The following is a 57,671-nucleotide window of genomic DNA, read 5'->3' as shown; positions in this document are numbered from 1 at the left end:
TATTGTGTTGGAGGGGCTTTGGATATTTCGTACAAAAAACAGTTCACGCTTTCGTAAAAGGTGCAGAGTGGTTATTTATTGCAAAAAAATTATGAATATGGTATTATAATATATATAAATACTTTTTCTGCAAAGGGGGGACACTCTTTGAGCGAAAAAAATGTTTTGAAGCTGACATATGGCGTAAATACTGCTTTACTTTTCATAGTATTCGGGCTTATGCTGTTTTTTCAAAAGCTTGAGGCTGATTTTCTAGTATATTTCAGTATACCGACATTGTTTGTGTATATTTTTAATTATCTTCTTATCTACAAGAATAAACTGGAGATATTCGTGTGGTTGGTTTATTTCTGGATAATTCTCTATATGGGAGTGACGACGGTCTGCCTTGGGGAAAGTTACGGGTTTCATCTGTACTGTTTTTCGATGATCCCTGTGATCTATGCCTGCGATTATGTTTCTTTCAGGATAAACGGAAAAAACCTAAGATCGCTGCCGATCAGCATTGGTGTGGCGGTTTTCTACTTCGTATTCATGGGGTATGTGAGGATCAATGGTCCTGTTTATGACAGGGGCGGCAAGTATTCCATGTTTTTCTTGGTGTTCAATTCGCTGGTGGTTTTCTGGTTTCTGGTTTTGTATCTCAATGCTTCGGTGCGTTCGATAATCGTTTCCGAGACTAAGCTGACGGATATGGCGCATAAGGATCGTCTGACGAACCTTTATAACCGACATTATATGCTGGACAGACTTAAAGAAGTCAGCGAGGAGAAGGAAAGCGCTGTGCTTGCGATGGCGGATATCGATGATTTCAAGCAGATCAACGATAAATACGGGCACAATGCGGGCGATGAGGTTCTGAAAGCTGTAGCACAGAAAATGACTTCCGCTTGTGAGGGCTGTGACGTTGCAAGATGGGGCGGTGAGGAGTTTCTGATATTGTTCTGTGACAGTGAGGGCGTAGCGGATATCCTTGAAAAGATGCGTGCGGATATTTCATCATCGCCTGTGGAATTTGAGGGTCAGACCATAAATATCACGTTGACTGTTGGCGTGGCTGGAGGTAAGAAAGATCAGTCCATTGATGAATGGATACAGGACGTTGATAATAAGCTGTACATCGGCAAAAATAGTGGAAAAAACTGTGTGATTGGGTGAGAGCAAACACTGTTGGCAAAACCAAAATGCAAATTAGACTATAAGAGCAAAATATACTTCCGAAATAAAGCGGGCAGTCATCAAAAATCGCACATCTGCGAAATGATGACTGCCCGCTATTTCTATCCGTTTTTAACGACCGACGGCGTTGACTGAGGCTCACCGCAAGCCTTCTGGTGCGAGGCATACGCCGACGCAGTCGCATAAACCACGAGCTTTGTCTCTTTGGCAGTTTCCCGCAAAAAGCGAGGACAGCTTGATTTTAAGCTATCCTCGCGGTATTATTATTCAGCTGTAGCCGGTGCGATAGTCTCAACGGAGAAATCGTTGCCGTCATATTCGACTTTCATCAGGCTGTCGGGTGCGGGGTCGTCTCTGATTATCGCTTTTGCCAGCAGAGTTTCTACATGGCTCTGGATAAATCTTCTCAGAGGTCTTGCACCGAATGCCATATTATATCCCTGATCTACTATTGCCGCCTTTGCGGATTCTGTAAGCTCCATTTTCAGGCGCTTATCTGCAAGTCTCTTTTCAAGGCTCTTCAGCATAAGACCACAGATGTTGTATATCTCGCTCTTCAGCAGAGGTTTATACATTACTATCTCGTCAAGACGGTTGAGGAATTCGGGGCGGAAATGCGATCTTAGCATCTCGTTGACCTTTTCTCTTGCGTCCTCGCTGATATCGCCTGTTTCATCATCGATGCCTTCGAGAATGAAAGGCGAGCCCAGGTTTGAAGTTAGTATGATAACGGTGTTCTTGAAATCTATTGTTCTGCCCTGAGAGTCGGTAACTCTGCCGTCATCCAGCACCTGAAGCAGTATATTGAACACATCGGGGTGAGCCTTTTCGACCTCATCAAGCAGTACAACTGAGTAAGGCTTTCTTCTTACCGCTTCGGTAAGCTGACCGCCCTCTTCGTAGCCCACGTATCCGGGAGGCGCTCCTATCAGGCGGGATACGCTGAATTTCTCCATATACTCCGACATATCGATACGGACGATATTGTTCTCGTCATCGAACAGTGCCTGAGCAAGGGTCTTTGCCAGCTCGGTCTTACCGACACCTGTAGGTCCGAGGAAGAGGAACGAGCCTATTGGCTGATTGGGGTTTGCGATGCCTGCCCTTGAACGGAGTATAGCCTCGCTGACCTTCTGTACAGCCTCATTCTGACCGATAACTCTTTCGTGGAGAATGCTTTCAAGTCTTAACAGCTTGTCACGCTCGCCCTCCATCAGCTTTGCAACGGGTATGCCTGTCCAGCGGCAGATTATCCTTGCTATCTCGTCATCGGTTACTTTATCTCTCAGCAGGGTATTGCTCTTTGAGGACTGCTCTGCTTTCTTTTCTTCCTCAGCCAGTTCCTTTTGCAGATTTTCCAGCTTGCCGTATTTCAGCTCAGCCAGCTTCGAGAGGTCATAGTCACGCTCAGCCTGCTTAATCTCGCCGTTTACAGCGTCTATCTCCTCACGTATCTTCTGCACCTTGGAGATGGCGTTCTTCTCGTTTTCCCACTTAGCACGCATCTCGTTGTACTGTGCTCTCATGTCTGCCAGTTCTTTCTGAACCTCTGCAAGGTGCTCCTCAGCAAGCTTGTCGCTTTCCTTTTTGAGGACAGTTTCTTCTATCTCGTGCTGGAGTATCTTTCTTCTCAGGTCATCAAGCTCGGTGGGCATGGAATCCATCTCGGTACGGATAAGTGCGCAGGCTTCGTCCACAAGGTCGATAGCCTTATCAGGCAGAAATCTGTCGGTAAGGTATCTGTCGGAAAGCACAGCGGCTGTTATCAGTGCCTGGTCCTGTATCTTAACGCCGTGGAATACCTCATATCTCTCCTTTATGCCGCGGAGAATGGATATGGTATCCTCAACACTGGGCTCGTCTACCATAACGGGCTGGAAACGTCTTTCAAGAGCTTTATCTTTTTCGATGTACTGTCTGTACTCATTTAGGGTGGTAGCACCGATGCAGTGCAGTTCACCTCTTGCCAGCATAGGCTTCAGCAGATTTCCTGCGTCCATAGCGCCGTCGGATTTGCCTGCGCCCACGATGGTATGCAGTTCGTCGATGAACAGTATTATCCTGCCCTCGGATTTCTTTATCTCGCTTACAACTGCTTTGAATCTTTCTTCAAACTCGCCGCGGAACTTTGCGCCTGCGATAAGTGAGCCCATATCCAGTGAGAATATCTGTCTGTCTTTCAGGCTGTCGGGCACATCACCGCTGACGATACGCTGTGCAAGACCCTCGGCAACGGCGGTCTTACCTACGCCGGGTTCGCCTATCAGCACAGGGTTGTTCTTGGTCTTACGGGAGAGTATACGTATAACGTTTCTTATCTCGGAATCTCTGCCGATAACGGGGTCAAGCTTGTTCTGTCTTGCAAGACCTACCAGCTCCTGACCGTACTTTTTCAGAACGTCATAGGTCTCCTCGGGGTTCTGGCTTGTTACCTTTGCGCTTCCTCTCACCTGCTTGAGTGCTGCAAGGAAGCCTGTCTTGTTTATACCGAAGGTACGCAGTATCTCGGCAACTTCGCTGTTGGCACACTCCATTATACCCATGAAGATATGCTCAACGGATACGAACTCGTCGCCCATCTGCTTTGCCTGAGCTTCTGCCTCGGCAAGTGCGCGGTCAAGTTCGCTGGAAATATACACCTGACCCTGAGCGCGGCCGCCTACGGTAACTTTCGGTATCTTATCAACAGCCCTGTCCAGTGCGCCGCGGAAAGCGTTGATATCCGTGCTCATCTGTGTCAGCAGCTGAGGGATAAGACCGTTATCATCAAGGCACAGTGCGCTCAGCAGATGTTCCTGTCCTATCGCCTGATTCGACTGCCTTGCCGCGATATTCTGCGCGTCCTGTACAGCCTGCACCGATTTCTCGGTAAATTTCTGCATATTCATTATTGTGTCCTCCTTTATATATCAAATTATTATCATTTGAATTCAAATATCTCAAGAGATGATGCATCGCCCAGAAAAAAATATTCGGCATATTTTCTTTCACCTATGCGCCAGTATGCCCTGCATATCCCGGAGCCGGTGTTCCCGCTGGGTTCACCGAGTTTCTCCACAACTTCCTCGTAGGTGGGTCTGCTTTCGCTGAGTTCGCGGATATAATCCTCGGGAATATTTATTATAAGGTCGCTTCGCACATCATATACGAAGCCCATCACCTCATGTGTCGATTCTTTGGGTATGCTCACACCGAACTTCCGCTCCGCTTTTGTGGTAAGTGCGAAAAAAGCTATTACCGCCGCGGTCAGCAGCACAAGTATGACCGCACACGTTATCTTCCTCTTTTTGCTCATAATCCCACCGCCCTATATCACCGCCGTGACCGTCCGCACATAAGCCGCATAAGCCGCGCCTATCTCTTCCGAACAGTCGCGCCCCTCTGTCAGACCGTCAAAATAGGTCTGTATACAGCTGTCCATAAGGCGGATATATCCTGCCACCGCCCCTGCTATCTCCTTATCGGAAAGATGCTCGGCTATGGGGGAGTAGAGGTCTCTGGTATATCTGCCGTTTTCCGTCTGTGCGGGTACGCCGTCGGGGAAAACTTTCCGCAGATACTTGTTTTCAAGTTTCAGCCAAAGCTCGAAGAAACCGTCTGCGGCGGCGGTGAGCTGTTCGCTCTTGGTACGGAAAGATACTTTCAGCCGCCCCACCTTGCCCTGCATATCTCGGCTGAGTTCAAGGCTGTACCTCAGTGTGGGCTTGTATTTGTACCTCACCGGGCTTTTTATGGCTATCATGCTGTCGGAGGGCTGATCGATGAACAGGAACCGCGGATCCATCAGCTGTTCTATCTCGCTGAATATCTGCCGCATACGCATCTCGGGGGTCATAAGGCTGACCCTCTCGGCGAGTATCTGGTTTATCAGGTTTGATCGGCTGGTATTCATGGAATACGCCATGCGGTCGATGGCTTCCACCACTTCGTCCGCCAGCACCAGACTGTACACACTTTTATTCATCGGCTCACTCCTTTCATGTACTCTTGAAACTGATATCATTATAGCACTGTTTTAATAACTTGTCAATGACATTATATAATCTTGCATACACTTTATTGAACTGCACAATCGCGGCAGGGCTTTCGGAATTTGCATTGTGAGTTATATATAAAAACTTTCCAAATTTATCAAATTTTTCATAATATGTAGGAGTTTTAAAGCCCTCATAATGGCAAAATCAATATTGATATATAATAATTATTGTACGAAAAACACAAAACCACTTGAAAATCACATAAAAATATGGTATAATCAACTGTACAAAGCATCATGGTTTTCATGCTGAAAGGGGGTCGCGGGCTGTGATATCAAATGTTGATACGGGTATCAATGAACTTGATTTCAATAAACTTGTTCACTTTGTCAAAAAAGGCTACGGAATCGACCTTGAAGGCAAGCAGTTCCTTGTGCAGTCGCGGCTTGCGAACTATATCGCGGACTGCGGTTTCAGCAGTTTCAGCGAGTACCTTGATGCGGTATTTGACGATGCATCGGGCAGAGAAGTAGCTAACCTTATAAACAAACTGACTACCAATCACACCTATTTCATGCGTGAATCCGAGCATTTCGATCACTTCCGCGATGTATTTTTGCCACAGGCTGAAAAAGCCGTGCAAGACCACGATCTCAGGATATGGTCAGCGGGCTGTTCCTACGGCAACGAGCCCTATAATCTGGCTATGTGCCTTGACGAGTATTTCGGTTTCAACCGCTCGAAATGGGACTTGAAGATACTGGCAACAGATATTTCATTCAACGCACTGAGGCAGGCTGCAAAGGGCGTATACACCGAAAAATCCCTTGAAAATCTCCCCGAGGAATGGCGCGAAAAGTTCTTTGACAAGAAATCTCACAGCCTTTATCAGGTCAAGGAACGCATACGCAAAAACGTTGTATTCAAATATCATAATCTTATGGAAGAGATAAATTTCAAGAAAAGCTTTGATCTTATCGTCTGCCGAAACGTTATGATATATTTTGATGATGAAACGAAATCCGATCTGTGCAGACGTTTCTACAACGCCACGGAAGAGGGCGGATATCTTTATATAGGCCACGCCGAATCCGCGCCATTTGATATGCCCTACGTCAGGGAGAAGCCTGCTGTCTACCGTAAGAAAACGGAGGTGAGCAGCTTATGATAGTTTATTTGATATCGGATAACCGGAATAATTCCGAGCTGCTTGCAGGCGGCTTGAAAGAACTTCTGCCAGGAGGTACTGTGATAGCTGCTTTCCCGCTCAGTAAAGCAAAGATGATGATAACCCACCGTAGACCCACTGTCATCGTGCTGGATATAGATGCAGGTGAGCAGTTTGATGCCGCCGCTTATATAAAGGAGCTCTGTCCGAGATATTCGATACCCATAATCGTTGTTACCGCAAACAAAAGTCCTCAGTCGTCACTGATATCAGCAGGGGCGATAGATATAATACTTCACCAAAGCGGCGTATCGGCTGATGAAAAGCTTCTCCAGCGTGTCAGCACTAGTATAATAAGCAGTATAAGCATTATCAAGCCGCGGTTTTATCCTCAGAAGATAAGCGACACCGATAATATCATAGTCATAGGCGGTTCAACGGGAAGCACGAATGCTCTGCCAGTGGTGCTGAAAGGTCTGCCTGCGGACTGTCCCCCTGTGGTGTGTGTTCTGCATATGCCAGAGGGGTATACCAAGCTTTATGCTACTCAGCTTGATGCGGCACTTCCGCTGAAAGTCAGCGAGGCAGTATCGGGCACATACCTTAAACGCGGCATGGTGATAATCGCGGCGGGCGGAAAACATCTCAGGATATTCCGCGATAAAAAGGGCTATTTTGTCACCAGTGAAGAGGGCGTAAAGGTCAACGGTCACTGTCCCTCGGTGGACGTGCTGTTCGATTCGGCGGCTTATGCGGCTAAAAAGAATGCCATAGGTGTCATACTTACAGGCATGGGCAGTGACGGCGCTAAGGGTATGCTGGATATGCGCAAGCTTGGGGCTTACAATATCGCTGAATCCGAAAAGACGGCGGTGGTGTACGGTATGCCGAAAGTCGCGGCAGAGAACGGTGCCGCAAATATCAGCCTGCCCCTTGATGAGATAGCGGCTCACATAATAGTCAGACTTACACTAAACGATGCATAATATCCCGCATAGTCACCGCGCTTGACAGAGGGATAGTATATAATAAATTACAGCCTGCGCTACTGGAGGTGTCAGCTTTGGAGGAGAGTTCTAATAAATATCTGATTTTTACCGTTGATGACAAGACCTTTGCTATGGGCTTCGCTGATGTGCGGCTGATAGTCCCTGCGCAGTCTGCAAGCAAAGTTCCCGACCTGCCGGATTATGTTGAGGGCACTATCGTCAACGAGGGCGTTACCATCACGGTCATCGACCTCAGGAAAAGGTTCGGCTACCCGAAACATATGAAAACTGACCGCGAATGTATAATCATCTGCGACAGCAAAAAAAGCCTTGGTCTGCTGTGTGATAATATCACTGGATTTGTGGAGAAAGGACAGGATGATATCCAGCCTCCCCCGGATGTGAACGATGTGGTCAACCCCAGATTTATCAGCGGTACTTTCCTGCTTGAGGGCAAGCCCTGTTTTATAATCACTCCCGACCTTGTTATACGACCCGATGACGAAGACAAGTTCCCCGATGTATCGGATACGGCAGAAATTTAGTAAAAACAAACAGAGGACAGATGCACGTTTTGTACATATGTCCTCTTTGATCTATGGGGGTACGAATTATTTGTTAGTCAAACAATGCGGTGGAAAGATATCTCTCACCTGTATCGGGAAGAAGAGCAACAATGGTCTTGCCCTTGTTCTCGGGACGCTTTGAAAGCTCAGCAGCAGCGAAAAGTGCTGCACCCGAAGAGATACCTACAAGGATACCCTCGGTCTTAGCGAATCTGTTGCCTGCTGCGAAAGCGTCATTGTTCTCAACTGCGAATACTTCATCATATACCTTTGTATCAAGTACATCGGGAACGAAGCCTGCACCGATACCCTGTATCTTGTGTGCGCCTGACTTGCCCTGAGAAAGTACGGGAGAAGAAGCAGGTTCAACTGCAACTACCTTAACATTGGGGTTCTGGGATTTCAGGTACTGACCAACGCCTGTAACAGTTCCGCCTGTGCCTACGCCTGCGATGAAGATATCCACCTTTCCGTCGGTGTCGTCCCAGATCTCAGGACCTGTGGTAGCCAGATGTACAGCGGGGTTAGCGGGATTTACGAACTGACCCAGTATAACGGAGTTATCGATCTCCTTGTTGAGTTCCTCAGCCTTCTTGATAGCGCCTGTCATGCCCTTTGAGCCCTCGGTGAGTACGATCTCAGCACCGTAAGCCTTCAGCAGGTTTCTTCTCTCAACGCTCATGGTCTCAGGCATTGTCAGTATAACCTTGTAGCCCTTTGATACGCCTACTGCTGCCAGACCGATACCTGTGTTGCCCGATGTAGGCTCGATGATTGTAGAACCCTCTTTCAGGGTGCCGTTCTTCTCTGCGTCCTCGATGAGGTTCAGTGCAACTCTGTCCTTAACGCTTCCTGCGGGGTTGAAGTATTCCAGCTTAGCGAGGATCTTTCCCTCTGCGCCAACTGCCTTTGAAAATCTGTCTGCCTCCAGCAGAGGAGTTTTGCCAACAAGTTCACCAATGTTTTTGTAGATATTTGCCATTATATATCTTCCTTTCACTTATATATAGTTAATCCGAAACTCGGGTCTTTCCCGTTTCTGTGTTCACAGTATATCATATTAATCCTAGTATGTCAATAGGTTAAATAGTGTTTCTCTGAATCGTACAATCAAGTGGTCGTATTACCTCTTTGATTGGGCATATTGTACAAGGATTTAAAGCCGAAAAAGCGGTGGTCACAGCACCCCTTTGGGTAAAAGGCTGTGACCGCCCGCTTGTTTACATTGTTATGCCGCCGCCGATGCAGGGTCGCTTTCGGCGTATTTCTTGAATACGTCCATCAGCTTGGGGAAGTACCAGTCGTACTCCTGTCTGTTGAGAAGTCCGAAGTTCTCGCCGTTGCCGATACGTGCATAGTTATCCCACCATACACATGGGATATCGTACTTAGCCGCATTACCGAGATAATCGTCAAGGCAGTTTACACGGTCATCGATGTTATCCTTGTTCATGGAACCGAATTCGCCAACGATAACAGGTATGCCGTTGCTGATGAAAAGCTCGTTGAGGGTATCGAAAAATGTGGGGATAGCATTATCCTCGGGGTCATACTTGTCAGTACCCTTGGTATCCAGTGCGAAAGAGTAAGGCAGGTATGCGTGTACCGAGATTATCAGCTTGTCGCTGTCCTCGGGAAGTTCGATAGCCGAAAGGTTATTGTATCCCGATGAAGCCGCATAGCCTGTTATCATCAGGCATCTGTCAGCGTTGTTTCCGCCCGAAGCTCTTACTGTTTCAACAAAGGCTTTTTCGTACTCGTTGATTATCTCCCTCGCCTCGGAAGTACCTGTCCACTCAGCGCCCTCTCCGCGGAGTCTGGGTTCGTTCAGACCCTCGAAGATAAGGTGCTCGTCATAGCCCTTGAAACGGTCTGCTATCTGCGCCCATATAGCCTTTATCTCCTCGATATCACCGTCTTTTTCGCTTGCCTTGGGCATATACCATTCCTCGTGATGAGTGTTGAGTATAACGTACATACCGTCATCTATGCCGTAGTTCACTATCTCCTGAACTCTGTCCATCCACGCAGGGTCGATGGTATAGTTGTCGTCAATAAGATGAGTGCCCCAGGTCACAGGCACACGCAGTACGTTGAAGCCTGCTTCGGGCAGCATATCTATCATGAACTGGTTGGTGAGTGTCTTGGTGGGAAGCCAGCTTGTCTCAGCTTCAAGACCCTCACTTGTTGCATCCATGGTATTGCCCAGATTCCAGCCGTTGGTCATCTTAGCTACCAAGTCCTTGGCAGGGGTCACTGTCATGGGGTCATTGGTGTGGGTCTCCGAGACGGGTGTATCGGAACCGCCCTCGCCGCCCTCAGCTTCGCTTGTTTCTGCCGCGGACTGTGTCTTGCTCTCCGCTTTTGACTTTTCGTCCTTGTTACTGCTGCTGTCGCATGAAGCCATCACACCAACGCTCATAACTGCCGCAGTCAGCAGGGCTGCTATCTTTTTAAGTTTCATAGAATATCCTCCTTCTGCTTGTTTTCCATTCTCATAAAGCATCTGCCCCAGCTTTCATCGCCGAGACCATTCAGCCTTACTGCCGAAATGTTCCACGTGGAACATTTGTCTTATTATAGCCTTTCCGCAGGATACAGCGGGCGTATCTTGTCAGCGAAAAATGCCCTCGCATAGTCCTCGGGTCGCTCAAACTCAACCTCGCTGACTACTCCCGCCAGACGCTCGCTCCTTACCGACAGATGATGATTGTCCGAACCCGCAGTAGTGCGGAAACCGAACTGCTTTGCATACCACTCGGCACGCTCGTTGTACACTTCCTTGCCGTTGCCGCTGTTGTATACCTCAACACCGTCCACCCACTTTGGCAGAAGCTTTATCTCCCGCAGATAGTCCGCCTCGCGGAAAGGGTGAGCGTGTATCAGCAGAGCGCCCTCGGCTTTTGCATCGTAGTAAAACTGATAAAAGTCCCTGTCGCAGTTGGGGTGAGCAAACAGCCACTGCTTGTCAAGACCATACACCAGTATGTCAGCCCCCTGATAGGTGTATTCTATCCCGAAAAATACTTTCAGCCCTATCCTGTCGCCCTCTGCCTTGGCGTTTTCATAGCCCTTGCAGTAAAGCATAACTTTCTCGTCCCATGATATATCTCTGGGAACAGTGGTATTTGAATTGAAAAAGTGGTCGGTGACGAATATGCCGTCATAGCCCTCTGCCTTGTAGCGCCTTGCCTGTTCTGCACCTGTTGCGGATGCGCAGGCAGAAGTTTCAGCCGTGTGTAGATGTGTTTCGTACTTGTACATTTTTACTTTACTTGCCTTTCTGTATGCAATATTTCCCCTTGTCAGACCTGTTCCTTTTCCTGAGATAAAGCACTGCGCACACCACGCACAGCGCCGCATATATCCCCGCCGATATGATACCCAGCGGAGCCTCGCACATAAGCGCGAGATCCCACCAGAAAAAGAACACACCGTTTATCAGCTTCAGCCTGTCGGTGAATCTCACCAAGGCTTCATTACCGCCTTTTTTTGCCTTGCTGCCGATGACTTCCAGAACCGCCAGTATAACTATCACAACAGCGGAGGGTACAATAAGCAGCCATTTTGCCAGATATGCGTCAAAGTTGGCAAAATATGCCAGCCCGTGATACTGATCTGTCACATCATCGCTTGGCAGCCTTTCCCAGCAGAATGCCAGCAGGGGAAGATACAGCACCGTCAGCAGCCATGAAGCTGTTCTGCATGAACGGTGAAAAGTGTCAGAGCCCTTTTTGACAGCGCTTTTGTTCTTGTTTGCCATTACGGTGATGATCTCGGCGATTATCCCGATACCGCCCGCTATGAACGCAGCACCTATAAGCACGAGAACAATATTGCTCAGTGCTCTCTGATGTGACACCGCTAACGTCCATTCAAGGAAGGTCAGCGTCACCAGCAAAGCTATGACATCTATCGTGAGCATTATCTCAGCCTTGAATAGCTTTTCGCCCTTTTCGGTGATATTCAGCCCCGTGCTTTTTCTGCCGATGAGCCATCCCGAAAAAGCTGTTATGCCTATGGTTATACTACTTATCAGGTGGGGATAAAAGCCGTATACCCTCGATGCATACACATCAAAATTCCGATCGGAACCGAAATGTATCCCCGGTTCATCCGGCAGACTGCCCCATTTTGTCAGGTAGTACACCAGACTGCCTGCTGTAACAGCTATGCAAGCAAAGATAAGTATGCGGTGTATCAGCTTTACAGCTTTGTACATATGCCCTCCTTTCAGAGATAATATGTCAGAAATCCAAGCCGCGGGCTATCACCTCCATGCACATTCTGCCGTTGTGGTAGGGGCACTTCCATGGACCCACCGTTTCCTTGCATTCACGGGGCACATGGTCAAAGGTGACCTCGGCATACCATTCGCCGCCCTCGCGGGGGTCGATGATGTATTTCTTTATATTCTCCCACACGCTCTTTGCGGATTCAAGGAACTTTTCCTCACCGCTGTGCTGATAGGCGTTTATAAAGCCCACAACAGCCTCAGCCTGCACCCACCAGACGCGGGTCTTGTTGACCTCGTCCTTGTCGCGCTCGTTGTTGAGTGCGCCGTCCTCAAGAGCGATATCCTGTATATTATTCGATATTTTAAGCCCCATCTCGGCGAACTCTTTTCTGAGCTCTTCGTCCCCGAGAACATCGCAGGCTCTGTCCATAAGCCAAGTGGCTTCGATATCATGTCCGTAGGAATGTATATCTCCCACCAGATCAAACTTGGTATCAAAGAAAACTTTCAGTGCATTGGTCTCGGGGGTATAGACTATATCCCTCATCTGCCCCAGCTGGAATCTCAGCCTTTCAGCCACCTTTTCGTTGCCGTCAGCCTTGTAAAGCTCGGTATATGCTTCTATCAGATGGAGTATGGCATTCATGGTCTTATCAGCTTTAAGTCCGTTTTCGCTGAGTGCCTCGTTATCCACCAGATTCCATTCCCTGTCAAAAGCTTCGCGGTAGCCGTACTCATCAAGGGTGTTTTTCTCGATATCCTCGAAAAGTCTGTAAGCCAGCGCGAGGGCTTCCTTATCGCCGCTTGCCCTGTAATAGCTTGAAAGCGCGTATATAGCAAAGGCGATATTATATGTATGCTTCATGGTATCAGCGGGCTTGCCGGTATAGTCCATCATCCAGTAGATACCGCCGAATTCGTAGTCGATGCAGTTATTCTTGATGAACTCATAAGCGTGCTTGGCGTTGTTAAGAAGTTCATCACCGCCGAGGGTCATATAAGCGTTAGAATAGAACCAGAGTATCCTTGATTGCAGGATAACGCCCTTATCCGCCTTTTTATCCAGCTCCAGCCCGTAACTGAGGTATCCGTAGAAACCGCCGTTCTCGTCATCACGCAGTTTGTTCCAGAATGGTATGATATGTTCTTCAAGCTCTTTTTTTACCTCGTTTATCAGCATGATATCCGCTCCTTCATTTTCCCTAAAAACCATGACCATATTTTGTTAAAGATCAACAAATGGTAATATATTAAATATCCTTTGTCCTAATTATACAACATAAAAATGCCGATTTCAAGGGGATAACAAATTGTTTACTATTGTAAACGTTATCATTTTTAGGAAAATTTTAGCGGATAAAAAATAGTCCCGATGCACCCATAGGAACATCGGGACAGAAAATTATTATGCTGTCGGGAAATCCTTTTCCACCTGAAGTTCCATCTCGGTTATGATGCTCTGCACCTCTTCGTCGGAATAGGTATCATTGTCCCATATCTCATGGGCTTTGACTGCCTGCCATACCAGCATAGCCATACCGCCTGCGGCTTTTTTGCCCTGAGCTCTTGCCTTTTTGATGAGCACAGTCTCGCGGGGGTTGTAGATAACATCGAAAACAGCCTTGCTTGCGTCTATCACATCATCGCTGACGGGACAGCCGTTTATCTTCGGATACATACCCACAGGGCAGGCATTCATCAGCAGGTCATAGCTTACAGAGGTATCTATATCGGTATTTTTCACGATAGATACCTTAGCATCGGGCTTCATGGCAGTTATTTCCTTTTTAGCCTGTTCAGCCAGAGGTATATCGCTTTCGAGCACGGCTATGACGAGGTCAGCCCCTGCGAGAGCGGCTTCGATAGCCATCATTCTGCCGACACCGCCGCAGCCTATCAGCAGCACCTTGCCGCCAAGATCGGCGCCCATAGCGTTTATGGTTGCGAGGAAACCGTCGCAGTCGGTATTATAGCCTGTATGCTCGCCGTTTTTATTATCAACGCAGTTCACTGAGTTATACCTCTTAGCAGAATCCGCCAGCTTATCGCAGTGGGAGATTATGCCTATCTTATGGGGTATGGTGATATTGAATCCTGCCAGACTTTTCAGGTACTCCGCATGGGGAGCCAGCTCCTCGGTCGGCAGTTCGATTATCTCATAGGTGAACTCTCTGTTTTTGAGTTCAAACAGCCTTTTATGTATCGGCGGTGACATTGTATGTTTCAGGCTTTCGCCGAGTATAGCGTATTTTCTTTCCATTGGTCTTGCTCCTTTTGGGATTATTGATTTTGCGGTGGTATACGGTCATATGCGGTCGCATACGTCCACTGGTTTTGAACAAATGTTCCACGTGGAACATTTTTGTTTGTTCGTTCATGCGTTGGCAAGGGGTCGCCCCTTGTTCCTCGGGTCGAGCCGTCAAAGACGCTATCGCTGTTTGACGGCGGGCGCGGCAATATTTTACGCGGATAGTTTGTGCGTGTGCGTTAGTTTTGCTCACGCTCATGATTTCGATATTGCCGCGCCTTTTTGGTCGGTCGTTTGCTGTGCTATTTATGGCTTTGTTGCCGCGTCGCTTTTGCACCTTGAGTTGAGGGCTCTGCCCTCAAACTCCCGCAAGCCTGCTAGTGCGAGGCATATGCCGACGCAGTCGCATATACCGCGCGCTTTGTTTCCTTGGCAGTTCCCGCTACTTTGTTATGTGCCTCACAGCTCTATTTTGATGACCCTATTCGTGTTCTCATACTTACGCAGTTTTACTCCTGCCATGTTGAACATCTTCTTCGATGCCTTCACTCCGTCCGTGTCGGCATACTTGTCATCGCCGTATATTACTTCTTTTATACCGCTCTGGATTATCGCTTTCGCACATTCGTTGCAGGGGAACAGGGATACGTATATCCTCGCATTTTTAAGGCTCCCCGTCGAACGGTTGAGTATTGCGTTCAACTCTGCATGGCATACAAAGGGGTACTTCGTTTCAAGGAAGTCGCCTTCCCTGTCCCACGGCATATCATCATCACTGCACCCTGTCGGCATACCGTTATAGCCCACCGACAGTATCTTATTTTCTTCTGATACTATACAAGCACCCACCTGTGTGCCGGGATCTTTGCTTCTTCCGGCAGAAAGATGCGCTATGCCCATGAAGTATTCGTCCCAGCTGAGATAATCCTGTCTTTTCATACTCTTCACCTGTTTATTATCACTCTGTTATTGGTGCTGCCATCTGAACTTTCAGGGCTTCAAATATCTGCTTTGCATCCATGCCCTTCATATCGTCTTCCATTTCGACCTCATAAGCTTCGCTTGTGACGTATACACCGATATCGTCGCCTACGCTCCAGGTCTCAACGCCGCCCAGGTCATACTCCTTTTCACCTGAAAGTACAGAGAATGTCAGGCGCATATACAGCTGATCTTCATATTTGCCGCAGTATTCCAGGAAGAAACCGTAGGTAACGTCATCACCGATGTCCATCTTCTGTATATCTTCCTCGCTGTTGAAGATAGTTTCATCATTGAGGTTTGTTTTTACAGCTTCAGCATCGGGTTTAACGCTGTCGGTCAGCTTGGTGAGGAGCTCTCTGATCTTTGCACCGTCCTTAGCTTCCATCGCATCGCTGAGCTGATCGTTAACATCAGCATCGCCAAGCTGTTCAAGCATACTGATAACATCATCGATTACCGCATACTTTGTGGTCTGATTTGTGTCTGCGAGCTTCTGCTGGAATTCTTCATCGGAAGTATCGCTGCCAAACTCAAACTGAAGATCGCACAGTTCCGCAATGGGTTCTTTGAGGATACCGAAATTGAAGGTGTCGAGGAATGCCTGTGTATCCTTATCCTCAGCGGCTTTATACTGCTTTAAGATGGCATCGAGGGCAGCCTGTACCTCTTCATCGGTGGGTCTGGTCTCCAGGTTGTTCTCATCTATATAGATGATATTATTGTTTATCAGCTTCATGGTAACGTCAGATGTCTGGAAAGTAGTATCGTCATTCACCAGTACCTCAGCCGCAGAGGAAGTATCGTCACTTTTCTTTGAATCGTCATCATCAGTTGCGCTGTTATCGGTCTTGCTCTCATCGGTGGTGGTCTCATCGGAAGTTGTCTGCTTGTCAGAAATGGTCTGATCATCAGCCTTAGCCGAATCGGAAGCCTTTGAAGAGCTGTCCTTATCCTCCTTTTTGTCGCCGCAGGCAGCCAGACCTGCGCACATCACCAGTGCCAGCATTGCCGCCATTATTTTCTTTGCCATAAATTATTTCCTCCTTATCTGTGGTCAGTTCCAAACTATTATTCTATCGGATATCATTCCATCGGATAAAATTCCGTCACTCCTTCCGTTGAGGTATATCCTGTAAGTTTATAAAAATCGGCATTCTCGAAATAGTCATATATAAATGCTTTGCCGTCGGGGTAGCCTGATCTGTGCATTTGGTCATACACATATTTATCGCCCTCAGCCTGAGGTTCATCGCCTGCAAGGTCAAGACCTGAACTTGAAGTACACATAGGAAAAACGCTTTCAATCTTTTTCTTGAAATCTTCGCCCACCGCTTCTTGTTCTGCACGGTACTCACTCACGATGTTGTACACTTTTTTTGCGGCTACTAAGCTGTAAGGCTCAATGGATTCTTCTTCGAGCTTTTGTTTGATCTCGTAAACGGTCATGTCTGCGTATATGTTGTCGTCGTGTTCCGGGGGATCCATAATTATACCTGCAGTGCCGTCCATATACCATGCTTCTATATTTACAAAATCGAACATATCATTTCCATTGAGTATGCCCATATCAAAGTTGATGAACATATCATCCCCGTCGCGCTCAAATCCATTAAGATCGAAACCTATTATGGTATCTCTGTTCAACTCGCCCATGGGGACTAATTCTTTTCTGTTTTCCCAGAGTGGTGTTTTATCGATATTGAAACCGTCAAGGGCGAGTTGCGTCATACTTTTAAAGCCCTCTGTCATGGCACTATCGTCAGAATCGATATCTATGAAATCATCTGTTTTGATATCAGCATTGTCAGAACATTCAAAAAGCATATAGCCACAGTTGTACATTACTTTTTCTTTAGAAGATGAAGGGCGTTCGCCGTGGAGGTTCATTTTGGTCATAATTTCAGCGAACGGTTCAACGATCTTATCGAAAGCTAATGTTTGCGTATATTTTTCGCTGTCATTCGTCTGAGCAGCGTTGTACTGTTCAACAGCCAGCCCTGCAAAAGCGAGAAGCTCCTCGTTGGTGGGGGAATCTTTGTGAATACCTGGAATGTTGATGATGATAATATTATCCATGTTAAGCTCAGTGGAGACAGTCATGCTGCCATCATCGGTTTTGCTGTCGGCAGCCTGTATATTCTCATCATTGGTTGTATTTGTATCGGCTGCTGCGGTTGATTTTTCTTTAGCGGAACTGCTGTCTTTATTCTCGCTTACTTTTCCGCAGCCTGCAAGACCTGCGCACATTGTCAGCGCAAGCATTGCCGCCAGAATTTTCTTTGCCATAAAAATATTTTCTCCTTATCTATTGTCAGCTATTCTTCTTCTGGATAATATCCCGTAACTCCGTCCGCCGAAGTATATCCTGCCTTTTCGATAAAATCCAAGTTCTTGTTATAGCCTGAAATAAAGGCTTTGCCGTCGGGGTAGCCATATTCGTGCATTTGGTCATACACATATTTATCGCCCTTAGCCTTAGGTTCATCGCCTGCAATGTCAAGACCATCGCTTGATGAACACATGGGGAAATCGCTTTCAAGCTTTTTCTTGATATTTTCGCCCGCTTCATCCAGTTCTGCGCAGTACTCAGCCATGATAATGTACAAAGAGTGTGCGGCTTCTGTTACTTCATTCAGAGCCTTATTTTCCTTGATCTTCTGTTTTACCTCGTCAACGGTCATGCCCGCGTATTCGTTATCGCTGTGTTCTGCGGAAAATACCATTACGCCCGAGGAGCCGTCTATATACCATGCTTCGATGCTTCCTAACTTGAACATATCATTTCCGTTGAGTATTGTCATATCGAAGTTGATGTACATATCATCTTCTTCGCGCACGAATTGCTGAAGATCGACATATGCGATGGTATCGCCGTTCACTTCGCCCATTGGGACTAAGTTATCCCCGTCTTTCCATAGGGCGGTGTTATCGATGCTGAAGGTGTCAAGAGCGAGCTCAGTTTTCTTTTTATATTCCTCTTCCCCTTCATCATTATATGAGGGATCAGCGTCAGACCAAAAATAAAGCATATAGCCCCAGCGGTACATCGCCAGATCTTTAACAGACATATCATCCTTTTCGGGGTTGATATGCCTTACGGCGATCATTTCGCTGAATGGTTCGACCACCTTATCGAAAGAGAACGTCTGCGTATATTTTTCGCTGTCATTCGCCTGAGCAGCGTTGTACTGTTCAACAGCCAGCGTAGCGAAAGTGAGAAGCTCGTCATTGGTGGGCGTATCTGTATTATTGACATAAACGTCACCAATGAAAATATTATCCTTGTTCAGCTCGACAGGGAAGATCTCACCGACCTTACCGGATTTTCTGCCGGCAGTCTCATCATTGGCAGTATCCGTATCGGCTGCTGAGGTATTTTCGCTATCTTTAGCGGAATTCTCGCCATCATTTTTGCAGCCTGCAAGACCTGCACACATCGTCAGCGCCAGCATTGCTGCCAGTATTTTCTTTGCCATAAATTATATACTCCTTATAAGTGGTCAGCTTTCAAGCTTTTTCTGAAAGCTTCGCCGCGTGTTTCAGGGTCTGCGCAATACTCACCCACAGCTGCTTTGCTTAATTTTCAGCACCTTTTTCCTCGATCATCTGTTTTATCTCGTCAATGGTCATGTCGGCATAATTGTTGTCACTGCGTTCTGCGTGGTTTATCATTATGCCCGAAGTATTATCCATATACCATGCATTTACATTAAAGAGCCTGAACATATCATTTCCGTTGAGTATTACCAAATCAAAGTTAGTGAACATATCATCGCCGTCGCGCTCAAATCCGTTAAGCTCGAAAATCATTATGGTATCACTGTTCAGTTCGCCCATAGGTACGAAGTTTTCTCCGCTGTTCCAGAAAAGGGCAGAGAATTCATCAAAGTCCAGATTTTCATTGACAAAGTTCAGTCTATTGTTCAGATCGTCTCCCAAGGCATCGTATTCATCTGCCTTATCGGTATCTGCTTCATCAAGATCGGAGCACATGGAAAGCATCATACCCCAGGTTATCATCTCTTTTTCTTTTAAAGACAGATCATCGTCATCAACATCACCGAGATACAGACCTGTTATATCTATATCAGTGTTCTGGGCAATTTCGCAGAACGGATCAATGATCTTATGGAAAGCAAGGGTCTGCTTGATATTTTCTTTGTCAGCCGTTTGTATTGCACGGTATTGTTCGATAGCAAGCCCGGCGAAAGCGAGAAGCTCATCGCTGGTGGGGGTCTCATTGCAATCGCCTGAAATGCCGCTGATCACAATATTATCCTTGTTAAGCTCGGTGGGGACAGTTATACCGCCGTCATCGGCTTTGCTGTCGGCAGTATTCTCGTCATTGGCAGCATCGGTATCGGCTGCTGAGGTGTTCGCGCTCGCTTTAGAGGTACTGCTGTCCTTTTTATCGCTTTTATTTCCGCAACCTGCGAGACCTGCGCACATCGTCAGTGCAAGCAGAGCCGCTATGAACTTTTTTGCCATGTGTGTTCTCCTTTTATCGTGTTATTACGTTTTTCAATTTTTAACTATAGTTACGCTACCATATTATAGCATATCACCGTGTTAAAATCAAGGCTTTTTACCATAAACTCGACTTTTTAACACTGTTTATACACATATCGGGATGAGCAAAAAATACAGCCCGGGGTCAGGGGCGGTTTATACAGAATATCCGTATAAATGCCAACCATGTCCGCGGGCTGTATTTGTTATTTCTGCTTTTTAAAAACGAACAGTTTGCTGATGATATAGTTGAGTATTATCGTAATGATGGATACTATCACCTTTGAGATTATTGCGTTCATACCGATGTTCTCGACGCAGAGGTTCAGCAGGAAATTTTCGATGAGCAGGGTGAGGAGTCTGCCGCCGTAAAAAGACAAGCACTCCTTAGCGATGCCCTGAGAGGTATGCGCCTTGTTTTCAAAGACCCAGATGCGGTTAGTGATGTATGCGAATGTCACAGCACATATCCACGAGATTGTATTTGCAACCTGTGTGTTGGTATCTATCGTTTTGCTGCCTATCGTGATATCTTGCAGGTCGAGTAGCTTATATGGCAGTATAAAGAATATCAGTCCGACTATGGTGGTCAGTCCGCCGAAAAACAGATACAGCAATACTTCTTTGTTCTTCTTATAGAAGGGCTCAAAGGTCTTGAGGAAGCCCCAGCCCATTATGCGGTCGAAAATATCTTTCTTTTGTGTGTTCTCCATTTTATCATACCTTTCAGATTTTTATGACCGATTAATTATATCATATATTCCTGCAAAAGTAAAGTCCTTGCGCGGGCGGGATCCTGTGGCATAAACCATTGTGCTGTGCTTGGAATGTGCAGGGCTGAACGAAATTCGTCAGATGCGGTCGATTTGGTTCGGGCGGGTGCTGTTTTTGATTCGGTCTGGCAGAAATCTGACGAACTGATGCGAGGGGTGTTTTTGTGTGCTGTAAGGCTCGAAAATATTCAGAATAGCAATATTTTTACGTGATTTATAGTGCATGTTGTCTAATAAAATCGGAAATTTCGTGGCGATTTTAATAAAAACCTATTGCATTTTAAGTTTACTTGTGTTAAGATATTTATGCAAACGAAAATTGACTGCCCGGGAACGTCAAAGCATACTTTTTTCAGCTACGGAGGTATTATTTTATGAACAACAAGATCAAGATACTTATAGGTGACGATTCTGCGCAGTACGGTGTGTTTTGTGCCGCAAACCTGAGAAATTCGGGATTCTTTGTAATAACCCGCCAGAAAGACGGCATGGTGATATTCGATGCGGTGAAGAATGAGCTGCCCGATGTTGTTATCGTTGACGCGGTGATGCCCGGGATAGATGCTATCGAGCTTATACGAAGATCTGAAAAGCTGGATAAAAAGCCACTTTACATAGTTACCAGCGCTTACGAGAACAGCTTCATCGAAAATCAGGTGATGAATGCGGGAGCATCCTACTTTATGCTGAAGCCCTTTGATGTGAAGGTGCTGGGGGAGCGTATAAAGGCTATGCTGGATATCGATACCGATATATCCTCGGAGCACAGGATAAGTGCCGCAAGGCAGAGCCCTGCAAATCTGGAGATAATCGTCACGGATATAATCCATCAGATAGGTGTACCTGCCCATATAAAGGGGTATCACTATCTGCGGGAGGCTATAATATGCTCGGTGAATGACAAGGAGATGCTGGAAAGCGTGACGAAGCTGTTGTACCCATCGGTTGCAAAGAAATTTGCCACAACTGCTTCGCGGGTGGAGAGGGCGATACGACATGCCATAGAGATAGCCTGGGACAGGGGTGATATCGATACCCTGAACAGCTTTTTCGGTTACACTATAAATACGGGCAAGGGCAAGCCCACCAACAGCGAGTTCATCGCGCTGATAACGGATAAGATATCCCTGAAATTCAGGGCGGCGGTATCGGCGTGAAGTCCTGACATCGGACGGGCGGTCACGTTACGTACTGTGCTGTGGGACGAAGAATGGCAAAAAGCCGAAAGATCGAGTGCCGGGGCAGAAACGTCATTATAAATAATACTGCCTGTAAACCGCGAAAACCGTAAATTGCGCGGAGTTCATAAAAAGTTTACACAAAAATTCTCAGACCCCCTTGACGAAATGTCGGGGGTCTGTTATAATATATAAGCATTCGTATTCTAAAGACAGTCGGCACAAAGGTAAGACCGACCGAGGAAAAGAAAGCATCGTCAATAATGACTATGTATTCTCTTTGTCTTTGGATAAAGGGGATTTTTTCTTTTAGATTACGCTTTGCGAGAAAACTGCAAAGAGGTGAATTTAAGAAATGCCAAGTGAGAAGACTTTACTTGCTAAGCAGGAAAAGGTCAATGAGCTGACCGAACTGATCAAGAACTCCGCAGCAGGCGTTCTGGTAAGCTACGAGGGTATCACCGTTGAGGAGGATACAAAGCTCAGAAAGGAAATGAGAGAGGCTGGCGTCAAGTACTTCGTTGAGAAGAACACAATGCTGAGATTTGCATTCAAGAACGCAGGTCTGGACGATATCACAAACGTACTCGAGGGTACTACTGCTATCGCAATTTCCAATGACGATCAGACTGCTCCCGCAAGAATCCTCGGTAAGTTCGTCGAGGACACAAAGAACGAGAAGTTCAAGCTGAAGGCAGGTTATATCGGTACTGAGGTATACGACGAGGCTGGCGTTACCGCTCTGTCCAAGATACCTTCCAGAGATACTCTGCTTGCTATGCTGGTCGGCTCCCTCCAGGGTCCGATGCAGAAGCTGGCTGCAACCCTTCAGGCTCTTGCCGACAAGGAAGGCGGCGACGCTGCATAATCTGTGCAGCTTAAAGCTAACGCGGACAGCTTAAAGTTCCGCACATCTAAAATATTTTATAAAGGAGATTTTAATCATGGCTTCTGAGAAGATTATGAATTTTGTAGAAGAAATCAAGACTATGTCTGTTCTTGAGCTGAAAGAGCTCGTTGACGCTATCCAGGAGGAATTCGGTGTAACTGCAGTTGTAGCAGCAGCAGGCCCCGCAGCAGGCGGCGCAGCAGCTGAGGCTGAGAAGACTGAGTTCGACGTTGTACTCGCTTCCTTCGGCGACAACAAGATGGCAGTTATCAAGGCTGTTAAGGAGATCACAGGTCTGGGCCTGAAGGAGGCTAAGGCTCTGGTTGAGGAAGCTCCTAAGGCTGTTAAGGAGGCTGCTCCTAAGGCTGAGGCTGAGGACATCAAGGCTAAGCTGGAAGCTGCTGGCGCAACTGTAGAGCTGAAGTAATTTCATCTTTTTGCTTACATTACCCCCGTGTTATGCACGGGGGTTTGTTTTTTATATTTGCGGGTATACGAGATAAAGGCACTTATGTCATATTCTGACAGAAGTGCCTTTAATGTTTTTATCACGAAAGCTTTGTGTATACCTTTCCGCCCATGAGTTCCTTGCCGTTTGCGGCAAAAAGCTCGGATACGGTAACTACCTGCCAGCCTTCTTCTTTAAGCCATGGTACTACAGTTTCCATAGCTTCTGCGGTGGCTTCGTAATTCTCGTGACAGAGAACTATTGCACCGTTTAGAGAACCGTTCTCCTTGGCTTTCTTTATTGTAGAAACTATACTATCGGCAGTGGCGTTGTTCCAGTCCTTGGTATCAACTGCGCAGGAGATGAGCGCTACATCGTTTAGGGTCTTGGTGGTATCTCCGCCGCCGTCGAGGTAAGGAAGTCTCAGCACAGCTGAGGGTTCTTCGCCTATTATGCCTTTCAGCTTTTCACGGCATTTTTCGTATTCGTCGCGTATCTCCTGAGGTTTCAGCTTGGAGAGATAGGGGTGGGATGAGGTGTGATTTGCTATCTCCATGCCCTTTTCGTGGGCATACTTCACCTGTTCCTCGGTCTTTATCCAGTTGCCAACATAGAAGAATGTTGCATGGAAACCGTTATCCGCCATAGTATCGATTATACGGTAGGCGGGGTCGGTCTTTTTGGTGGCGCTGGCGCCGTCATCAAAGGATATTGCCACCATGGGCTTGTCCTTGTCTATCCAGGAGATATCCGCTGTATTTGTTATAGCAACGGGGTCGCTGAATGTGTACTCGGTATCGTCTTTTTTATCCGATGTTGATGGGGTGGGCTCACTGCCGTCGCCTATGCCCGAAGCATTGTCGATATAGAAATCTGTAAGGCTGTCGGGAGATTCAACGTAAAGAATGAGGTTCGTTGCATCGTCGGGGACAGTGTAATCGCCCTCCAGAGTCACCCATTCGCCGCTGGGAGCGGTCTGCTGGGCTATCTGGTCATAGTGGTCGCCATCACTGCCTGTGTACTGCATTGTGAATTTCAGAGTAGCGTCCTCGCCGCTTTTCTGCATAGCATCGGTCTTGAAAGAGTAGGTGCCGCCCTGTTTGAATACTTCACTGTTCAGCATTATAGCCGCGCCGTTCCAGTTATCGGTCCTTCCGCTTACAAACAGAGAGCCTTTGCCCTCTTTGGCTTCATCGGTGGTCTGTGCAACGGTGGAAGAACCTCTCTGCATCCAGCCACCCTCGTCAGATTCAAAATCGCTGGTGAAGAAACCTGCGCCGTCTGCGGGATCTTCGGGCTTATCGTCGTTTCCGCCGCCGTTTTTGGTGACTACGGGGGCGGGGTCAGCTGAGTAATTGCCGTCTATGGTCAGTTCGTTCTGATAGATGGTCGCCTGACCCTGAGACTGGTAGCCTTCGATATTCAGAGCGACTTCATACATATTGCCAAGCTCCAGACCCAGCTGTTCCCATGCATCAAAGTGCTTGGATACGGATATTGTACCCTCGATCTTTGTGCCGTCAGCCTCGGGCTTTACCTGCCTTACACTCCAGTACTGGTCGAAGGTCTTTGTGCCGTCGATGGATGGCTGTTCGTATCTGGTGGTCTTGTAGACATCGTAGGTCGCGCCGTCAACGGTGACGGTTCCCAGTGCTTCGGGTGCTCCGGGCGGTCTCCAGGAACCCCATGTTTCTACAATGTAGTACTCCACAAGAGGATCTCTTGTCCAGCCGTAAACGCACATATATGAGTTACCGTCGGGCTGATAGTCAACACCATATTTAATAGTGATATTTCCCAGATCTTTGTAGGTCTTGGTGCAGTCGAATTTCTGTCCTCTGCGGAACAGGGCGTTGTTGATGTTTGACCACTTGCATGAGAACGTGCCGCCCTCGGTGATGGTCATTTCGGTATCGCCGTTGTCTTTCCAGAGTTCGTAGCTGTAGCCGTCATAATTGCCTGTGGTATTCTCGACGAATACCTTACCGTCCTGTGTCTTTTCGTTACTTTCGGACTTGGAGCTGTCAGCAGTTTTCTTTGAGGAGCTGTCTCCGCCCGAAGCTCCGCATCCGCCCAGCACACCCGCAAGACACGCCACGGCCGCAAGCCCCGCCATGAACCTTAACTTGAAATTGTTTCTCATTCGGGTATTACCTCTCTTTCCCGCACAGTTTACAGATGCCATACGTCAGCAGTCTGAATGTGCGAATTTCGTCAGTTTCATTTTAACACTTATCCTGTGTTTATACAAGTCAAAAATTGTCATCTACTGTTAAATCGCCAATATTTTTTGTACCTTGTGTTTATAATATGGTTAATTTCGGTTAAATTTATCGTTATATTGACCATACAATTAATGGCTAATTTCCCTGAACAACATAACATATCCGCGCTTTTACGAAGTATTTCCCGAAATAGCATAGTTTGACGATCGTTGTAGCTGAATTTATTTAAGGACTATTTAAGAATTTCCATGTTATACTTTGTTACAGAAAAGGACAACAGACCGTATATTCGGAAAGGAGAAACGAATATGAATAAGATACTTGAAGTTAAGGACCTATGCAAAAGCTACGAAGTAAACAAGAGAAAGACAACCGTACTGAACGGCCTTGACCTTACGGTAAACGAGGGCGAGATGGTGGCGGTGATGGGTCCCTCGGGTTCGGGAAAATCCACACTGCTTTACACCGTATCGGGCATGGATAAGATGACCGCAGGTTCGGTGAAGTTCTGCGGAAAGGATATGGCGGGGCTCAGCGAGGGTGAGCTTGCGGAGATGCGTCTGGACGATATGGGATTTATCTTTCAGCAGATGTACATGATGAAGAACCTCTCGGTGCTGGATAACATCATACTCCCCGCAGTAAAATCCAAGAGGACTCACGAAAGCAGGAAAGAGACCATCAAGCGCGGTCAGGATCTTATGCGCAAGCTGGGCATAATCGATACCGCGGACAACGATATCAACGAGGTATCGGGCGGTCAGCTGCAGAGAGCCTGCATATGCCGCAGCATGATAAACTCCCCGAAGATGATATTCGCCGACGAGCCCACGGGTGCTCTTAACCGCACGTCTTCCGAGGAGGTAATGGAAGAGCTGACAAAGCTCAACAATGAGGGTACGACCGTTATGCTGGTGACACACGATGCAAAGGTAGCTGCCAAGTGCAGCCGTGTGCTGTACATAGTTGACGGCAACATCAAGGGCGAATTTTCTCCCGACAGGAAAGCATCGGTGCATGAGCGTGAAAAGGCGCTGAATTCATGGCTTATTGAGATGGGTTGGTAAAAGGGAAGGAGATACCTACAAGATAGTCAAGAGATAGCAGACAAAAAAACTATAGAACAAAAGTTAAAGTCACGCGGGCAGTAAAAGGCTGTCCGCGTGTTTTTGATGTCGGTATCATTATCCTGAAAACGCAACCGATGTTAACATAAGTGCAATCGCGGAAGTATTGACATTTCGGGGAAAATAGCTTATAATTAAAGCATGGGAAGAGAGAACATCCCAGATATAATGGATCATTAAAACGGAGGTGTGATTTATGTTCGGAAAGACTTCGTTTTTTGACAAGGAAATGAAAAGAGCGGAAAAAAGCGCAAGAGCTTTTGCCAAGAGAAATAGAAAAGAAGCTAAGGAAGTTGAGGATATAATGAACGGTAATAAGAGACCTTCAATGGATTACTTTGAGGACACTAACAGGAGCGGTTCTGCGGGCAATGAGACACTGCAGTTCTTCATGGGATTCCTGCTGCTGGGCGGCGGTCTTTACTGGCTGCTGAATTCCTTTACCGTTACCTCGGGTATAGGCGGTTTCGGCGGCGGAATGTACAGCCTGTTCGGTATGCACATCTCGGGTGGCGTTATGCTGATACCTCTGCTGGTGGGCATTGGTCTGATATTTTTCCTTGACGGCAAAAAGCGTTTTATCGGTTATTCCGTTGCGGCGCTGGGACTGCTGGTGATAGTTATATCTCTGCTGTCTTCCCTGAATTTCCATGCAAAATACGGCAATACCCTTTATGTATATGTTCTGATGTTCGGAATGATATTTGCAGGCGCTGCTCTGCTGATAAAATCCACTTTCAAGAAAAAGAGCTGAGTGAATGTACCTGATCTTTTTGGGAATGACAGCGCTTCTCGTTCAGCTGCCCCTTGACTGGACAGCGGGATATGTGCTGAAAGCTATCGGTTTTGCCCTGTGCATGGCGGGAACGAGAGAACTTGGAGAACTGTGCATCAGACAGTATGATGCTATAAAAAGAAAAGATGAAGAGCGACCCCCTGTCCGCATTAGCGGGCTTGGGGGTATCGCACTTTGGAAAAATGTGCGCAGCATTATGGAAAATAGAAGCTCACCGTTTCAGGCACAGCGTGAAGCGGCTGCTTTGCTGTTGGAAAGAAATGCTGTTTTAGGAGTGGCGGCTTCTGCAGTAAGCGCGGGCTTGGCGGCTCTGTTTGAGTTTATCATCAAAGGCAGAGGGCTTGCAGGGAACATCACGGCTTGTGTGCTGGGGCTTGTAGTTACCGCTCTGGCGCTGAGAATGGTATTCGGTGCGGTGGCGTTTTTTGATGCTAACGACCTGCTTATGGCGGCGGACGATAAGGACGGCAGTTTTGTGAAAAGCAGGAAACTTCTGCTGACCGACAACCGCACGGATATACTGCGCCTGAAAGATATCGGTAACAAGACCGCGCTTTGTATTGTAGTGGGGCTTGTGAGCGATATACTAAACCGCCTTGCGGGCATTCAGGTGATACAGGATGCGGCGGGACTGCTGGCTTTTATGAGCAAGCTGACCGCATACATCATGGTCATAGCTTTTGCTGTAAGGGCATATTCCGTAAGACAGGGCATTATTAGAAAAAACGGAGAATATCTGGAAGTTACCGAGGAAGACTGATAATCGGGAGTGAATGATTTGATATCTGTACTGATACCTGCCTACAACGAAGAGGGCAATGTTGAACGCACTGCCGACGCTGTTGGCAGTACCATGGATAAAAATAATATAGATTATGAGATAGTATTCGTCAACGACGGTTCGGCTGATAAGACATGGGAGAAAATGACAGCTCTCGCAAAGGCTGACAGCCATATCACCGCCGTGAATTTTTCGCGCAATTTCGGCAAGGAGAGCGCTATATTTGCGGCACTTGAAACTGCAAATGGCGACTGCGCCGTTATCTTCGACTGCGATATGCAGTTCCCTGTGGATACCATTGTTGAGATGTACCGCATATGGGAAAAGGGCGGCGTGGATATCGTCGAGGGGCGCAAAAAGGACAGGGGCAGAGAAAGCCTGATGTATAAGGGTTTTTCACTGCTGTTTTACAGGCTGATAAGCAGCACCAGCAGACTTGATATGCAGGATGCTTCCGATTTCAAGCTGATGGACAGGTGCGTTATCGATGCTTTGAACCGTATGCCCGAAAGACTGACGTTTTTCAGGGCGATGTCGGGATGGGTAGGCTTCCGCACCGAAAGAGTGCTGTTTGAAGTAGCCGACCGCGAGATAGGGCAGTCTAAATGGAAGACGAGACAGCTGATAAAATTCGCGGTGAACAACATAACATCTTTCACATCTGCACCTTTGCAGCTAGTTACTGTATTCGGCGTGGTGACTTTCCTTGTATCGCTGATACTTGGCGTTAACACGCTGTACAACAAATTTTTCGGGAATTCCGAGGCAGGCTTCCCGACGGTCATAATCCTTCAGCTGCTTACTTCAAGCATAATAATGTTCAGCCTTGGCGTGATAGGATACTACATCGCCAAGATATACGAGGAGATAAAGCAGAGACCCAGGTATATAATAAGGGATATAGTCAGCCTCAGAGAGGATAAAGATAAGAATGGATAATATACAAAAGTTGAGCCCCCCTGACAAGAGGGGCAGCTTTTTGAGAAGATTTGTGGAGGGCATAGGCGGCTTCTGCATCGACAGAAGGCTTTATCTGGCAGTGTTTTTCCTTTCTGCCGCCATAATGTACGGCTCCTATGCCTTTTTCAGGATACACCCCATAGGCGACAGCTCCGTGCTGGTGCTTGACCTTAACGGACAGTACGTCTATTATTATGAGCATTACCGCGAAGCTTTCTGGGGAAGAGAAAGCTGGATATACAACTGGTCGCGAAACCTCAGTGGTGAGATGTTCGGCATATTCGCCTACTATCTGGCGAGCCCATTTATGATAATAATAGCCCTGCTGCCGCGGCACATGATGCTGACGGCGATACTGATAATGCAGCTGGCAAAGGTGGGCTCCTCGGCAGTGACTTGCTGCTTTTTCCTGAAAAAGACGGCAAAGCACCCGCCAAAGACAGTTTCGCTGGTGATATTCCCGCTGATGTATGCGCTGATGGCGTTTATGGTGGTACAGCTGATGGACCCCATGTGGCTGGACGGTCTTATATATCTGCCGCTGATATGCTGGGGCGTGCGCAGACTGGTGTATGAGGGCAGGCTTCTGCCTTATATCATACCGCTGGCGCTGATGTTCATAGCGCATTTCTATATCGGCTATATGGTGGGTATATTCACGTTTTTCTATTTCTGCTATGTATGCCTTTCCGACCCCGAAAGAGCACTGCCGAAGAAGTTCATACTGAGGTGTCTGGCTTTCGGCGCGGGAACTGTTGTGGCGCTGATGTGCTCGGCTTGGGTGCTGATACCTGTGTACAATTCTTTGAAGCTGGGAAAATTCGAGTTCACCGACCCGGATTTCTCATTGGCGACACAGTTTGATTTTCTCACATTCATCACCAAGCTTTTCCCAATGACTTACGATACGGTATACCCCGAGGGTATGCCCATGATATACTGCGGAACAGCTGTGCTTCTGCTGGTGCCCCTGTATTTCATGAACGAGAAGATAAACGTAAAGGAAAAGACCGCCGATGCCGTGCTCACGGTGATACTCACGGTGCTGATGTATATAAAGCCCTGGGATATGGCTATGCACGGTTTTCAGGTGCCTAACTGGCTGCCTTACAGGTATTCTTTCATATTCTCATTCATGCTGGTGTGCATGGCATTCAAGGCATTTGAGAATCTTGAGGGCGTTACCGCAAAGAATATCGGCGGAGTGTTCTTCGGGCTGATGATATTCCTTTTCTGGTGCGAAAGAGAGAACTACTCCCACTTCAAGCTGTTTGTCACCCGCAAGAACGCCGACGGCGACCCATACAACATTATACAGGGCATATGGGTCAGCATGATAGCACTTACGGTTTATTTCGTTCTGCTGTATCTTATTCGGAAATATCCCCGTTCCCGCGGGGTGGCATTCTCGCTGACACTTGTGCTGACGGCTGAGCTTTTTGCTGTGAATATCGATACTATCAAGAAAATAGATATCGACGTTTCATACTCAAAATACAGTTCCTACGAGCCTTATATGTCAGACTTGAAAAAGGCTGTGGACATGATAGAGGAGTACGACCCCGAGCCTTTCTATCGTATGGAGGCTACTTTCCACCGTACCGTTAACGATGCAATAGGCACAGGATATAAGAGCCTTTCACATTCAAGCTCGACAATGAATGCCCCTGCACTGATGATGCTGCACAGGCTGGGATTTGCCTACGGCGGACATTACACCAAATATGACGGTGCTACCCCGATGACCGATGCTATATTCGATATAAAGTATATAATGGACAAAAAGGGTAATGATATGTACGTCAGCAGCAGGTACAAAATACCTCCCGAGTACCAGATAAAGACCGAGGTCAGCATTGACCATGAGAAAGTAGTGGACGGTGAAAAAAAGACGGTCCCAACGACGTTCAAGTTCTATCGCAACCCGAATACACTTGGTCTTGGCGTAGCTGCAAAGGGCGACCTTTCAGAAGTTGAACTGGGTGATGATGACCCCTTTGAGAATCAGAACATTCTGTTCAATGCGCTGGCAGGCGAGGATTACGATTTCTTCAAGCCTGTGGATATAATCAACAGCGACAGCGAGAATGTACAGACCGTAAATACTACCGATGGACATATAAAGTACTACCCGCTTGATGAGCGCAACAAGGAATGTCACGTTGATTACGTGGTGCGCATGGATAAGGACAGCGACCTGTATATGTACCTGCCCACAAAGTACGAGCGCAGCTGCAATATCTGGTATCAGCCCGAAGACGACTATGTTGATGACGAATACAACATGGAGTATGTGGGTCAGTTCTTTGTGGGGGATAATTACTCCATCATGAAGATAGGCAGATTTTTGGAAGATCAGGAGATACGTATCCGCATAACCATCGCCAATGACGATAACGAAGCCTACTGGCGCGACAAGCTGTTCTACAGTTTCGACTATGACGGCTTTGCAAAGGCAGTTGAGGATATGCAGAACAGCGTGTTTGAAGTCACCGAGTTTGCAGATACCGAACTTACAGGCAAAGTAAACGCAGAAAAGGACGGTCAGCTGCTGTTCACGACTATCCCATATGAAGAGGGCTGGACGATCGAGGTCAACGGCAAGTCTGTGAAGCCACAGAAAGCGGTGGACGACAGCCTTATCGCCATACCCCTTGAAGAGGGCGAAAATACGGTAAAAATGAAGTTCTCGCCCAACTACTGGCGGCTCTCGCTGGTGATATCCATATTCGGCGTGATACTGCTTATAGTGGTGGCGCTTGCGGATATCAAAAACGGCAAGTATCTGCGCAAGCTGTTTGAACATTCGGCTAAAAAGGAAACGGAGGAGGTACCTCTGCCTGAGCCGAAATACAGCGGTGCGGAAGTTCCCGAACCTATGATGATAGAGATAGCCGATAATGACATATCTGATGACGCAAAGACAGAAAATACTGTTGACAAAACGGCGCAAATAGGTTATGATAATAATATGATCAATAATTCCGATGAAGGTGATGGTAACGATGGCTAAAAACAACTACAAGAAAAAACTGACCAACAGCGGCGGCGGGGTCTGCTTTATGACCTGTATAGCGGCACTGTTCGCACTTTGTGCCGCAGCGGGCGATATCCTTGCGGGACTGCTGTATACTCAGTTCTTTTCCAGGCAAATCTATGATATGAGCCCTGATCCGATCGATTTTGCTTATGACAGCAGTGCAAACATCGCTATGGCTGTATTTGCGCTGGTCATGATGTTCTGGGCATTCAGTGCTTCAAAGGCAAAGCGCATGGGCAGAGAGTTCGGCTGGGTGAATATATTCATGAGCCTTGCACTGTGTATCTCTCCTGCTGTTAAGCTTTACCGTCTGCTGGGTACAGATTTCTTTGATAAGTATTTCAAGACCAATTATGACAGCGATAAGTTCGCAGGCGCAGTTTCTCTCGGAAAGATAGGCTTGCCACTTGTTGCAGGTCTGCTTCTTCTCCTCTCGGGTATCATAGTTGCTGCCCGCGTAGGCGGTGAGGATTTCGCAGTGGAAGTTCCCCGCGGCGGCAAGAAAGAAAAAGCTCAGCCCGTAGCTGTTAACAACACTGTGGCTGAACCCGAGAACAATGAACAGGAAAGCGCTTTCGGATTTGGCGAGAACACTCAGGCTGTACAGGGTCTTACAGGCGAAACAAAGCCTGCGACCTACAATGAAGCTCCCGCGAACACCGAGACTTTCTATCAGCCCGAAGCTCCCGCAGCATCAGTTGATACCTCTGATATGAGACCTAAGCGCCCCTCAGTAAAGCTTTGCCCCAAGTGCGGCGAACTTGTAGGCGATGACGAACTATTCTGCTCAAACTGCGGATACAGAATGTGATAAGCATAATAAAAGACTCTGCACCCATGTGGTACAGAGTCTTTTTTGTTTGTCATTAACATTTATTGATATATATTCTTACCCTATACGGCGGTGGAAGAATATTGCAAATGATTGAAAATGCCGTTTGAAATGGTGCGTCAGCGGGATGACCCAATTAAGACTTTGCTTTTATCGTGATATCATCGGTGACATTGATGGTGAGAGTACAGTCGGTTATCTCTTCTGTCTTCTTGCCTTTTTGTGAGATCTCCCATGTTACTTTACTGTCTGCGGTCAGAGTGATCTGTGAATTATCGAAGTATCTGCAATCGCAGCTTTTTCCTATCTCACAGCCGTTAAGGGTAATATCGGCACTGTCGGATGTCACGGTTATGGTTCTGGCATTGCCCAGATCATATTCGGCGCTCAGGTATTCTATAAGCTTATCCTGCCTGTTTGAAAAGAATTGTGTCATACGTGATATCATCGGCATAGATGAATGCTCAACCGTGCGATGGGTAGGGAACCGGAGATAGTATGCGGGCATTTCGGGAAGGTAAGCATCGCTGTAGGTGTTTATGAAGCTTTCAAGACGCTCGGGTGTGAATGTGCAGTTGCCCATATCCATCAGCCTTGTTATCAGCTTTGTACGGAATTCTTCATTCTCCAGCAGGCGGATTATCATCTTGGTAAGGGGTTTGTGTTTATTTTCGTTCAGATATTCAAAAAGGTTCTTATCAGCGTCTTTCATATTGTAGTGGCAGGCACAGGATTCGGTATCAAACATGAAGAACCGCCATTTTCCATCGCCGTATTCACTGCCGTCTGTTGAGCGCCAGCAGCCGTAGTTGTTCTGTGGCCAGTCGCCGTTGAATATATACATCTCTACGGCGCAGTAGTTGATGAATCCTTCTATATCAAGAAGTTCGCAGGCGCGGCGGTAGTTATCCTCAATGCTCATATCGCTGTACAGTATAACTTTCAGCAACTCATTGAAGCTCGTTTTATCTTCGGCAAGTCCCTCGTCAAGCTCGTTGTTCTTGTATATGGCGACAGACTTCTCTTTTACGCCGTAGTGGCGGGCGAAATACTCCGGAGAGTAATCCTCCTGGAGAACGTAAAGCCCCCAGTATTCGCCGTCGATGAAAAGAACGCAGGGTCTTCCTGTCTGGGTTGCAAATGAATGATCATCTGCCATATCCTGTATCATAAGATCTTTGAATTTCAGGTAGTTTGAATCATTTCCGCCGTTTCTCAGCACAAATGTGGAGAAGCTGTCATCATCCTGACCCTCGGCAGTCTCCAGCTCCTGCCAGAAGCGGTAATCGAAGCGGTTGTTGCCGTATTCGGAGCGGGCGTAGAATCTGAAGGATTTCTGATAATCAGCCCTTGACCAGCCGCCCTGTATGCGCACGCCTGCGTCCTGTGTAAATACAAGACTTCCGTCACTTTCAAAGAACTGCAGGCTGCACTGACGTTCCCAGTCTCTGCCTTTCTGGTTGTAATTCGCAGGGATAGAGCCGTTATAGAGGTGGTCGGGGTCGGTGGGATAGTAATCCTCGTATACCTTTCCGCGGACGTATATGCCTGTTTCGTGGTCGTAGAGGGAGTCGGGGTCTGTCACCATTGATATGACAGGCATATTGCTGTGGTCGGCGGGGGAGAGCCCCACAAAGTAAGATGCGGTGCTGACCAAGCCCCATTCGCCGTCAGATGACTTAGCACAGGCGCGTATCACCGTGCCCTTGTCAACGTCCTCATCTTTCGGGGCTTCCACCTTGCCGGGACGATATTCCAGCTGAATCTTCATAGGGTCCAAGGCGGAAAGCACATTTTTGTCCCCTGCCCTGTCTTTGATATCGATGGGTTCGGAATATATTTCCGCTGTGTCCGAAGTTCTGGGATCGGTACCGTCGGTCGTGTAGTATATCCCAGCGGAATCTGCCGCACTCAATTCAAGGGAGAAAGCATCGGGATAGAATCCGCTCTCTTGTGAGAACATCACCTTTGAAGCGCATCTGATCTTGGAATTTTCAGCGCATGGGGTTGGCGTTGTGATGTATGACCCGCCTTTTCCTGAACAGACCGTATAGCCCTTTGGTGCAGGCTTGGCGGTGATGCTGTCGACGGGGATCCCGCCGTTTTTCAGTGATATGGTACATTCCTCGTCCTTTGGTATCTTGATATCCGCCGTGATGACATCGGGGTCATCAAAGCCGTTTTTGGTGCAGTATACCAGCGCATAGCCGCGGGCGGGTATTGTACCCCCGCTGATGGCATGGTCAGCTTTGCCATTGCGGCAGAGGGTGTAATCTTTGAGGTCAACCGCCTTAGTGTTAGGGTTGTATATCTCCACCCAGTCGCAAAGTTTGCCCTCGCTGTCCCGAAGAGAAGCTTCCTCGTAATTGCCGTCATTTTCGGCACATATCTCGCTGATGACCAAGCTTTTCGGGGTCAGGAAAAACACTGCGGCTGCAATAAGCCCAAGCACAGCCGCGCCTGCTGCAACAGCAATGGTTGCCTTTTTTTTATCCGTACTATTTTCCATGATCTCACCCCCAATTCCGGTATCTGCGGATATTAACACACTTTTTTTATTATACTAAAAATATTTGAAAAAGTCAATTGGCAGATGATATAAGTCTGGATGCTGATTGACTTTTTGTACTGTATGGTATATTGTTTCATATAACTGCATATATACGAATAGAGATGATATGTTCTAACGCGAAAACAGGCAGTCCCAAAATCGGACTGCCTGTTGTTTTTTACTTGATTATCCTGCGAGCTTCAACATAGAAGCGCTTGTCTGCGGCGTGACCCATGGAGAAAGTCTTTCTGGGGAGTGCGCCGTCCTCGATGACGGTGGGGAAAAGCTCGTTTTTGCCCATATCGGGGAGGAGGAAACCGATGGAGTTCTTCTTTTTGGAGAGCTCCCTGACTACCTCGGCACCGTGGATATAGTCGGTCTTTCCGCCGAATTCCTTGGTATAGTTGTCAAGGAAATTCTGGAGAGAGCCAACAGTCAGCTTTGAACTGGGGGTGTGTACGAACACCTTTTTCTCCTCGCCGTTCTGCACGATGATGAAGCTCTGCTCGCTTTCCTCATCGGAGAGTGCAAGCTTTTCTGTCAGCGCCTTTACCAGATCATCTTCGTTGATCTCGGTAACAATACGGTGGATAGCTTCAAATTCAAGGGCAGGCGAGTGGAGATTTACCAGCTCTACCAGTGCGTATCTTGCAGGATGACCGGAAAGATCGGCAGAGGGCTCTGCGCGTTTCAGGGTCTCGTAGAATTCCTTTGCGGTGGCAAGGGAGTGGTTGCCGTCTCCCATGGCGTATGTGAGGGGCTGTCTGCCTGTGATGCCGTAGCGGCGCTCAAAAGCTTCCTGCTTTGAGAACTGCTCCAGATGGCTCACAACTATCTCCTCTGTCTCCTTGTCAAGAAGCCAGCCTGTGATGTGTCCGCCGCCTTCCATCAGGTCGAAATCGTAAAGCTTTCTGAATTCGTCCTTCTTATCGGCAAGGGGTTCGATGATGCGCTTTTTGGCATCGTCAATGAGTATCATGATGTGTGGGAGCTCCACAGGAGCGCCCTTGCGTATTTTTATGCGGGGAGGTATACGCTCGATGACCGTAGCCTCAGTCGCTCTAACCTGAGATTCCGAACCCTTGTAGTATTCATACTGTTCAAGGTCGATACCGCCGATGATACCAGCCCTTACTCTTCCGTCGGACTGAGTGCGCTCGATATATATCATAGCATCTTTATACTCTTCAAATACGCCCTTTTCAAGATACTCCTTCATGGTGCGGTGTATCTTGTCTATCCTGTAATCAACGCCTGGCTGTTCAAGATAGACCTCGGGCAGGATCAGATTATAGGCACTTTTGTTATCGCCTACATACTTTTCAACTCTGTCCCAGTACTCGGGCTCAGATGTATACTGGTCGCAGGCAACTACTGCCCATTTGTTCATATCCGTATCCTTGGGCAGAAGGATATCTGCTCCTTTGAATGCTGTTGACATATATTATTCACGCTCCGTCAATATTCATTGTTATCCGAAAACAGGACGGTCATCAGCCGTCCTGTTCATCATTATTCTTATTTATCAGTCGTTTGCTCCGCAGCAGTCCTTGTACTTCTTGCCGCTTCCGCAGGGACAGGGATCGTTCCTGCCGACTTTGTTCTTGTTGCGGATAGTCATATTGTGATGCTCCATAGGCTTGAGGACTTCCTGTCTCTGGGGAGCTATCTGCTGTCTTACCTTGATGGTGAACAGCATCCTTACAGTATCCTCACGGATAGATTCGATCATAGCATCGAACATATCCATACCTTCCATACGGTACTCAACAACAGGGTTCTTCTGACCGTAGCTTCTCAGGCTGATACCTCTCTTCAGCTCTTCCATGTCGTCGATGTGATCCATCCACTTGGTATCAACTACCTTCAGCAGACAAACTCTCTCGATCTCGTGGAGAAGTTCTTCGCCCAGCTCTTCCTCTCTTTCGTCGTAGAGCTTCTGAGCTCTCTCCTGAAGAGTATTCACGATATCCTCGCGGGATACTTCGTCCAGCTCCTCGGGGGTATAGTTGAAGTCGTCTTCGGTGGTGAACAGACCGTTGAGTCTTTCCTTCAGACCAACAAGGTTCCAGTCATCAGCGATATCGCCCTGAACATACATATTAACGGAGTCGTCAACGAAGTCATGTATCATCTTCTCGATGGAATCATGCAGATCTTCGCCATCGAGAACCTGCTGTCTCTGGCTGTAGATGATCTCACGCTGGGTATTCATAACGTCGTCGTAGTTGAGGACGTTCTTTCTGATATTGAAGTTTCTGCCCTCGATCTTCTTCTGTGAAGATTCGATAACGCTGGAAAGCATCTTTGACTGTATAGGAGTATGCTCGTCAACGTTGAGGGTATCCATCATGCTTGTGATACGGTCGCCGCCGAAAATTCTCATCAGGTCATCTTCAAGGGAGAGGAAGAATGTGCTCTCGCCGGGGTCGCCCTGACGTCCGGAACGTCCTCTCAGCTGGTTGTCGATACGTCTGGACTCGTGTCTTTCTGTACCGATGATATAGAGACCGCCAGCCTCTCTTACCTTCTCAGCCTTTTCCTTTACCTCGTCATCGAACTTCTTGTAAAGCTCTCTGTACTTCTTTCTTGCGGTGAGGATCTCCTCATCGTTTGTGTTGGAGTAGCTTGCTGCTTCAACAGCCTGCTCCTCGGTGTAGCCCTCTTTCTGGAGTGCTGCAAGGGACAGATACTCAGCGTTACCGCCCAGGGTGATATCGGTACCACGTCCTGCCATGTTGGTAGCGATGGTAACTGCACCGAACTTACCTGCCTGAGCAACGATCATAGCTTCCTTGTCGTGATACTTAGCGTTCAGTACGTTATGGGGAACGCCCTTCTTCTTCAGCAGCTTGGAGAGGTGCTCGGATTTCTCGATGGATACAGTACCGACCAGTACAGGCTGTCCTTTTTCGTGACACTCAACGATCTGGTCGATAACAGCGTCGAACTTGCCTGCCTCGGTCTTGTATACAACATCGGGGTGGTCTTTTCTTATTACGGGCTTGTTGGTGGGTATCTCGATAACGTCCAGCTTGTAGATCTCTCTGAACTCGTCCTCTTCGGTAAGAGCCGTACCTGTCATACCCGACAGCTTATTGTAAAGTCTGAAATAGTTCTGATATGTGATGGTAGCGATGGTCTTGGATTCTCTCTTGACTTCAACGCCTTCCTTAGCTTCGATAGCCTGATGCAGACCGTCGTTGAAACGTCTGCCGTCCATTACACGGCCTGTGAACTCGTCAACGATAAGTACCTCGCCGTCACGAACGATGTAGTCAACGCCCTCTTTCATAACGCCGTTTGCTTTCAGCGCCTGATTGATGTGGTGTGCCAGAGTCATATTCTCAGCGTCCATGAGGTTTTCAACGTTGAATACCTTCTCAGCCTTCTTAACACCGCTCTTGGTGATGGTGGCAGTCTTAGCCTTCTCGTCGATGATGTAATCGCCGTCCAGCTGGTCGTTATCTATCTTGTCGTCCATTTCGATAACGGTAACGGGCTTCAGGGTCTTTGCGAATCTGTCTGCCAGATTGTAAAGCTCGGTGGACTTATCGCCCTGACCCGATATGATAAGAGGAGTTCTTGCTTCGTCTATCAGTATGGAGTCTACCTCGTCCACGATAGCGAAAGCGTGATCTCTCTGTACCTTGTCCTTTTTGTATATTACCATGTTGTCACGCAGGTAATCGAAGCCCAGTTCGGAGTTGGTACCGTATGTGATATCGCAGTTATAAGCCACTCTCTTTTCAGACTTATCCATACCTGACAGTACGCAGCCGATGGAAGTATTCAGGAAGTTGAATACCTTACCCATTTCCTCCGACTGGAATTTAGCCAGATAGTCATTAACGGTTACAACGTGTACGCCCTTGCCGGAAAGCGAGTTGGAGTACGCTGCGAGACAAGCGACCAGAGTTTTACCTTCACCTGTCTTCATTTCGGCGATACGTCCCTGATGCAGAACGATAGCACCGATTATCTGAACGGGATAGGGCTTTTTGCCCAGTACTCTCCATGCAGCTTCACGGCATACAGCGAGAGCGTCAGGCAGAACTTTGTCAAGGTCAGAAACATCTTCGACCTGTTTTTTCAGCACGGCGGTCTGTTCGCCCAGTTCTGTATCGGACATAGCCGCATACTTATCCTCGAGCTCCAGCACCTTATTTTTGATAGGTTCGATCTTGGCAAGCTCCTTTTTGGAGTAGTTGCCGAACAATTTGTCAAGTAATCCCATTTATCTAGCCACCTTTTTATTGTACAGTAAAGAAACTTTCTGTTATTGATATAAATAGACTATTATATTATACACTAAACGTTTGAAAAAGTCAATACCTTGTAAGCGGCTTTAGTGAAAGCAAATTAGCTGTCCACCGCAGTGCGTATGTATAAGCAACCCGCACTCTGTAGTGTTTAAATCGGATATCTGTAAGAAAAAAAGATATCACCCCACCCACAAAATCGGGCTTTGTGGGTATAGCCGATAAATTGCTTCAGTAGATAGTGTGCCGGTTTTCGCCCCTCGTCCCTCGGGTCGAGCTGTCAAATAACAGCGACTGTGTCGGCTGTGGCTTCGCTGTTTGACGGCAGGCGCGGCAATATCTCACGCATATAGAAAGAGCGTGGACTGTTCGATTGTCCACGCTCGGATTTTTTTGCCGCGCCTTTTTTTCAGGGCGGGAAGTTTGTTTTGCTTTTATTGTTCGCTTTGCATTTTGGCTTTGCACCTTGGTGATTGAGGGACTCCGCCCCTCAAACTCCTCGCAAGCTTTTCGCGAAAAGCTTGAGCAAAAGCTCAGTTCGCGGCATAGTTCGTTTGGTGCGCAAGTTTGCTGCCGCGAAATCCGCTAACGTTGACTGCGTCGAACGTGTCCGGCGCTAGGACCCTTTCGCGAAAGGTTTGAGCCAAAGCTCTTTTCTTTGGCAGGCTTACGTCCATTTTGTGCTTTTTACTCTTCCGTATCCTCCACCAGCGTGTTTCTGTCGTCCATCAGCTGGAATGTAATATCAAACTCTGTCTCCTTATCACCAGTCTTTCTTATAACATGGCAGGTCACTTCATCGCCTGGTTCCATCTTTCTTACATAGGCAGGAACATCTTCGATATCGTTCACACTTGTGCCGTTGATGTGGGTGATAAGGTCGCCGGGCTGAAGATCTGTATTGGCAACATCACATTCGGGAGCTATGCTCTGCACGCTCAGACCGGGAGTAGAATTCGTCAGTTCGGCTGTAGCTTCGGATATCTGCACGAACACGATGCCCATACGCGCCTTGCCCTTTACAGTGCCTGTTTCCATAAGGTCTTCTATCACGGATTTAGCCTCGTTTGTGGTTATGGCGAAGCCTATGCCTTCGTAGTCGATGGAAGCGAGCTTCGATGATGTTATACCGATGACCTGTCCCCACATATTGAACATTGCGCCGCCCGAGTTTCCGGGGTTGATAGCAGCGTCCACCTGCAGGCAGCTTACGCCTAGGGTGGAGTTCTCCGGTATCACTCTTCTGTCGGTGCCCGATACCACACCCTTTGTTATAGAGTGTCTGTATCCAGCGGGTGTGCCTATGCACACAACGTCTTCGCCGAGCTTAACCTGATCGGAATTTCCGAATTCAGCAGGCTGAAGGTCGGTGGCAGGTATCTTAATGACTGCGATATCTGTCCGAGGGTCTGAGCCTATGACTTCCGCCGCGTACTCTCTGCCGTCGTTTAGCACAGCTTTTATGCCGTTCTTTGCTTTGTCGATAACATGGGCGTTGGATACTATGTATCCGTCGGAGCTGATAATAATGCCGCTTCCCTTGCCCGTGGGCATTATGGTGCTTTGCTCGGTGAATATATCCAGCGATACCACAGAGGGTCCGCAGACCTCTGCTATGCCCTGGGCGGTGTATCTGCCCATCTCGTCTTTGAGTTCATCGCCGACTTCGGGTCTGTCAGCCACTTTCATATTGAAAGTCATATGCTTGCCGCCTGTGACGAGGTTGGATACAACGCCTTTTCCCCTTGCACTCACGCAGGCGATGAGGAAACCCGTGCCGAGAAATACCACGGCAAACAGGGTATTCAGCACAACGCGTTTTGCTATGTTTCTTCCGCGGGGTTTTTCGTCGATATCCGGCAGGGTGATGCCTTTCCAGAAATCGCCGTCAACTATCTCATCATTTTCCACTGCCCCTTTGGGCATCGTGAAATATTGTCTGCTGTAATCCCAGCTGTCAGATGCGTTCTTTGCCAGCTTTTCCGCGGCATCGGTAATGTTCTCCTCGGCGTTCTCGGTCTCACCTTGGGTGTTCTCAGTGAGGTCTTTCTCAAAATCCATCAGGGTATCACCTCTCATATAACTGTAAAAAGGGGACTGCTGCGAACAGCAGTCCTCTGACGTTCATCATTCCTCGTTTTTCTCGGCTTTGGGTATGGTAAAGGTGAATTCGGTGTACTCGCCTTTAAGGCTCTTTACCATTATCTTGCCGCCGTGTATCTCGACTATGGAGCGTGCGATATTAAGTCCCAGCCCCAGACCCTGAGCGTGTATGCCTCGGGATTTATCAGTCTTGTAGAATCTGTCGAATACCAGCGGAAGCTCGTCCTCCGCCAGACCCTCGCCGCTGTTTCTTATAGAAACGGAAGTCTTATCCTCTCCGTCCTCGAATGAGAATTCGATATAGCCGCCCTTATCCACAAACTTTATGGCATTTTCGATAAGGTTGTACATTACCTGATGTATAAGGTCGATATCGGCATACATATTTATCCTCTGCACATCAAGTCCGCGGATATCGATGTTTTTCTCATCTATCTTCGGCTCAAAAGTCAGCAGTGTATCGAGTATGGGCTCGGTCACAGGGAAAGAAGTCTTGCTCGGTTCAAGTTCGCCCGCTTCTATTTTGGCAAGGTTCAGCATACTCTTTACAAGACGGGTAAGTCTTCCTACCTCGGAGGATATTATCCTCATATAGTAATTATGCTGTGCTTTCGGGATAGTACCGTCAAGTATGCCGTCCACAAAGCCGCCTATGGAAGTCATAGGTGTCCTAAGCTCGTGAGAAACGTTTGCCAGAAAGCTGTTGCGCATGGTGTCGTAGCTTTTCAGGTTGGCAGCCATTTCGTTGAAAGCGATGGAAAGCTCGTTGAACTCCTTGGTGGTATATTCCGGCAAAGTTACCGAGAAATCGCCGTTACCAAGCTTTTTGGCTATCTCCGCAACTTCGGTGATAGGCTCTGTCAGCTTCAGCGTAGCGAAATATACCAGGAACATTACTACCAGAAGTACGGCTATGGCACTTACCATGAATATCTCCATGATGTTCTTGGTGTAGTTGTCCTGCTCGGATTTCGGGGAGTATGCCAGCACGTAGTACTTCGGACCGTTGGCTGAGAATGAATCTCCCGTGATATGGCAGACTTCATCCAGCACGCCGTTCAGGTCGTCGTAGGAGTATGTCGTGGAGCCGTTGAATTTTGTCAGCAGGTTGGGGTCGATGTTTTTCACCTCGCCGCTTGTATCTACAACCACATAGCCGTCATCGCTGCAAAGCAGGTAATCGGAGTTGCTGCCTATGGCATAGGTCTTCATCTCCGCTGCCACATCATCGCGCCACCGGTCGGGCTGCTCCATCATTTTTTCCTGTGTATATGAAGCAAGAGCCCTGGCATCTTTCAGCATAAGGCTCTTTTTTTCATCTAAGAAGTACCTTGAAGAAACAAGCAGTAATACTGTTCCTAAGCAACAAAAGCTTATCAGTATTACTGCTGAGCAAATCGCAAAGTACCTTGTAAATATACTTTTGCCGTTATTCATTGTTGTTTTCGGAAACTTCAAACTTGTAGCCTACGCCCCAAACAGTTTTCAGTGCCCACTTGTCGGAAACGCCCTCAAGCTTTTCACGAAGTCTCTTTACATGAACGTCGATAGTTCTCGAGTCACCATAGTACTCAAAGCCCCATACTTCATCAAGAAGCTGATCTCTGGTATAAACTCTGTTGGGGTTCGATGCCAGATGGAACAGCAGTTCCAGCTCCTTCGGGGGAGTATCCATTACCTGACCGTTTACTCTCAGCTCATATCTTGTCATATTTACAGAAAGCTTGTCATACTTGACTTCCTTGATCTCGCTCTCTGCAGAGGACTGACCAACTCTTCTGTAAACTGCCTTGATCCTCGCGATGACCTCTTTGGTATCAAAGGGCTTGACGATATAATCGTCAGCGCCGAGCTCAAGACCCAGTACCTTATCAAAGGTTTCAACCTTTGCGGTGATCATGATGATCGGAACGTTAGACTTCTTTCTGATCTCACGGCATACCTGCCAGCCGTCGATGCCGGGCAGCATGATATCAAGCAGAATGATATCGGGCTTCAGCGCATTGAATTTTACGACTGCTTCCTCACCGTCGTGAGCCAGGATAACGCCATATCCGTCCTTTTCAAGATAAAGACGCAGCAGCTCGCAGATATTCTTATCATCATCAACTACCAAGACTCTTCCCAGTGACATATTCATCTTCCTTTCGTCGCCTCAGCCACTTACCCGGACTGCAAGCTATTAATTTTATGCCGTCCTTTAAAGGGACAACAATATAATTTAAATAATAATTAGTAATTACAGTATAACAAATTTACAATCAACTTTCGTGAACTTGAAATAAATTTTTTGTGAACATCTTATAAATTTAATAAAGCGAGTTTAAAAATATTCAAAGAATAATCACAAAGTCAACAACAGATGATTTTTATCACATTACTAATTATAGTAATTATAACATAAAACTTCATAAAATAACAGACACATACTAACACAATTTTCATGGTGTTTGCAAACACCTATTTGTGCAAATCTACAAAAATCAGATAGACGTATTGCAATTTATAAAAATCGTGGTACAATATACTTAGCACTCGGATATCAAGAGTGCTAAAACAACATTTTGCAACACATAATTTCACATATACGAGGAGGAAATTAAAATGAATATCAAACCCCTTATGGACAGAGTCGTTATAAAGATGACCGAAGCTGAGGAGACCACAGCAAGCGGTATCATACTTGCAGGCTCCGCTAAGGAAAAGCCCCAGGTAGCTGAGGTAGTAGCAGTTGGCCCCGGCAAGAAGGACGTTGAGATGAACGTAAAGGTAGGCGACAAGGTGCTGGTAAGCAAGTACAGCGGCACAGATGTCAAGGTAGACGGACATGAATATACCATTCTTAAAATGGAAGACGTACTTGCAGTAGTTGAATAACTGCACAGGTACATCAGGCATAGATAAATATTACAATTACCATAGTTCATATCCATCTTTCGTATTTGCAGGAAGTGATCTTTCGGCTTAATTATGAATTATGAATTATGAATTATGAATTATCAAAACGGAGGTAATTTACAATGGCAAAGCAGATCATATACGGCGAAGAAGCCAGAAAAGCACTGCAGGCAGGTATCGACCAGCTGGCTGATACCGTTAAGATAACACTGGGACCCAAGGGCAGAAACGTAGTTCTCGATAAGAAGTACGGCGCTCCCCTCATCACTAACGACGGTGTTACCATCGCTAAGGAGATCGAGCTGGAAGACGCTTTCCAGAACATGGGCGCTCAGCTTGTAAAGGAAGTTGCTACAAAGACCAATGACGCAGCAGGCGACGGTACTACCACAGCTACTCTGCTGGCACAGGCACTGGTTCGCGAGGGCATGAAGAACATCGCTGCAGGAGCTAACCCCATGATCCTGAAGAAAGGTATGGCTAAGGCTGTTGATACCGCTGTTGAGGCTATCGTTGCTAATTCCAAGAAGATCGAGGGCAGCAAGGATATCGCAAGAGTCGGCGCAGTTTCCGCTGCGGATGATACCATCGGTCAGCTGATCGCTGAGGCTATGGAGAAGGTAACTGCTGACGGCGTTATCACTCTGGAAGAGTCCAAGACCGCTGAGACTTACAGCGAGGTAGTTGAGGGTATGCAGTTCGACAGAGGATACCTCAGCCCCTACATGGTAACAGATACCGATAAGATGGAAGCAGTTCTTGATGACGCTCTCGTTCTTATCACCGATAAGAAGATCGGCAATATGCAGGATATACTCCCTCTGCTGGAGCAGATCGTTAAGATGGGCAAGAAGCTCCTCATCATCGCTGAGGACGTTGAGGGCGAGGCTCTGAGCTCTCTGATACTCAACAAGCTGAGAGGGATCTTCACTTGTGTTGCTGTAAAGGCTCCCGGCTTTGGTGACAGAAGAAAGGAAATGCTCCAGGATATCGCTATCCTGACAGGCGGCGAAGTTATCTCTACCGAGCTTGGCATGGAGCTGAGCGAAGCTACTCTTGAGCAGCTGGGTTCTGCAAGACAGATCGTTGTTCAGAAGGAGAACACCATCATCGTTGGCGGTGCAGGCGAAAGCGAAGCTATCAAGGCTCGTATCCACCAGATCAAGGGTCAGATCGAGACCACAACTTCCGATTTCGACAGAGAGAAGCTCCAGGAAAGACTGGCTAAGCTCTCAGGCGGTGTTGCAGTTATCAAGGTAGGTGCTGCTACCGAGGTCGAGATGAAGGAAAAGAAGATGCGTATCGAAGATGCTCTGGCAGCTACAAAGGCAGCTGTTGAAGAGGGTATCGTAGCAGGCGGCGGCACAGCACTCATCAACGCTATGCCTAAGGTAAAGGAGCTTGTTGACGGTCTTGAAGGCGACGAGAAGACAGGTGCACAGATCGTATACAAGGCACTTGAAGAGCCCCTGAGACAGATCGCTGCAAACGCAGGCGAAGAGGGAAGCGTTATCATCGATAACATTGTTCGTTCTGGCAAGGTAGGCTATGGCTACAACGCATACTCCGCTGAGTATGTTGATATGATACCCGCAGGTATCGTTGATCCTACCAAGGTCACAAGAAGCGCACTCCAGAACGCAGCTTCAGTAGCAGCTATGGTACTGACTACCGAGAGCCTTGTAGCTGACAAGAAGGATCCCGCAGCTGACGCAGCTATGGCAGCAGCCGCAGCAAGCGCAGGCGGCATGGGCGGAATGTACTAATTCAAAGGGTACTCCCGCGGGATAAATAATAAACATTCAGGCACTTTTGTCATATTTCTGACAGAAGTGCCTTTGCGTTGCGTTATTTTGTCATATACCGATATGCGAATTTTTATATCTTTCATTATTTGCCTCCCGATATTCATTATTCGTTAAGCGTGATATAAAACCAAAACATAAAGACAAACATTTTCTATGATGCAAAAATACTGCTTCACGACCATTTTTAACAAAAAAGAAACAGGACCTCGCGCAAAGCAAAGTCCTGTAGATATCTTATACCGATTCAGTTAAGTTCAAAGCGCATAGGCAGAAATTCGCCCAGCGTGAATTCCCCGTTCGTGAGAATGATCGAAAAATCATCGTCACAGAATTCGCTCATCACCTGCAAGCAAGCGCCGCAAGGACAGCATGGGTGGCTGTAATTACCCTCTGCACCGCCGACAATAGCTATTGCTTTGAATTTCCTGCAGCCCTCGGACACTGCCTTGAATATCGCTGTGCGTTCAGCGCAGATAGTCAGTGAAAAAGAGCTGTTTTCCACGTTGCAGCCTGTGAATATCCTGCCATCCTCAGTGAGTAGCGCCGCCCCTACCGAGAAACCCGAATACGAGCAGTAGGAATTACTCGCGGCTTCGATGGCAAGCTCCAAAAGTTCCTTGTTTTCCATTATATTACACCCCAAAATCTATTTATTTCGCCATATAGGCGCCCAACCTCTATCATTATAACATTTGAAAGATAAGCTGTCAATAGTTTTTAAAGCGAAAATCACACGAAAGTGAACGTTTCACGTAATATCTAAGATGATCTGTTCATACTATCAGGTTGAAATTTGAAACAGGATATGTTATAATATAATTTATGCTATCAAATCAGAAAGGACTGAGCGCTTTGATATATCTTGATAACGCCGCTACCACAAAGCCCTGCGAAGCCGCAAAAGCGGGGGTAATGAAAGGTCTGGAGGTTTTCGGGAACCCATCGTCACTGCACCGCTGCGGACTTGATGCCGAGCTTCTGGTGACAGATGCCAGGACAGCGATTGCCGAAAGTCTTGGCTGCCTTGCCGAAGAGATTTTCTTCACATCCGGGGCTACCGAGAGCAGCAACACCGCAATTTTTGGTGCATATAAATCGCAAGGTAAGCGCAAGCACAGGGTCGTTACCACAACCATAGAACACCCTGCCACCGCACGTCCCTTAGATGAGCTGGAACGCCTTGGCTGCGAGGTCATACGCATATCACCTGATGAAAACGGAGTGATCTCCGCCGAAGCTGTTGCTGATGCAGTCAACGAGGATACATTCCTTGTAAGTATGATGCTGGTCAACAACGAAACTGGTGCGGTACTTCCCGTGAGCAAGGCTTTCAACGCGATACACAGGCATTTCCCTAAGGTCATAACTCACTGTGACTGCGTTCAGGGATACATGAAACTTCCGATAAAGACCAAGACTCTCGGTGCTGATCTTATCTCTCTGAGTGCCCACAAAATTTGCGGTCCCAAAGGCACGGGAGCACTGTTTATCCGCAAGGGTCTGCATCTTCCCGCACTGCTGATGGGCGGCGGTCAGGAAAAAAATATGCGCTCGGGCACGGAATCTGTTCCCCTGATATGCGGCTTTGGTGAAGCGGTAAAGCACTACTCCAAAAACATCGCCGAAAGGCTTGAATCCGCTAAAAAGCTGGAAGCTCTGCTGTTTGAGCTTTGTGAAAAAAACGGTGGCATCGGCATAAATTTCCGCGGAGAAAAATCGCCATACGTTACAAGCATAACGGTGGACGGTCTTAAATCTGAGGTGCTTCTGCACTATCTGGAAAAGCGCGGGATATTCGTTTCCAGCGGTTCGGCTTGCTCAAAGGGCAAAAAAAGCGGCGTTCTCGCTGAGTTCAGAATACCTGTACAAGCTATGGACACCACTCTGCGTATCAGCTTTTCACCCGATACCACCGAGGAAGACCTCCGCGGTCTGATGGAGGGTATCTCAGCTGCCCAAAACGAACTGGCAAGGCTGAAGTAAAGTGAACGGACGTTTTATACCATATTAATATATAAAGAGAATGTCGGAACAGGTCGATAAATTACAGGACTAAGCCGACAGTTACTGACAAAAAATCAACGGAGGAGCAGTTATAATGAAGGAAATAATTCTTTGCAAGTATGGCGAGATAGCCCTCAAGGGTCTTAACAAAAGCACTTTTGAGAGCATGATGGTCAAGACGATAAAGCGCAGACTGGCTAGTGCTGGAGAGTTCAGAGTAACTAAATCGCAGTCAACTCTGTATGTTGAACCTCTGGGCGAGAACCCCGATGTTGACGAGTTTGAGACCAGACTATCCAAGGTGTTCGGCATAGTCAAGCTTTGCAGAAGCGGCGCTATCGAAAAAGACCTAAAAGCGATATGCGAAAAGGCACCCGATTATCTGGCAGAAGTGCTGGAGGGCGCAAGAACTTTCAAGGTGAATGCAAGACGTGCCGATAAAAAGTTCCCTCACAAGTCCCCTGAGATATGCTCCGAGCTGGGCGGCGCTATATTGGATAAGTTCCCTCATCTCGAAGTCGATGTTCATGACCCAGAAGTTACAGTGACGGTGGAAGTGCGCGAGGATTATGCCTATGTTCATTCCGACCCCGTTGACGGTGCAGGCGGAATTCCCGTAGGTTCCAGCGGCAGAGCACTGCTCCTGCTTTCGGGCGGTATCGATTCTCCTGTTGCAGGCTACATGATGGCTCGCCGCGGTGCGGTTGTGGAAGCTATCCACTTTGAAGCTCCGCCCTACACCTCTGACAGAGCTAGAATGAAGGTCGAGACCCTTGCGAAGCTCATGACAGCTTACTGCGGTGATGTTAAGTTCTTCTGCGTACCTTTCACCGAGATACAGGAACTGCTGAGGGACAACTGCCCCGAAGAGCTTTTCACCATACTCATGCGCCGACTGATGATGGAGATCGCACAGCGAATCTGCGAAAAGGACGGCGATATCCAGGCACTGGTTACAGGTGAGAGCCTTGGTCAGGTGGCAAGTCAAACCATGTACGCGATGGTCTGCACCGATGCAGCCTGCCGTATGCCCGTGTTCAGACCCTGCATAGGTATGGATAAGTCCGAGATAGTTGAGATCGCAAGAAAGATAGGCACTTTCGAGACTTCCATCCTCCCATACGAGGACTGCTGTACCGTATTTACACCCAAGCATCCCAAGACAAGGCCTTCTCTTGCTGAGGTGGAAAAGGCGCAGGCAAGCTTCGATTTTGAGCCTTATATACAGAAAGCGGTCGAGAACACCAGTATTACCCTTATCAAAAACAGATAAGGGTCAGATGTGGATGACTGACACTGTTTTGTTTCATATTTTTGCATGCAGCGAATACCGGCAACTGTACAGAAAATATCTCAATTTGTACGATGTTACAATTGGTAAATTTGGTTACACAATGGTTACAATGTTTCCAAATTTTAATTTTTACGTACAAATTTCGGTACTTTTCTATTGTGAAAAATTGGTGATCAAGTATGTTCATATCCCGATTTTCCGAAGTTTTTAATGTGTTAAATGTCCGAAAAATCAAACACTTATGTAGCAAGTGTGTAACAGAAGCGTAACAAAAACGGTTGAAAAACCCCTGATTTTTTAGTAAGATATGTTCACTAAATTTACATCAGGTTCAAAAACAAGGCTGATTTTTTGTGTGATGTGTCAGTAAAAGGCGGGAGGATGTTGATGAATTTTGCGGAAGACTACAAAGTGGTAACAGAAACTATTGACATTGTTACAGCGGGTGTAGTAAAATATATGATAAAGAATTCGGTCACTATGTCTACAGCCGAAAGCTGTACAGGCGGAATGGTGGCTGAATGTATCACCGCAGTGTCGGGAGCATCGGCTATGTTCAAAGGCGGTGTCTGCACCTATACCGAGGATATAAAGATGAAAGTCCTGGGCGTTAAGAAAGAAACGCTGGAGAAATATACGGTCTATTCTTCCGAGGTTGCAAGTGAGATGAGCAGAGGTGCCATGGAACTTTTCGGTACTGACTGCGCGGTGGGCATAACGGGTCTTGCCGGACCCACGGGAGGCACCAAAGAAAAACCTGTCGGAACGGTATACGTTTCGGTGAGGTACAAGGACAAGGAATTGTCGCGGGTGCTGAAGTTATATGAAGAGTATGAAAAACTTGACAGAGGATCAATAAGAAGGTTAACTGTGCTGAAAACTATGCAGATGATCTGCGAGCTTTGCGGCATACAGATAAGTCAAGGAGATCATAACGATGGCAATGTTTAACGAGACAGCGAATCTGACAGAGAGAGATGATTCAAATTTCTTTCTGCGGTTTGTAAAATACTTTATCCCCTGGAAAGGTGATAAGGCTAACGAGATAGTCCGCAAGGTGGCATTCTGTGCATCGATAGTGCTATTCTCTATGTCGCTGAACGAGCTGGGTGATTACCTGGGCGCCAGCCGTGAGAAACAGAAGTCCTATATACAAAAGGTTGTCGTTGAATACGAACCCAAGTTCGATGATAACGTCAACTACAATGCGAATAACGGCGGCGATGATTACGATGCATCGAACCCGGAGGCATCAGCTCAGAAGCTGAAGCTTCAGGATTGGGCAAAGCCCCTGCTGAAACGCAATAAGGACGTTATCGGCTGGATAAAGATACCGGGATTTACCGATTACAGCGGTGAGGAGTATATAAACTTCCCTGTTTTAAAGGGTGAGGACAATAAATACTATCTCAACAAAAACCTTGATAAAGAGTATTACGAGTCAGGCAGCATCTTTATTGATTATGCCAGCGTAATGGATGAGAACGGTCAGACCGATAACATTACGGTGTTCGGTCACCATATGGGTTACGTAGGTACGAGTTTCACTCACCTGTCCGAATACGAACAGGGCGTGGACTTCCTGAAAAAGTACCCGATAATCGAGTTCAATTCCATATACGAAAGCGGACGCAAATATGCGATAATCAGTTGCTTTGCGATAAATACCGAGGATAGTGACGACGATCAGCCGACCTGGAAATATGTTGGCTGCCGAGACTTCAATGATGATGACAATAAATTTGAAGACTGGTACGATCAGGTAAGCAAAAGATCGTGGTATACTAGTGATATCAAGTGTACCGAGGACGATAAGTATATAACTTTATCGACCTGTTCCAAGCTGCTGAAAGATCTCAGATGGGTAATAGTAGCGAAGAAACTTACAGCTGATGACAATATCGATCATATCGTAAAGTCCTATAAGGAAAAACCCAATAAGGATATATATTTCCCCAAGTACTGGCGTGACCTTTATGGAAACAACAAGGTCTACAAGGGCTGGGAATACTAAATTATTACTAACAACAACTAACAACAGATCAGCAAAAAAGACTTGACAAAGGGTATGACCCTGAAAGTCGAGGAGTAATGATAAAATGGCAATGTCAAGAGGATCAGCAAATTTTAACGATAACGAAGGATCAAATAAAGGTGGTCTGATAAGATACTTTATCCCCTGGAAGGGCGATAAAAGCAGCGAGGTAATCCGCAAGATAGTTTTCATAGCTTCGGTTGGACTCTTCTGTGTATCGCTCGGTCAGCTGAAAAGCTATCTCAGCACCACAAAGGGAGAAAGATCGCGAGCACACGGTCTCGTTGAACAGTATGAACCCAAGTTCGATGAAAATGTGGACTATGAGGTAAATACCGGCAGCGATGATATAGATATCGCAGACCCCGATGAATCTTACAAAAAGCGTGAGGTACAGAAGTGGGTCAAGGATAAAAAACTTTTAGACCGCAATGATGATGTTGTGGGCTGGTTAAAGATACCCGGCTTCAAGGACTCCGACGGTGATGAGTATATGAGCTTCCCTGTTCTTCAGGGTAAGAACAATGACGAGTATCTTTACAAGGATATTGATGGTAACTACTATGAATCGGGCAGTATTTTCGCCGACTCATGGAGTATTATCAGCGAAGAGCGTCAGTCCGATAATATCACGATATTCGGCCACCATATGGGTTGGCTGGGCACAAGCTTCACTCACCTGTCAGAGTATGAACAGGGCGTGGATTTCCTGAAGGATCACGCGATAATCGAATTTAATTCGATATATGAGAGCAAGTGCAAATACGCCATCGTCAGCTGCTTTATGATAAATACCGATGCAAAAGACGATAACGGCGATCTCTGGGAGTACATAGGCTACAGAGATTTCAACGACGAACAGTACAGGTTCGATGAATGGTATAATGAGATTACAAGGAGGTCATGGTACTCAAGCGATATAAAGTGTACCGAAGACGATAAGTATATAACCCTCTCCACCTGCTCAAAGCTGGTGAAAGAAGGCGTAAGATGGGTAATAGTCGCTAAGAAGCTGACACCCGATGATGATATCGACGCTATAAAAGCTTCCTACAAGGAAAGAGCGGACAAGGATATCTACTTCCCGAAGATATGGAAAGATATCTACGGGAACAAAACAGTCTATAAAGGCTGGGATTACTGATGACATAAGTCATCACTTGCTTTATGCTTATTACATCGGATCCGCCGGTGTATAAAATATAAAGCTCCGCAGCATCTCTCACGGCTGCGGACAGGAAGTCTCGCAAGGGGCTCCCGGAAAGGTAATGTGATAGAAATGAAGCAGAAAAGATCAAGGGCTGCTAAACGGAATTCCGCGAAGCCGTCCGTGAGAAAGGTCGGAACTTTGCTTGGAAGCAGCGCACTGTGCGTACTCACCGTAGGTACAATAAGCGTATGCGGACTGCTTGGCAGAAATGCAGGAGCAGAAGCAGAGATCGGCAGAGAAACAAAGGCTGCGAATGTAAACACCACCGACACAGCGAGAGATGAGGGTGCGTATACCGCACTGGATACCGTCACATGGAGAAAGGCGAGTATCAACGAGTATGAGTTCGGAGAAGTTTCAGCTCCCGAGACCACTTCGGTAACGGAAGCAGGCAAAAAGACAAGCTCCTCCGCAACTGAGACGACAGCATCAGCCAAGGAGAAAAAGACAAGCAAAGAGACGGTCAAGGCTGAGACCGAACAGAAAACCAAAAACAAGGTCAAAAGTATTTCCAAGACCTTCCTTTATGTTGAGTCGCCCGTAAATCTCAGGGCAGAACCCAGCAAAAGCGCGGAAGCACTTGAAGTACTCGACACAGACACAAGGGTCGTTGTTGACGGATGCACCGATGACGGTGTGTGGTATTCGGTAAGACATGGCGAGATAAAGGGCTATGCGATGGCTGAGTACTTTACAGGTAAGACCCCCGACAGCAAAAACACCGAGGAAAAGAAGGACGATAAGTCCGAAGAAAAAGAGGACAAGACCGTTATCAAGCTTGAAGACAAGGGCAGCGCAGATACCGTCATCAGCTATACCGATGATGAATTCGAGATGCTGTGCTACGTACTTCAGGGCGAAGTAGGCAATTGTTCCGAAGCGAGCAAGATCGCAGTTGCTAATGTTATCATCAACAGGGTAAAATCGAGCCAGTTCCCGGACTCTATCTCGGCAGTGCTCACAGCTCCCGAACAGTTTGATGCTATCTACGGCTACTACAACGGAACTACAGTACCCACGCAGAACACAAGAGACTGCGCGTTAAGGGCGCTCAAGGGTGAAGATAACACCAACGGCGCGACTTACTACTACGCTCCAAGATATTGCGGCGGTGCTATCTCAGCATGGTTTGAGACCCTGCAGTTCTGCCTCGAAGTGGATGGTCAGAGGTATTTCAAGAACTGGTAAAGTGCATAACGGCTCTGAACAGTTTTTGTGCAGCATTTGGTAAGACATACGAAAAGTCAGGGCAGACATAAGTTTTGTCTTGACTTTTTCTCTTTATTTGGTAAACTATACAGTGTGGGCTTTCAGCCCTAAACACTGAATCTTAAACGTTTGAGGTAATTTTGTGATGAGCAAGACTAAAGACGAAAATAACAGCAAGGCATCTGTCGGAAGACAGCTTGCGGCACATATCAGGATGCTTATAACAGGCGTTGCCGTCACCGGCGGCTGCGGACTGCTGATGCTGACTGACAGCGCTTTCAACCCTGCCAAAAGGGTAGAAGCAAAAGAGACCGTAAGATCTGCCGTAACACAGAAAGCAGAAAAGCCTGTCCCTAAGCCTGCCGTGGAGAAAAAGACAGCTCCCGTGGCTGAGAAAAAGCAGGAACCCGAAAAGGCTGAAGCCGAGCCTACTGTGAAAAAGATGACTTTCCCCAAGTATAAAAAAGCAGCCATAAGCGATTATGATATGTCCGCTGCTGAAACAAAGTGCAAGGGATTCAAGGTCAACAGCCCCGCTATCACCGACCCCGACGATTTCACAGTGCCTTTCCCCGAGCAGGATACTCTTATCTATTATCCCGAAAAGGCAGCCCCCCAGAAGCTTACAGCTACCAGAAGCGTGGCTGGCGAGTATTTCAGGGTGCATGATGAAAACTCAGGCTCTACCGTTGTTATGAACGGTCATGAACTTCTCTGCCTGATGGTCAATAACGAGATAGGCGATACATGGGACGACGATGCGATAAAAGCGCAGATAGTCGCTGCATATTCTCACCTGAGATTCAATCAGGAGCACGGTCTGACACCGACCATAGGTCTTAGATACGGCTATTCCTCCAAGCTTGAGAGCATAGTTGAATCCGTTGAAGGTCAGGCTATGCACTATGACGGCGAGATAATCAATGCGGTTTATTCAGCATCAAGTGCGGGTTATACCACTACCGCAGGCGATATCTGGAGCATGGATTATCCCTACCTTAAATGCGTTGAAAGCGAATTCGACAGCCAGGATGTAAACTGGGGCATCGAAAAAACATATACCAAATCACAGGTCAAGTCCATGCTTGAGGGACGCTTCGGCATCACTCTTTCAGATGACCAGACCAAGTGGTTTACTATCGACAGAGCATACAGCGTTGTTTATATCGATACCGTCACCATCGACGGCAGAGATAACTGCAAGCTTACAGGCAATCAGCTCTGTAATATGATGGGTCTTAAATCCAACGCCATCACCATAAAGTACAAGGACGGCGAATTCACATTCACTTCCTGCGGCTGGGGACACGGTGTTGGTATGTCACAGTGGGGCGCACATTACTACGCTGAAAACGGCTGGACATACGACCAGATACTGACCCACTATTACGTCGATGCAAAGCTTGAACTCTCCAAGCCCGCAGAAGGCTCGGAGGAACCGCCCGAGGACAACAGCAGCGATACTTCAACTACGAATACCGCAGCTGATGACAATACAGGTTATACCGCACCGCAGACCGATTACGGTTACAGCGATACCACTTCGCAGTGGTCGGATTATTCCGCTTCCGATGACCAGTGGTCTTCGGATACGACCTATACATCTGATACTACCTACGATAACGGCGGTTATGATAACGGAGGCTACTACGATTCAGACAGCAACTGGTCGTATGAGCAAAATGGAGGGTATTAAGTTTGACTATCAAAAATCTGCTGATGGAATATGATGTGATACTTGCATCAGCATCACCGAGAAGAAAAGAACTTATGCAGCTTATATGTCCGTCATTCAGGGTGATACCTGCCGACTGTGGAGAAGCAGTCCCCGAGGCACTGAGTGCAGGCGATGTTCCCGGTTTTCTGTCATTCCAGAAGTGCAAGTGCATTGCCGACGTTTACCAGAAAGCAGTCGTTATCGGCTGTGATACGGTAGTTACTACCGCTGACGGCGAGATACTCGGAAAACCCAAGGACAAAGAAGATGCGGCGCGTATGCTCAGACTTCTTTCGGGGCGTATGCATACCGTTGATACAGGAGTATCCATCAGCTATAAAGGTCATACCGATACCTTTACCGAAACAACAAAGGTCTGGTTCAAGGATCTCACCGATGAGGAGATAGAGGATTATATCAATACGGGCGAACCGATGGATAAGGCTGGCGCTTACGGCATACAGGGCGAGGGAACGCTTCTCGTGGATAAGATCGAGGGCGATTTCTTCAACGTTGTTGGACTGCCCGTATCCAAGCTTGCCGGCAAGCTGCATGAAATGTTAGATTAACATCAACAAAGGCAGGCATATTCTTGTGCCTGCCTTTTGTATGCCCTAAAGAAAACTAGGTGCGATAATACTAAATTTCAAGAATGTACTTGCAAATATCTCGGAAATATGGTATGATATACTTATCTAGTTGTGTTCAGAGGAAATGAAAGATGGAAAGTAATTCGGTTATCAGAAAAAGGCGCGTAAAAGCGCAGCAGAATATGGTCACAGCCCTGTGTCTGGGGTGTATGCTGTTTACTGTGTGCTGGTCGGTGTTTGCTGCCGTGAAAGAAGCACACAAACCCGCCGTTGACACCAAGGCTGAAAAAACTGCGCCCAAAATTGAAATAACCTCGCATGAAGCGAAACAGGAGGATACTGAATCTTCCGAAGCAGAGCCTGAAAGCTCCGTGACAGAGGAAACAAGTTCCATAGCGCCCGAAATTTCAGATGGCGAACACCCATACACTGTCCCAAAGGATACTGCCGATACTCTGGGTGATGCAGTATTTATCGGTGACAGCCGTACTGTCGGCATGATGAACAGTACCGATAAGCCCCAGGCGACTTTCCTGTGCGCAGTCGGACTTAATATCGACACCGTGCTGACCTCCACCGAGATAGCACAGGGCGACGGTTCTGTTGGTACTCTCCAGCAGGCACTCAGCTCCCGCCAGTTCGGCAGAGTTTTCATAAGCTTCGGCACCAACGAGATGGGCTGGCCTTATGTTGATACCTTTGAGGAGCATTATACCGAGATGGTCAAGACGATACAAAGCTATCAGCCCAATGCAGAGATATACCTCATAGGTATACTTCCTCTGGCAGAATCTCAGGATCAGGACGGCGATGCTGTTAATAACGAGAACGCCCGCACTTTCACCGCTTCGATAGAAAAGGTGGCAGGCGAACTGGGTCTGCATTACCTCGACTGCTCTCCTGCGGTTGCGGACGAAAACGGCTACCTCCCCGAGGAAGCTTCTCCCGACGGCATACACATGACAGCCGACTATTGCCTGTACTGGCAGAATTTCATAATAGACAATACCTGATGGTATGACAATAAAGATTAAAAGGATAAGGTGAGTAAAATGAATATCAAAAAAACATTATGTATCATTCT

Annotated in this window: 48 protein-coding genes (1 of these 48 running past the window's edge); 25 read left to right on the top strand and 23 right to left on the bottom strand. The window is 47.3% G+C overall.

Going from position 1 to position 57,671, the window contains the following annotated elements; genetic code table 11:
- The first annotated feature begins 147 nt into the window (after positions 1–147).
- A complete protein-coding gene (locus BMY75_RS05905) occupies positions 148–1,158 on the top strand; it encodes a GGDEF domain-containing protein (protein WP_074831066.1) in 1,011 nt (336 codons plus the stop codon).
- Positions 1,159–1,442: 284 nt separating this feature from the next.
- Here BMY75_RS05905 and clpB read toward each other — a convergent pair whose 3' ends face one another.
- From clpB to BMY75_RS05890, 3 genes are read right to left on the bottom strand one after another with little or no spacing between them, the layout of a single operon-like run.
- Positions 1,443–4,067, bottom strand: coding sequence for an ATP-dependent chaperone ClpB (gene clpB, locus BMY75_RS05900; protein WP_139199731.1), 2,625 nt, complete (start codon positions 4,065–4,067; stop codon positions 1,443–1,445).
- Between the two features lie 32 nt (positions 4,068–4,099).
- Positions 4,100–4,474, bottom strand: coding sequence for a hypothetical protein (locus tag BMY75_RS05895; protein WP_074831060.1), 375 nt, complete (start codon positions 4,472–4,474; stop codon positions 4,100–4,102).
- Between the two features lie 12 nt (positions 4,475–4,486).
- Positions 4,487–5,143, bottom strand: coding sequence for a hypothetical protein (locus BMY75_RS05890; protein ID WP_074831057.1), 657 nt, complete (start codon positions 5,141–5,143; stop codon positions 4,487–4,489).
- Between the two features lie 341 nt (positions 5,144–5,484).
- Here BMY75_RS05890 and BMY75_RS05885 point away from each other — a divergent pair, with 341 nt between their 5' ends.
- The 3 genes from BMY75_RS05885 to BMY75_RS05875 all read left to right on the top strand — a co-directional run bounded on the left by BMY75_RS05885 (position 5,485) and on the right by BMY75_RS05875 (position 7,858).
- Positions 5,485–6,324, top strand: coding sequence for a CheR family methyltransferase (locus tag BMY75_RS05885; protein ID WP_139199729.1), 840 nt, complete (start codon positions 5,485–5,487; stop codon positions 6,322–6,324).
- Positions 6,321–7,310, top strand: coding sequence for a chemotaxis protein CheB (locus BMY75_RS05880; protein ID WP_074831054.1), 990 nt, complete (start codon positions 6,321–6,323; stop codon positions 7,308–7,310). Before BMY75_RS05885 ends, BMY75_RS05880 begins: the two co-directional genes overlap by 4 nt.
- 77 nt (positions 7,311–7,387) lie before the next feature.
- The gene (locus BMY75_RS05875) at positions 7,388–7,858 is read left to right on the top strand and encodes a chemotaxis protein CheW (RefSeq protein ID WP_074831051.1); all 471 of its coding nucleotides are present in this window, start codon (positions 7,388–7,390) and stop codon (positions 7,856–7,858) included.
- Positions 7,859–7,931: 73 nt separating this feature from the next.
- Here the strand turns inward: BMY75_RS05875 and cysK are convergent, their stop codons facing one another.
- The 12 genes from cysK to BMY75_RS05815 form a co-directional block, all read right to left on the bottom strand.
- Positions 7,932–8,861 (bottom strand): cysteine synthase A, encoded by a 930-nt coding sequence (gene cysK, locus BMY75_RS05870; protein WP_074831048.1) that lies wholly within the window; start codon positions 8,859–8,861, stop codon positions 7,932–7,934.
- 246 nt (positions 8,862–9,107) lie between these two features.
- Positions 9,108–10,343 (bottom strand): glycoside hydrolase family 5 protein, encoded by a 1,236-nt coding sequence (locus BMY75_RS05865; protein WP_074831045.1) that lies wholly within the window; start codon positions 10,341–10,343, stop codon positions 9,108–9,110.
- 113 nt (positions 10,344–10,456) lie between these two features.
- On the bottom strand, positions 10,457–11,143 hold the full coding sequence (locus BMY75_RS05860; RefSeq protein ID WP_074831042.1) for a PHP domain-containing protein: 687 nt from the start codon (positions 11,141–11,143) through the stop codon (positions 10,457–10,459).
- A gap of 7 nt (positions 11,144–11,150) precedes the next feature.
- Complete coding sequence (locus BMY75_RS05855; RefSeq protein WP_074831039.1) at positions 11,151–12,101, bottom strand: hypothetical protein; 951 nt, start codon at positions 12,099–12,101, stop codon at positions 11,151–11,153.
- 25 nt (positions 12,102–12,126) lie between these two features.
- Positions 12,127–13,296: an AGE family epimerase/isomerase gene (locus BMY75_RS05850; protein WP_074831036.1), complete on the bottom strand. Its 1,170-nt coding sequence runs from the start codon at positions 13,294–13,296 to the stop codon at positions 12,127–12,129.
- Between the two features lie 225 nt (positions 13,297–13,521).
- The gene (locus BMY75_RS05845) at positions 13,522–14,376 is read right to left on the bottom strand and encodes a shikimate dehydrogenase family protein (RefSeq protein ID WP_074831033.1); all 855 of its coding nucleotides are present in this window, start codon (positions 14,374–14,376) and stop codon (positions 13,522–13,524) included.
- 447 nt (positions 14,377–14,823) lie between these two features.
- The gene (locus BMY75_RS05840; protein WP_074831030.1) at positions 14,824–15,303 is read right to left on the bottom strand and encodes a deoxycytidylate deaminase; all 480 of its coding nucleotides are present in this window, start codon (positions 15,301–15,303) and stop codon (positions 14,824–14,826) included.
- Positions 15,304–15,322: 19 nt separating this feature from the next.
- Positions 15,323–16,378, bottom strand: a complete 1,056-nt coding sequence (locus tag BMY75_RS05835) for a hypothetical protein (protein ID WP_074831027.1) — start codon at positions 16,376–16,378, stop codon at positions 15,323–15,325.
- Positions 16,379–16,431: 53 nt separating this feature from the next.
- Positions 16,432–17,634: a hypothetical protein gene (locus tag BMY75_RS05830; RefSeq protein ID WP_074831024.1), complete on the bottom strand. Its 1,203-nt coding sequence runs from the start codon at positions 17,632–17,634 to the stop codon at positions 16,432–16,434.
- Between the two features lie 29 nt (positions 17,635–17,663).
- Complete coding sequence (locus BMY75_RS05825; protein ID WP_074831021.1) at positions 17,664–18,824, bottom strand: hypothetical protein; 1,161 nt, start codon at positions 18,822–18,824, stop codon at positions 17,664–17,666.
- Between the two features lie 100 nt (positions 18,825–18,924).
- The gene (locus BMY75_RS05820; RefSeq protein ID WP_074831018.1) at positions 18,925–19,836 is read right to left on the bottom strand and encodes an LptM family lipoprotein; all 912 of its coding nucleotides are present in this window, start codon (positions 19,834–19,836) and stop codon (positions 18,925–18,927) included.
- Between the two features lie 227 nt (positions 19,837–20,063).
- On the bottom strand, positions 20,064–20,570 hold the full coding sequence (locus BMY75_RS05815; RefSeq protein WP_074831015.1) for a GtrA family protein: 507 nt from the start codon (positions 20,568–20,570) through the stop codon (positions 20,064–20,066).
- Positions 20,571–21,004: 434 nt separating this feature from the next.
- Here BMY75_RS05815 and spo0A point away from each other — a divergent pair, with 434 nt between their 5' ends.
- The 3 genes from spo0A (at position 21,005) to rplL (ending at position 23,124) form a co-directional block, all read left to right on the top strand.
- A complete protein-coding gene (gene spo0A / locus BMY75_RS05810; RefSeq protein ID WP_074831012.1) occupies positions 21,005–21,787 on the top strand; it encodes a sporulation transcription factor Spo0A in 783 nt (260 codons plus the stop codon).
- A gap of 376 nt (positions 21,788–22,163) precedes the next feature.
- The gene (gene rplJ, locus BMY75_RS05805; RefSeq protein ID WP_074831009.1) at positions 22,164–22,676 is read left to right on the top strand and encodes a 50S ribosomal protein L10; all 513 of its coding nucleotides are present in this window, start codon (positions 22,164–22,166) and stop codon (positions 22,674–22,676) included.
- Positions 22,677–22,752: 76 nt separating this feature from the next.
- Complete coding sequence (gene rplL, locus BMY75_RS05800) at positions 22,753–23,124, top strand: 50S ribosomal protein L7/L12 (RefSeq protein WP_013496830.1); 372 nt, start codon at positions 22,753–22,755, stop codon at positions 23,122–23,124.
- A 121-nt stretch (positions 23,125–23,245) separates the two neighbouring features.
- Here rplL and BMY75_RS05795 read toward each other — a convergent pair whose 3' ends face one another.
- The gene (locus tag BMY75_RS05795) at positions 23,246–25,330 is read right to left on the bottom strand and encodes a glycoside hydrolase family 11 protein (protein ID WP_242940177.1); all 2,085 of its coding nucleotides are present in this window, start codon (positions 25,328–25,330) and stop codon (positions 23,246–23,248) included.
- A gap of 348 nt (positions 25,331–25,678) precedes the next feature.
- Here BMY75_RS05795 and BMY75_RS05790 point away from each other — a divergent pair, with 348 nt between their 5' ends.
- The 6 genes from BMY75_RS05790 (at position 25,679) to BMY75_RS05765 (ending at position 32,885) form a co-directional block, all read left to right on the top strand.
- On the top strand, positions 25,679–26,437 hold the full coding sequence (locus tag BMY75_RS05790) for an ABC transporter ATP-binding protein (protein ID WP_074831003.1): 759 nt from the start codon (positions 25,679–25,681) through the stop codon (positions 26,435–26,437).
- A gap of 256 nt (positions 26,438–26,693) precedes the next feature.
- Positions 26,694–27,251: a hypothetical protein gene (locus BMY75_RS05785; protein WP_074831000.1), complete on the top strand. Its 558-nt coding sequence runs from the start codon at positions 26,694–26,696 to the stop codon at positions 27,249–27,251.
- A 4-nt stretch (positions 27,252–27,255) separates the two neighbouring features.
- Entirely contained in the window at positions 27,256–28,053 is a 798-nt protein-coding gene (locus tag BMY75_RS05780; protein ID WP_074830998.1) for a hypothetical protein, read from the top strand.
- Positions 28,054–28,062: 9 nt separating this feature from the next.
- A complete protein-coding gene (locus BMY75_RS05775; protein ID WP_431602516.1) occupies positions 28,063–29,013 on the top strand; it encodes a glycosyltransferase family 2 protein in 951 nt (316 codons plus the stop codon).
- Between the two features lie 40 nt (positions 29,014–29,053).
- Entirely contained in the window at positions 29,054–32,047 is a 2,994-nt protein-coding gene (locus BMY75_RS05770; RefSeq protein WP_242940176.1) for a YfhO family protein, read from the top strand.
- Positions 32,040–32,885: a zinc ribbon domain-containing protein gene (locus tag BMY75_RS05765; protein ID WP_074830989.1), complete on the top strand. Its 846-nt coding sequence runs from the start codon at positions 32,040–32,042 to the stop codon at positions 32,883–32,885. The genes BMY75_RS05770 and BMY75_RS05765 overlap by 8 nt, the downstream gene beginning before the upstream one ends.
- 157 nt (positions 32,886–33,042) lie before the next feature.
- On the opposite strand, the gene BMY75_RS05760 is transcribed toward BMY75_RS05765, so the two are convergent.
- The 6 genes from BMY75_RS05760 to BMY75_RS05735 all read right to left on the bottom strand — a co-directional run bounded on the left by BMY75_RS05760 (position 33,043) and on the right by BMY75_RS05735 (position 43,956).
- The gene (locus tag BMY75_RS05760) at positions 33,043–35,415 is read right to left on the bottom strand and encodes a CotH kinase family protein (protein WP_074830986.1); all 2,373 of its coding nucleotides are present in this window, start codon (positions 35,413–35,415) and stop codon (positions 33,043–33,045) included.
- 220 nt (positions 35,416–35,635) lie between these two features.
- On the bottom strand, positions 35,636–36,898 hold the full coding sequence (locus BMY75_RS05755; protein ID WP_074830983.1) for a DUF1015 domain-containing protein: 1,263 nt from the start codon (positions 36,896–36,898) through the stop codon (positions 35,636–35,638).
- An 84-nt stretch (positions 36,899–36,982) separates the two neighbouring features.
- A complete protein-coding gene (secA, locus tag BMY75_RS05750) occupies positions 36,983–39,694 on the bottom strand; it encodes a preprotein translocase subunit SecA (protein WP_074830980.1) in 2,712 nt (903 codons plus the stop codon).
- A gap of 712 nt (positions 39,695–40,406) precedes the next feature.
- Complete coding sequence (locus tag BMY75_RS05745) at positions 40,407–41,780, bottom strand: S1C family serine protease (protein ID WP_074830977.1); 1,374 nt, start codon at positions 41,778–41,780, stop codon at positions 40,407–40,409.
- A gap of 66 nt (positions 41,781–41,846) precedes the next feature.
- Positions 41,847–43,124 carry a HAMP domain-containing sensor histidine kinase gene (locus tag BMY75_RS05740; RefSeq protein WP_242940175.1) on the bottom strand — a complete coding sequence of 426 codons (1,278 nt, stop codon included), beginning with the start codon at positions 43,122–43,124 and terminating at the stop codon, positions 41,847–41,849.
- A gap of 127 nt (positions 43,125–43,251) precedes the next feature.
- On the bottom strand, positions 43,252–43,956 hold the full coding sequence (locus tag BMY75_RS05735; RefSeq protein WP_013496874.1) for a response regulator transcription factor: 705 nt from the start codon (positions 43,954–43,956) through the stop codon (positions 43,252–43,254).
- A 470-nt stretch (positions 43,957–44,426) separates the two neighbouring features.
- Here BMY75_RS05735 and BMY75_RS05730 point away from each other — a divergent pair, with 470 nt between their 5' ends.
- Both BMY75_RS05730 and groL read left to right on the top strand, forming a co-directional pair.
- Positions 44,427–44,699: a co-chaperone GroES gene (locus BMY75_RS05730; RefSeq protein WP_074830972.1), complete on the top strand. Its 273-nt coding sequence runs from the start codon at positions 44,427–44,429 to the stop codon at positions 44,697–44,699.
- Between the two features lie 143 nt (positions 44,700–44,842).
- A complete protein-coding gene (groL, locus tag BMY75_RS05725; protein WP_074830969.1) occupies positions 44,843–46,486 on the top strand; it encodes a chaperonin GroEL in 1,644 nt (547 codons plus the stop codon).
- A gap of 286 nt (positions 46,487–46,772) precedes the next feature.
- Here the strand turns inward: groL and BMY75_RS05720 are convergent, their stop codons facing one another.
- Positions 46,773–47,156 carry a cytidine deaminase gene (locus BMY75_RS05720; protein WP_074830966.1) on the bottom strand — a complete coding sequence of 128 codons (384 nt, stop codon included), beginning with the start codon at positions 47,154–47,156 and terminating at the stop codon, positions 46,773–46,775.
- A gap of 224 nt (positions 47,157–47,380) precedes the next feature.
- Here BMY75_RS05720 and BMY75_RS05715 point away from each other — a divergent pair, with 224 nt between their 5' ends.
- The 10 genes from BMY75_RS05715 to BMY75_RS05670 form a co-directional block, all read left to right on the top strand.
- Complete coding sequence (locus BMY75_RS05715; protein WP_242940174.1) at positions 47,381–48,511, top strand: cysteine desulfurase family protein; 1,131 nt, start codon at positions 47,381–47,383, stop codon at positions 48,509–48,511.
- A 115-nt stretch (positions 48,512–48,626) separates the two neighbouring features.
- Positions 48,627–49,805 carry a tRNA uracil 4-sulfurtransferase ThiI gene (gene thiI / locus BMY75_RS05710; RefSeq protein WP_074830961.1) on the top strand — a complete coding sequence of 393 codons (1,179 nt, stop codon included), beginning with the start codon at positions 48,627–48,629 and terminating at the stop codon, positions 49,803–49,805.
- Positions 49,806–50,213: 408 nt separating this feature from the next.
- On the top strand, positions 50,214–50,777 hold the full coding sequence (locus BMY75_RS05705) for a CinA family protein (protein ID WP_074830958.1): 564 nt from the start codon (positions 50,214–50,216) through the stop codon (positions 50,775–50,777).
- Entirely contained in the window at positions 50,764–51,840 is a 1,077-nt protein-coding gene (locus tag BMY75_RS05700) for a class B sortase (protein ID WP_074830956.1), read from the top strand. Before BMY75_RS05705 ends, BMY75_RS05700 begins: the two co-directional genes overlap by 14 nt.
- Before the next feature lie 85 nt (positions 51,841–51,925).
- A complete protein-coding gene (locus BMY75_RS05695; protein WP_074830950.1) occupies positions 51,926–53,005 on the top strand; it encodes a class B sortase in 1,080 nt (359 codons plus the stop codon).
- Positions 53,006–53,140: 135 nt separating this feature from the next.
- A complete protein-coding gene (locus BMY75_RS05690) occupies positions 53,141–54,259 on the top strand; it encodes a cell wall hydrolase (protein ID WP_074831111.1) in 1,119 nt (372 codons plus the stop codon).
- 166 nt (positions 54,260–54,425) lie between these two features.
- Positions 54,426–55,976 (top strand): SpoIID/LytB domain-containing protein, encoded by a 1,551-nt coding sequence (locus BMY75_RS05685; protein ID WP_074830947.1) that lies wholly within the window; start codon positions 54,426–54,428, stop codon positions 55,974–55,976.
- A gap of 2 nt (positions 55,977–55,978) precedes the next feature.
- Complete coding sequence (locus BMY75_RS05680; RefSeq protein ID WP_139199723.1) at positions 55,979–56,566, top strand: Maf family protein; 588 nt, start codon at positions 55,979–55,981, stop codon at positions 56,564–56,566.
- Between the two features lie 152 nt (positions 56,567–56,718).
- Positions 56,719–57,600 carry an SGNH/GDSL hydrolase family protein gene (locus tag BMY75_RS05675; protein WP_074830944.1) on the top strand — a complete coding sequence of 294 codons (882 nt, stop codon included), beginning with the start codon at positions 56,719–56,721 and terminating at the stop codon, positions 57,598–57,600.
- Between the two features lie 39 nt (positions 57,601–57,639).
- Positions 57,640–57,671 carry the 5' end (the start) of a DUF4358 domain-containing protein gene (locus tag BMY75_RS05670; RefSeq protein WP_074830941.1) on the top strand. 469 nt of this gene lie beyond the right edge of the window, so the window shows 32 of its 501 coding nt (coding positions 1–32); it begins with the start codon at positions 57,640–57,642; its stop codon lies beyond the right edge, outside the window.

The organism is Hominimerdicola alba (assembly GCF_900109655.1).
Lineage (GTDB): Bacteria > Bacillota > Clostridia > Oscillospirales > Ruminococcaceae > Hominimerdicola > Hominimerdicola alba_B.
Note: the sequence above shows the minus strand (reverse complement) of the source record. Positions and strands in the feature narration are given on the sequence as shown.

Bases quoted from the DNA above. Each gene is read 5' to 3' on its own strand.
- thiI (WP_074830961.1), top strand. From the start codon at position 48,627: ATGAAGGAAATAATTCTTTGCAAGTATGGCGAGATAGCCCTCAAGGGT.
- BMY75_RS05720 (WP_074830966.1), bottom strand. From the start codon at position 47,156: ATGGAAAACAAGGAACTTTTGGAGCTTGCCATCGAAGCCGCGAGTAAT.
- BMY75_RS05700 (WP_074830956.1), top strand. From the start codon at position 50,764: ATGGCAATGTTTAACGAGACAGCGAATCTGACAGAGAGAGATGATTCA.
- BMY75_RS05815 (WP_074831015.1), bottom strand. From the start codon at position 20,570: ATGGAGAACACACAAAAGAAAGATATTTTCGACCGCATAATGGGCTGG.
- BMY75_RS05690 (WP_074831111.1), top strand. From the start codon at position 53,141: ATGAAGCAGAAAAGATCAAGGGCTGCTAAACGGAATTCCGCGAAGCCG.
- BMY75_RS05705 (WP_074830958.1), top strand. From the start codon at position 50,214: ATGAATTTTGCGGAAGACTACAAAGTGGTAACAGAAACTATTGACATT.
- BMY75_RS05765 (WP_074830989.1), top strand. From the start codon at position 32,040: ATGGCTAAAAACAACTACAAGAAAAAACTGACCAACAGCGGCGGCGGG.
- BMY75_RS05785 (WP_074831000.1), top strand. From the start codon at position 26,694: ATGTTCGGAAAGACTTCGTTTTTTGACAAGGAAATGAAAAGAGCGGAA.
- BMY75_RS05730 (WP_074830972.1), top strand. From the start codon at position 44,427: ATGAATATCAAACCCCTTATGGACAGAGTCGTTATAAAGATGACCGAA.
- groL (WP_074830969.1), top strand. From the start codon at position 44,843: ATGGCAAAGCAGATCATATACGGCGAAGAAGCCAGAAAAGCACTGCAG.
- secA (WP_074830980.1), bottom strand. From the start codon at position 39,694: ATGGGATTACTTGACAAATTGTTCGGCAACTACTCCAAAAAGGAGCTT.
- BMY75_RS05830 (WP_074831024.1), bottom strand. From the start codon at position 17,634: ATGGCAAAGAAAATTCTGGCGGCAATGCTTGCGCTGACAATGTGCGCA.
- BMY75_RS05880 (WP_074831054.1), top strand. From the start codon at position 6,321: ATGATAGTTTATTTGATATCGGATAACCGGAATAATTCCGAGCTGCTT.
- cysK (WP_074831048.1), bottom strand. From the start codon at position 8,861: ATGGCAAATATCTACAAAAACATTGGTGAACTTGTTGGCAAAACTCCT.
- BMY75_RS05740 (WP_242940175.1), bottom strand. From the start codon at position 43,124: ATGCTGAAAGATGCCAGGGCTCTTGCTTCATATACACAGGAAAAAATG.
- BMY75_RS05695 (WP_074830950.1), top strand. From the start codon at position 51,926: ATGGCAATGTCAAGAGGATCAGCAAATTTTAACGATAACGAAGGATCA.
- BMY75_RS05855 (WP_074831039.1), bottom strand. From the start codon at position 12,101: ATGTACAAAGCTGTAAAGCTGATACACCGCATACTTATCTTTGCTTGC.
- BMY75_RS05795 (WP_242940177.1), bottom strand. From the start codon at position 25,330: ATGGCATCTGTAAACTGTGCGGGAAAGAGAGGTAATACCCGAATGAGA.
- BMY75_RS05860 (WP_074831042.1), bottom strand. From the start codon at position 11,143: ATGTACAAGTACGAAACACATCTACACACGGCTGAAACTTCTGCCTGC.
- BMY75_RS05675 (WP_074830944.1), top strand. From the start codon at position 56,719: ATGGAAAGTAATTCGGTTATCAGAAAAAGGCGCGTAAAAGCGCAGCAG.
- BMY75_RS05850 (WP_074831036.1), bottom strand. From the start codon at position 13,296: ATGCTGATAAACGAGGTAAAAAAAGAGCTTGAAGAACATATCATACCA.
- BMY75_RS05760 (WP_074830986.1), bottom strand. From the start codon at position 35,415: ATGGAAAATAGTACGGATAAAAAAAAGGCAACCATTGCTGTTGCAGCA.
- BMY75_RS05840 (WP_074831030.1), bottom strand. From the start codon at position 15,303: ATGAAAAGACAGGATTATCTCAGCTGGGACGAATACTTCATGGGCATA.
- rplJ (WP_074831009.1), top strand. From the start codon at position 22,164: ATGCCAAGTGAGAAGACTTTACTTGCTAAGCAGGAAAAGGTCAATGAG.
- BMY75_RS05890 (WP_074831057.1), bottom strand. From the start codon at position 5,143: ATGAATAAAAGTGTGTACAGTCTGGTGCTGGCGGACGAAGTGGTGGAA.
- BMY75_RS05825 (WP_074831021.1), bottom strand. From the start codon at position 18,824: ATGGCAAAGAAAATACTGGCAGCAATGCTGGCGCTGACGATGTGTGCA.
- BMY75_RS05735 (WP_013496874.1), bottom strand. From the start codon at position 43,956: ATGTCACTGGGAAGAGTCTTGGTAGTTGATGATGATAAGAATATCTGC.
- rplL (WP_013496830.1), top strand. From the start codon at position 22,753: ATGGCTTCTGAGAAGATTATGAATTTTGTAGAAGAAATCAAGACTATG.
- BMY75_RS05820 (WP_074831018.1), bottom strand. From the start codon at position 19,836: ATGGCAAAAAAGTTCATAGCGGCTCTGCTTGCACTGACGATGTGCGCA.
- BMY75_RS05845 (WP_074831033.1), bottom strand. From the start codon at position 14,376: ATGGAAAGAAAATACGCTATACTCGGCGAAAGCCTGAAACATACAATG.
- BMY75_RS05745 (WP_074830977.1), bottom strand. From the start codon at position 41,780: ATGGATTTTGAGAAAGACCTCACTGAGAACACCCAAGGTGAGACCGAG.
- BMY75_RS05865 (WP_074831045.1), bottom strand. From the start codon at position 10,343: ATGAAACTTAAAAAGATAGCAGCCCTGCTGACTGCGGCAGTTATGAGC.
- BMY75_RS05780 (WP_074830998.1), top strand. From the start codon at position 27,256: ATGTACCTGATCTTTTTGGGAATGACAGCGCTTCTCGTTCAGCTGCCC.
- BMY75_RS05835 (WP_074831027.1), bottom strand. From the start codon at position 16,378: ATGGCAAAGAAAATAATGGCGGCAATGCTGGCACTGGTGATGTGCGCA.
- BMY75_RS05895 (WP_074831060.1), bottom strand. From the start codon at position 4,474: ATGAGCAAAAAGAGGAAGATAACGTGTGCGGTCATACTTGTGCTGCTG.
- spo0A (WP_074831012.1), top strand. From the start codon at position 21,005: ATGAACAACAAGATCAAGATACTTATAGGTGACGATTCTGCGCAGTAC.
- BMY75_RS05790 (WP_074831003.1), top strand. From the start codon at position 25,679: ATGAATAAGATACTTGAAGTTAAGGACCTATGCAAAAGCTACGAAGTA.
- clpB (WP_139199731.1), bottom strand. From the start codon at position 4,067: ATGAATATGCAGAAATTTACCGAGAAATCGGTGCAGGCTGTACAGGAC.
- BMY75_RS05685 (WP_074830947.1), top strand. From the start codon at position 54,426: ATGAGCAAGACTAAAGACGAAAATAACAGCAAGGCATCTGTCGGAAGA.
- BMY75_RS05755 (WP_074830983.1), bottom strand. From the start codon at position 36,898: ATGTCAACAGCATTCAAAGGAGCAGATATCCTTCTGCCCAAGGATACG.